Raw genomic sequence first — 43,300 nt, 5'->3', positions numbered from 1 at the left:
TCGACGGATCGTAAAACGCGGGGTCGCAACGCTATCGGTCCGAGGTCACAGATATGGGCGGGTGAGCATCTCGATCCCGTGCCCGGCAGGGTCGCGGAAGTAGACCCCGCGTCCGCCGTGGCCGGTGTTGGTGGCGCCCGGCCGTTGGAAGAACGGGTCGGCCGCGTGCTCGATACCCTGCGCACACAGCTTGGCGTAGGCCCGTTCGAACAGGTCGTCGTCGACGAGGAAGGCGTAGTGCTGCATCTGAATGTCCTCGACCGGTGGTTCGGCGAACTGCAGCAGCACCCCGTCCTCGCAGAGCAGGTTGGTGAACACCCCCCATGAAGGGGCTTCGGCGAACTCGAAGAGATCGCGGAAGAAGGCCGCGGACTCATGGCGATCCTTGGCCGCGATGATGGTGTGGTTGAAGCGTGCGGGCATGTTTTCTCCTGTCGTAAACGATCTATGAAGCTCGTGATCATCACGACGGAGGTGGAGCCCGCGCGTCGGCGCAGGGTTCTCGATCGAATAGCTGATCCGGGCCGGAATCGGCCCGCGCGGCGCTCAGAAGAGTGCCGGGTAACCAATCCGTGTGTGGCGCAATGCCGTCCCGGTAATCATCGCCGCATAGCCTAGCCTATTGAACTCAGCCGGCCAAGCGTTCCGGGTCCGCGGTGCGGTTGGTGCGGAAAACCGAGCCTCAGGTGTCTGGGTCCGTTTCCTGGTCGGCGCGGCACAGCGATTCGGCCGCCAGGGTATACCGTCGTCGACACACCCGCTCGACCCCACATCGTGGGTCTTGTAGTTCTCGGATTCGGCCGCGAATAGTCGAACACTATGCGCACGAGAACTGCCCGTACCCGTTTCCGGAAATCCCTGACGACTGTTATCGCCGGGTTGGCGCTGGCGGCAGCCGGCGCTCCTGCCGCCTCGGCCTTCCCCGGCCACCCCGCTCCCGCTCGTTCCGCAGCGGCACCGGTGGATTCGGGATCTTCCTCCGGCTCGGGCTATCTCCTGGAAGCGGCACTCAACGCCCTCTGTGCGCTGACCGGTTCGAAGCCGACCTGCTGGGGCGACGTGCCGACTGGGTGACCTGCACCGATAGCGCAGTCGAAGGGGCGCGATCCATCCGTCGACGCGCACATGCCCGGCGATAATCAACATCCGGCAAACCTCCCGAAACGATATCCGGTCACTCCCGAGTAGACGGGTCGCGTCGGCCGGACTCATCGCGCCCCGTCGCGCTCCGCCCGGTGCCGCGACAGCACTCGTCACCGAGTTCCCGTGCACCAAGCACAGGCACCCGGGCCGTCACCGACGCTGCCGGGCATTCGACTGCCGCGCCTCGACTCGAGCGCCAGATGAACAGTCAGCTGATCGACCAGGTGCGATCGGAGGGCGGCTCTCGGGAAATCGCGGACTACCGGGTGCCGTCACTCGCGCGGTGAATGTTGTACTGCCATTAGGGTTATGGCCGACCGGACGGGCCGTTGACAGGAGTCGCCGATGGTTGCCGAACACTTCCTTCCCTTCCGCAAGAGCACGGTGGTCTCGCTCTGTGCGGATGAGCTTCCGGATGCGGAGCGAAAGTCGTTCGTAGACTTCGCGCGTCTGCTGTCGGCTCTGGTGCACCACGAGTTCTATGCGCGTGGTGAGGCGGTGCTGGATGACTATCAGCTGGTCGATCCCGCCGAGGATGTCCGGGCGGTCCATGCCGCCACACGCGAGGACCGGGCGGCGGCGAGGGTGCGGGTGGAAGGTGAACTGGTCGCGCTGGCTGAGGCGGCGGATTTCACGCGCATCGATGCCGCGGAGATCGAGCGCGCGTTCGCCGAGCATTCGCTGGTAAAGGTGCGGTTGGAAGTCGACGAGGCGGACATCGACACGGCGATGTTCTTCCGGCGCGGGATATCGGAGCGCACCGAACAGGTGAGGAGTCTGTTCGGTCTGCGGCGGCGCACCATCCGATTCGTCAGCTACGGCAAAGTCCTGGTGTACGTCGCGTTCACCGAGCGTCCGGAGGCGGTCGCGGATCGGCCCAACGGCGGCGTGCTGCTGAAACTGTTCGGGAACGTTCCGAGAAACGACCTCGAGATGCTGTATCCCAGCGTTCGCGTGCGAATGCGGCCACTGGACAAACTGCTGATCGGCGTGCCCGCGGTCGTCTCCGGAATCATCGTGGTCGCCACCAAGCTGGTCGCCTCGTTGGGACCGCTGATACTGCTGCTGGCATTCTGGGTCGGGCTGCGCGAGGAAGCCGTGCGGCTGGACCAGGCCACGCTGATCACCCTGGGCGCCGGGGTGGCGGCTTTCGGCGGTTACCTGGTTCGGCAGTTCTCCAAATTCAAGAACCGCAAGATCAAATTGATGAAGACGTTGTCGGAACACCTCTATTTCCGCAATCTCGACAACGATGCCGGGGTGTTCCACCATCTCCTGGGCGCGGCCGAGGAATCGGAGGTAAAGGAAGCCGTCCTGGCGTACCACTTCCTGCGCACCGCCCACCGGCCGCTCACCGCCGCCGAACTCGATCAGCGGGTGGAGGACTGGTTCCGGCGGCGATGGGGCACGACATTCGACTTCCAGATCCGAGACGGGCTACGCAGACTCCGGGAGTGGGAGCTGATCACCGAGCACGAGCACCGCACATTCGCTGCGCTGCCGCTGGCCGAGGCGAGGCAGCGGCTGGATTCTCACTGGGACAACCTGTTTCGCATCGGACCGGAAGCAGATGACACCGTACTGCGTGCCGGTTGACAGTCACACCCGGCTGAACCCGGCGCTATGGCATGAGACCGAGCCACCCTCGACTCGGCGTCGCAGTCACGCCGATGGCCGCGACCGCGCCGTCTACGCCGAACTCACCGCCGGTCACTTCGCCACAGATTGCGCTGCACAGCAGCGACGGCAGGCCGAGTCCGGCTCGACGTTCGGTTGTCGTGAGCGGGAGGTTTCGGTGCGCGATCCCGAGGGTCTGTGCGGAACGATGGTTGCGATGCGCATGAACGCCTGGTCGGTGGGTGGTGACGGCGTCACCACTGCACTGCCGACGCCGTCACGCGTGGAAAGTTCGAAACTCTCTGACCTGGGGCGTCGCGCCGTCACCGCGATCCCGTCACGTTCGGTGGTGAAATGCAGCGACGCGTTGTGAACCTGCGGGTGAGAAGCGGGCCGGGTGTCACCGGAAGGTCGTTGACCAGGGCTTTTCCGGGCGGCCGGGCGGAGGGATCGACACCCCGCCCGGACCGCATAGGAGTTCTATCAGCTTCCGGTAGGTGAATCGGGGATTTCCGGGTGTCTCACTAGAATGGGGCGACCGTATTCGTCCGCTTCCGGGAGCCAGCCGTGACCATCCAGCCCGTTCGCCTGTTCGGCGATCCCATCCTGCGTGCCCGCGCCGCGGAGGTCACCGCGTTCGACCGCGATCTGCGGCAACTGGTGACCGACCTGACCGAGACCATGCACGACGACGGCGGGGTCGGGATGGCCGCGCCGCAGATCGGGGTCGGGCTGCGCGTGTTCGTCTACGACACCGGCGACGCTTCGGGGCATCTGGTGAACCCGCAATGGGAGGTTGTCGGCGACGAGGAGCAGGTCGGGCCGGAAGGCTGCCTGTCGATCCCCGGTGTGCGCTACGACACGCGCCGGGCCTTGCGTGTGCGAGCGTCCGGCGTGGACGTCGACGGCGCGCCTGTCGTTTTCGAGGCCGAAGGGCTGCTGGCGCGGTGCGTGCAGCACGAGACCGATCATCTCGACGGGGTCTTGTTCATCGACCGTCTCGACCCGGCCCAGCGCAAGGAGGCGATGCGGGTGATCCGCGAATCCGATTGGTTCGCAGCGGGATCGACGGTGCGTCCGGCGCGCTCGATGAGCGGTACGGGACGGCCCAACCCGTTCGGGACCGGCCGCTGATGCGCGTCGTCTTCGCGGGCACCCCGGAACCGGCGGTTCCGTCGCTGCGGCGTTTGCTGGAATCGGCGCGTCACGAGGTGATCGCCGTGGTGACGCGGCCGGACGCGGTCGCCGGGCGCGGCCGGAAAGTGACCAGGTCGCCGGTCGGTCGGCTGGCCGACGAGCACGGCATCCCGGTGCTCACTCCCCGTCGTCCGTCGGAGCCGGAATTCCTGGCGCAGCTCACCGACTTGGCCCCGGACTGCTGTCCCGTCGTCGCCTACGGCGCGCTGCTGCCCCAGCCGGTGCTCGACATCCCGCGCTTCGGCTGGATCAACCTGCATTTCTCGCTGCTGCCCGCGTGGCGGGGCGCGGCGCCGGTGCAGGCCGCGATCGACGCGGGCGATGAGATCACCGGCGCCTCCACCTTCCGGATCGAGGCCGGGCTGGACACCGGTCCGGTCTTCGGCATGGTGACCGAGAAGATCGCCGTCACCGATACCGCGGGCACGCTTCTGCAGCGGTTGGCCGACAGCGGCTCCCACCTGCTGGAAGCGACGCTCGACGGGGTGCAGGACGGCACCTTGCAGGCCGTCCCGCAGTCCACCGACGGCGTCTCCTACGCGCCCAAGGTCGGCGTGGAAGCCGGGCATGTGCGCTGGGATCAACCGGCACTGGCGATCAGCAGGCGGATTCGCGCGGTCACCCCGGCTCCAGGAGCGTGGACCGAAGTGGGCGGCACGCGGCTGAAGCTCGGACCGGTCGAGTTGGTCGAGGAGGAGTTGCCGGAACGCGTGATCGAAGTGCGCAAATCCGGTGTGTTCGTCGGCACCGCCACCACCGCGGTGCGGTTGGATCAGGTGCAGCCGCAGGGCAAGCGCGTGATGGCCGCGCTCGACTGGGCGCGTGGCGCCCGCCTGCAGCCCGGCGCGGTGGTCGAATGACGCCGCGCGGCCATCGGCCCGGTGATGACGACGCACGCAACCGGCGGCGCGACGATCGTGAGTCCGCGCCGAACCGTTCCGGCGAGGCCGGTCGGCCTCGTGCGCAGGGTGGCCCGCGGCAGGACCGCAACGGGGCCGGCCGGCCACGGGCGGCCGATCAGCGGGCAGGCAGCGGGCGAGCCCAGTCGGGCGACCGCGATCGCGACGAGCGCCGCGGCGCCACGGGACAACGCGCGGCGGCGGGCCGGTCGGAGCGTTCCACCGCCGGGCGTCCGGCTGCCAAGGCCGCCGCACGGCAACGGCCGCAGCGCAAAGAACCCACCGATCCGCCGCGGACGGTCGCCAGGGATGTGTTGCGGGCGGTCCGGGAACGCGACGCCTACGCGAACCTCGTGCTGCCCGTCCTGCTGCGGGACCGGGGATTGTCGGGGCGGGACGCGGCGTTGGCGACCGAACTCGCCTACGGCGCGTGCCGGTCGCTGGGTCTGCTCGACGCGGTGATCGCCGAAGGGGCGGGCCGGCCGATCGAGGAGATCGACGGACCGCTGCTGGACGTGCTCCGGCTCGGCGTCTACCAGCTGTTGCGCACCCGGATCGGCGCGCACGCGGCCGTGGACACCTCGGTGGCACTGGTGCGCGCCGAAGCAGGCACGGGCAAGGCGGGTTTCGTCAACGCGGTGCTCCGGCGGGCGGGGGAGAAGACCCCTGAGCAGTGGGTCGAGGCGCTCGCGCCCGCCGATCCCGTCGGCCGGTCGGCGTTCGAGTTCGCGCATCCGGTCTGGATCGCGCAGGCATTCGCCGACGCGCTGGGAGCGCGAGCGGCGGAGTTGCGCGAAGTGCTCGCCGCCGACGACGCCCGGCCGCTGGTGCATCTCGTGGCCCGCCCGGGCGACATCACCGCGGAGGAACTCGCGCTGGTGACCGGCGGCGAAGAGGGCCGCTGGTCGCCGTACGCGGTCTACCTGGACGGTGGCGATCCGGGCAAGCTCGAGCCCGTGCGCGAGGGCATGGCCGCGGTCCAGGACGAAGGCAGCCAGCTGGTGGCGCTGGCGCTCACCAGGGCCACGCTCGACGGCCCGGACACCGGTCGCTGGCTGGACCTGTGCGCCGGACCGGGCGGTAAGGCCGCGCTGCTCGGCGCGATCGCCGCGATCGACGGCTTCCGGGTGGACGCGGTCGAGCCCGCCGCGCACCGCGCCGAACTGGTGCGCAAAGCCGTACGCGACCTGCCGGTGGACATCCACGTCGCCGACGGTCGTGCCAGCGGACTGACCCCGGGTTACGACCGCATCCTGGTGGACGCTCCGTGCACCGGGCTCGGCGCGCTGCGCCGCAGGCCGGAGGCGCGCTGGCGGCGCACCCCCGCGGACGTCCGCGACCTCGTCGTCCTGCAGCGCGAATTACTCTCGGCCGCATGGGATCTGCTGCGCCCGGGCGGGGTCGTGGTGTATTCGACCTGTTCGCCGCATCTGCCGGAGACGGTGTCGATCGTCGCCGACGCCGTGCGCCGCCTCGGCGCGCAGCAGCTCGACACCCGCGAGCTGCTGCCCGGCGTCACCGATGTCGGCGACGGACCGGGAGCGCAACTGTGGCCGCACCGGCACGGCACAGACGCCATGTTCCTGGCCGCGCTGCGCAAGCCGCGCTGAGGGAGCATTCCTTTCGTCCGAGCTGGGCGGCGGATGGCACCGCCCCACTCGGCACATGACGACGACGTGGCAGGCCGGATGTCGATGGCGACTGAACTTTGGAGGCGGAATCGACCTGGATCGCGTCGCGCCCGACCACCCGCGGGAACTGCTCGATGCCACCTGGTGGCTCACCGTTCCGGCGAAGGTGCGCGAGTTGCGCGAACGCAAGACCCGCTGAACGCGCTCATTCCCGGCTGGATTGTTCCCGCAGGCGGGCAAGGGTTTTCGCGAGGATGCGCGAGACGTGCATCTGGGAGATACCCATCTGCTGAGCGATCTGGGTCTGGGTCATCGATTCGAAGAACCGCATGGTGAGGATGCGCCGTTCCCGCTCGGGCAACCCGGCCAGCAGCGGCCGGATCGCGACATACTCCTCGACCCGAGCGAACTGGGACTCCTCCTCGCCGAGGGTGTCCAGCAGCGAGGCGTCGGTGTCGCGGCCGAGTGTGGCCGCGTCGATCGAACTCGGCTGGTAGGCGTTGCCCGCGATGACCGCTTGGGTCACCTCGTCCGGATCGACGTCCAGCTCCGCGGCGATCTCCTTCGCCGTCGGAGAGCGACCCAGGCTTTGGGAGAGACTGTCGATCGCCGCGCCGATGCGTAGGTGCGTTTCCTTGACTCGTCTCGGCACTCGCATGGCCCAGGTGTTGTCGCGAAAATACCGCCGGACCTCGCCCATGATGGTCGGCACCGCGAACGATAGGAAATTCGAGCCGCGCTCCACGTCGAAACGATCCACCGCGTGCACCAAGCCGACCCGCGCGACCTGGGTCAGGTCGTCGAACGGCTCACCGCGTCCGCTGAACTTGCGGGCGATGTGGTCGGCGAGCGGAATGCAGCGGCTGATCAGTTCCGCGCGTAGCGCGCTGTGCCGCGCCGTACCGTTCTCGCTGGCCGCGAGCTGCTCGAAGAGCAATCCGACGTCGTCGTAACCGGGGACCGCTCCCGCCGCTTCCAGGGTTTCCTCGGCATCGACGGCGTCCTCGGTGGTCAGCGTGTCTGCGTCCTCGTCGCGCTGGGCATCGAACACGGTTTCTTCGTCCGCCACTACGCCTTCCCCCGGACCCGACGGAACTCGACCGTTGTCGGATATCCGGAGATCGCCGCGTCGTAGGAATCCTGGTTCGACTCCACCGCGTCGGTGAGAGTGCGCAGCACATGCCAGCCGAAGCTGCGCTGGTCGGGCAGTCCTGGCTTCTCCGCGATGCCCTCGACCCGGACGAGCAACTCGGTGTCACCGACGGTGAACCGGCAGTTCAGGCTCGTTTCCGGGGCGGCGACCGCGATCAGCGTCGAGCAGACCTCGTCGACGGCCAGCCGGATGTCGGCCACCTCGTCCAGCGTGAATTCGCTGAGTAGGACGAGGGTTTCGGCGAGCCCACGCACGATGGGCAGTTGTGTCACCGACGCCGCCACCCGAATCTCCACCGGGGTGCTGTAGAGCCCCTGTTCCGCCGAAATATTGATCACCCTATGCAGGCTACCCACTCCCGCGCTGGGCAACCCCGGGGACCGTTAGACTCCGGCGTTGTGTCCAACCCGACTTACCCGCGTCCGGCCGTTCCGATGATCGCCCCCTCCATTCTGTCCGCCGACTTCGCGCACCTCGCGGACGAAGCGAAGGCCGTCGCAGGCGCCGACTGGCTGCACGTGGATGTGATGGACGCGCACTTCGTGCCGAATCTCACGCTCGGCCTTCCGGTGGTGGAGAGCCTGTTGAAGGCGACCGAGATCCCGCTGGACTGCCACTTGATGATCGAGGATCCGGGCCGCTGGGCGCCGCCGTACGCCGAGGCGGGCGCACACAACGTGACCTTTCACGCCGAGGCGACCGACGATCCGATCGCGGTGGCGCGCGACATCCGCGCCGCGGGTGCCAAGGCGGGGCTCTCGGTGAAGCCCGGCACGCCGATCGAGCCGTACCTGGAGATCCTGCGCGAATTCGACACCCTGCTGGTGATGAGCGTGGAACCGGGCTTCGGCGGGCAGTCGTTCATCCCGGAGGTGTTGCAGAAGGCGCGCATCGTGCGGAACCTGGTCGATTCCGGTGAGCTGCGGCTGCTGGTCGAGATCGATGGCGGCATCAACGCGGACACCATCGAGGCGGCCGCGGAGGCGGGCGTGGACTGCTTCGTCGCCGGTTCCGCGGTCTACAGCACCGCCGACCCCGGGGCCACCGTGCAGAAGCTGCGCGATCAGGCGGCCTCGGCGTGGGCGCGCTGATCGGGTCTATCCGATCCGGGTCCGCCGTGCGGTGACCGCGCGGATCGTCTCGATCATCGCGCTGATCGACGGACGGTGGGCCCCGGCCTCGGGCGACCGGATCCACACGCGGTAACCGGTGCGCTCGTCGGCCGGTGAGGGCAGCACCACCTGACTGCCCGCGCAGGCCACCGCCGCGTACAGGCGGAACAATTCGGCCGAGACGGCCGGGCTGATAGCGTCGGGCCCGGCGGGGCCGGTGAGGAAGGTCCAGTGCCTGGCCCGCGGATGGTCGACGACCGGACCGGCGATTCCGTCCTCGACGAGTTGTCGCAGGACCTGCTCGCCGAGGTCGGCGGGCATGGTGACGGCACCGTATTCGACGCCGATGTGCAAAAGAATGCGGTGTGAACCGGGATCCACCGATGCGGGTAGCTGGAATTCGCGCCGATACCGTGAGCAGCGAACTTCCGGCGTCGAATCGAGAAATGTGGTCACATCGCGCCCCCGGCTGTGTCCGACCCATTTTTTCCCACTGTGTTCTCCGGCTTTCTCGAGGAGTGGACATCGTGCGACAGGCTTCCCGGTCGTCCGCCGTGTTACCCGGTAGAGCGTCCCATCGAACTGCCTGGGCGGAAGTTGAACGCGAGAAGTCGGCCGCGTAACGATATCGCTTCCGGTCTCCCCGGAGCGCGAGATCTGCGTTATAACCGTGTTTCTTTCGGGTATCGAGTACGAATCGGGAACCCCCGGGGGATAGATAAATTCGTGTGGTACGCCCAGTGGCTTCGAATGATTATCGGATCCCGCGCTCTGCGGTGTTCGCCGCGTGTGCGGACATAATTCTTTCCCTTTTCGATGGGACCGGCCGGTTCCGGCCGCCTCGGCCCGCCCGTCGGTCTGCTCACGATGCGGTCGGGGGTGCGCCGATGCGCTCCGGAGCGCCGCTGTCTCCGGCTGCCCCGCGTCATTAGGCTGAGTGGGCGCGGGAATAGCGGCCGGGCCCCGCGCTGTTCCGCATCCGGAAGACAACGACGCGACAGGGAGTCAGGGCACATGTTCACAGGCATCGTCGAGGAACTCGGCGAGATCGTCGCCAGCGAGCGGCTGACCGACGCCGCGCGGCTGACGATCAAGGGCAAGCTGGTGACCTCCGATGCCGGGCACGGTGATTCGATCGCCGTGAACGGGGTGTGCCTGACCGTCGTGGAGGTGGTCGGCGGCGACTCGTTCACTGTCGACGTCATGGCCGAGACGCTCAACCGCTCGAGCATCGGCAAGCTGGATGTGGGCGCCAAGGTGAATCTCGAGCGCGCCGCGGCGCTGAACAGCAGGCTCGGCGGCCATCTGGTCCAAGGGCATGTCGACGGCACCGGCACCGTGCTCTCGCGCACCCCCTCGGAGAATTGGGACGTGGTGCGGATCTCGCTGCCGGAGAACATCGCCCGCTACGTCGTGCAGAAGGGTTCGATCACCGTCGACGGCATCTCGCTCACCGTCTCCGGACTCGGCGTCTCCGACGAGCCCGCCGAAACCGGCAGCCGGGACTGGTTCGAGGTCTCCCTCATCCCCACCACCCTGTCGCTGACCAACCTCGGCTTCGCCACCGTCGGCACCACCGTCAATCTGGAAGTCGACGTGATCGCCAAGTACGTCGAACGCCTCCAGCAGCGCGGCTGACCGTGACCGCCCGCTCGTCCCCGCCCACGCCGGACGAGGGCGCGCGGCGACGAGGGCGCTCCCCCCGCGCGGCGTGCCGTCAAGCGGCGTGCGTGTGGGATCGGTGATCACCGTCCGGTGCTGTCGGGGTTCGCGTGATCGGTGGGTGCGCGCTCGGGTTTGCGGGCGCAGCGAGGCGGCCCGGTTCGTCTCGGATAATCCATCGCGCTGTTCGTGTACCGCGGGCCCGCGCCGGTCGCGCGCCCATCGAGCACCGGAAAACGGCGAACATGCGGTTGCAGCGATGAAGGCTCTACGTGCCCAGCTCAACCGCACCCCGAGTTTCGAGCGAAGCGAGACCGAGCATGTTCCGTTCGCGAGCCACAAAGGGGCCGTGAACACGCAGCGCCGCAGGCGCTGCAAATCGAACACAGTACTGTGGTGAGGCACCTATTTCGAGATGGAGCACAACAGACGTGACCAGGTTCGACAGCATCGAGCGCGCAGTCGCCGATATCGCCGCCGGTAAGGCGGTCGTCGTCGTCGACGACGAGGACCGCGAGAACGAGGGCGACCTCATCTTCGCGGCGGAGAAGGCCACCCCGGAGCTGGTCGCCTTCATGATCCGCTACACCTCTGGTTACATCTGTGTGCCACTCACGGGTGACGATTGCGATCGGCTGGGCCTGCCGCCGATGTACGCGATGAACCAGGACAAGCACGGCACCGCCTACACCGTCTCGGTGGACGCTCGCGAGGGCGTCACGACCGGTATCTCCGGCGCCGACCGCGCCACCACCATGCGGCTGCTGGCCGACGCCGACGCCAAGGCCGACGATTTCACCCGCCCCGGCCACGTGGTGCCGTTGCGCGCCAAGGACGGTGGCGTGCTGCGCCGGCCCGGTCACACCGAGGCGGCCGTCGACCTGGCGCGCATGGCCGGTTTGCGTCCGGCGGGGGTGATCTGCGAGATCGTCAGCCAAAAGGACGAGGGCCACATGGCCCGCACCGAGGAGTTGCGCGTCTTCGCCGACGAGCACGAGCTGGCGCTGATCTCGATCGCCGACATGATCGCGTGGCGGCGCAGGCACGAGAAGCACGTGGTGCGCGTCGCCGAGGCGCGTATCCCCACCGCGCACGGCGAATTCATGGCCGTCGGCTATCAGAGCATCTACGACGAGGTCGAGCACGTCGCGCTGGTGCGCGGCGACATCAGCGACGGCGAGGACGTCCTGGTGCGGGTGCACTCGGAGTGCCTGACCGGTGACGTGTTCGGGTCGCTGCGCTGCGACTGCGGTCCGCAGCTGGATGCCGCGTTGGAGATGGTCGCGGCCGAGGGGCGCGGCGTGGTGCTGTACATGCGCGGTCACGAGGGGCGCGGCATCGGCCTGATGCACAAGTTGCAGGCCTACCAGCTGCAGGATTCCGGCCACGATACGGTCGACGCGAATCTGGAGCTGGGCTTGCCCGCGGATGCCCGCGATTACGGCACCGGCGCGCAGATCCTGGTGGATCTGGGCCTTCGCTCGATGCGTTTGCTCACCAACAACCCGGCCAAGCGGGTCGGCTTGGACGGCTATGGCCTGCGGATCACCGACCGGGTGCCGATGCCGTTGCGCGCGAACGCGGAGAACCTGCGTTACCTGCGCACCAAGCGGGACCGAATGGGGCACGACCTGATCGGCCTCGACGAGCTCGATCTCGGCGAGACGGCGCACTGAACTGCGAGCAGACCGGAAAGGCGGACATCGATGAGCGGTACCGGGGTACCGACCTTCGCGCTGGCGGACGCCAAGGACCTCTCCTTGGGCATCGTCGCCTCGCGCTGGCACACCCAGATCTGCGACACCCTGGTGGCGAACGCCGAGCGGGTGGCCAAGGAGGCGGGCGTCCAGCAGATCACGGTGGTGCGCTGCGCCGGCGCGATGGAGCTGCCGGTGGTGGCCCAGGAGCTGGCCAGGTCGCACGACGCGGTGGTGGCGCTCGGTGTGGTGATCCGCGGTGACACGCCGCATTTCGAGTACGTCTGCGACGCGGTGACCGCGGGGCTCACCCGGGTTTCGCTGGACGAGGGCACGCCGGTCGCGAACGGGGTTCTCACGACCAACAACGAGCGGCAGGCCTTGGATCGGGCCGGGCTGCCCGAATCCGCAGAGAACAAGGGCGAGCAGGCGGCCGCCGCGGCGCTGGACGCCGCGCTGACGCTGCGCGCCCTGCGACAGTCCGCGTGACGATGCCGGTCGTCCGTATCTTCCGGAGGAACGCGGGCTCGGCCCCGGCGGCCGGCGATGCGTCCGAATGGGAGTTCGAGGTGCGTCCCCGCCGTGCGGTGCGGACGGCCTGGATCGCGGCGGTGCTGTTCGCGGCCGCGTTCATCGTGGGCGGCGTGTGGCTGCGCAGCGGGTCGACCGGCGTCAACTTCCGGGTGGCCGATCAGGTCGCGATGATCGGGATCGGCGTGCTCGGCGCCGCGGCGGTGCTGCTGCTGACCAGGCCGCGGGTTCGCGTCGGCGCCCGAGGTGTGTCGGTGCGGAACATTGTGGGCGACAACGACTTTCCGTGGGACTACATTCGCGGCGTGTCGTTCCCGGACCGGAAGGCCTGGGCACGCTTGGAATTGGTCGACGACGACTACGTCCCGATGCTGGCGATCCGTTCGAACGACAAGGAGCACGCGGCACGAGCCATGGCTCGGCTGCGTGAGCTCGGCGCCGAGTATTCCGGGAGGAAGTGAGCCGGGGCGGCCTTCAGCGCTCGCGCGGGTTCGAAAGCTGGTCTAGCCTCGCCGGTATGGAGCCGGGTGCGTTCGTCCTCGCGGCGGCTTTCGCCGACGATCCGCTGATGACCTATTTCTGGCCGGGGCCGTCGCGGCGGCGAAAAGCCTTGCCGCCGTTCTGGGATTCGCGCATCGCGTCGCGCCGGAAGAACGGCCTGGTTGACCTCGCGCACGACGCGGAGGGCAATCTTGCCTGTGTGGCGCTGTGGGAACCGGCGCATGTGGTGGCACCGACGGCGAAGCCGGCGACCTTGCTGCGAGCCTTGGGGTCGAGCGCGGGGCGGGCGCTGGCCGCGGGGCGGCGGATGGAGCACGCGCGCCCGGCGACACCGCATCTGTACCTGGCCGCCATCGGGACGCTTCCGGGTGCGCAGGGCCGGGGATTGGCGACCGCGTTGCTCGAGCGGCGGCTGGCGATGGCCGAGCAGGACTGCTTCCTCATCTCGAATACCAGCGCCACGGTGCCCTTCTACACGCGATTCGGGTTCGAGTCGCAGCGTGAGCTGCCGATCGGACGAGGTCCCGTGGTGTATCCGATGATCCGGAGGAAGTAGCCGCCCCGCCCCGCCGGGCACGTCGATCCTCGACAGCCGCAGCCGCAGCCGCAGCCGCAGCCGCAGCCGCAGCCGCAGCCGGTAGGCCTGTCCTCACCGAGCCCGGGACGGCCGGGGCGACTCAGTGGGTGTCGCCGAGGACCGCGCCTTCACGGCGCGGGTCAGCGCCGCCGATCCAGCCGTCCGCGCCGTTGCGTTTGAGGGCGCTGAGGCCGCTGGTCTGCGGTGCGACCGAAACCTGATGTCCGAGTTCACGCAGCCGCAGCACGAGCGGGTCGTGGTCGCCGTTGTCGGTGGCGTCGATATCGGGGTGTTCACCGCCGATACCGGTAGACGGGCTGTTCCCGGCGCCGAACGCGACCGCGGATACCGCTTGTTGCGGATCCAGGCCCCAGTCGAACATGTTGACCAGCGTTTTCACCACGAATTGGATGATCACCGAGCCGCCTGGCGAGCCCGCGACATGGGTGAGTTCGCCGCGGGAGCCGTCGGGGGCCTTGTCGAAGATCAGCGTGGGGCTCATCGAGCTGCGCGGGCGCTTGCCCGGCTGCACCCGGTTGGCCATCGGTATGCCGTCGGCGCCCAGCGGATCGGCATTGAAGTCGGTGAGCTGATTGTTCAGTACGAAGCCGTCGACCAGGTGGAACGAACCGAACGCCGACTCCACGGTGGTGGTCATCGCCGCGGCGTTGCCGTACTTGTCGACTACCGAGATGTGGCTGGTGCCATGCTCGGGCGGTTGCGGGCCGACGCCCAGCGGCACGGGACCGAAGTCGCCCGGCTGCGCGGTGCCCATGCTGCGGTTCGGATCGATGAGCCCGGCGCGCTGCCGCAGATAGTCGCGATTCAGCAGGGTTTGTGCCGAGTTGCCGGGCAGCGGGATGAAATCCGTGTCGGCCACGTACTTGTTGCGATCGGCGTAGGCGAGGCGTTCGGCCTCGGAGATGAGGTGCACGGCCTGTGCGTTCGGCTTGCCGCCGTTGCGGTCGATGCTGTCCGGCCGCATGGTGGCCAGGTCGAAGTTCTCCAGGATGCCCAGGGTCGCGGCGACGGCGATGCCGCCCGATGACGGACTCGGCATACCGCAGATCTCGTGCTCGCGGTAGCCCGTGCACAACGCGGTGCGCTTCTTCGCCTGGTAACCGGCCAAGTCCTCGGTCGTGATCAGGCCGGGGGTGCGCCCTCCGGAGGATCGGCCCGCGGCCGCGGCGATGTCTCGGGCGATGGCGCCCGTGTAGAACGCTTGCGCGCCCTCGGTCGCGACGGCGCCGAGCGTCTTCGCCATGGCGGGATTGGTGAGGACGGTGCCCGCGGTCTTCGGGCTGCCGCCCGGCTCGAGGAAGTACGCCTTGGCATCCTCGTCCGCGGCGAGGTCCTCGGCCGATTCCGCGATCTGGCCCGCGAGGCGCGGACTGATCGGGAAGCCCTGATCGGCCAGCCCGACGGCCGGGTCGAACAGCTCGCGCCACGCGGTCTTGCCGTGGTCGCGGTGCGCCAGCTCGAGCATCCGCAGCACACCGGGTACGCCGATGGAACGGCCGCTGGCCCGCGTGTTCGGTTTGGGCTCGGTGCGATCGGCATCGCTGATCCAGCGCAGATAGTTCTCGGTGGCGGCCGCGGGGGCCACCTCGCGGCCGTCGTAGGCGTCCACGGTCTTGGTGTCGGCGTCGTAGTAGAGCAGGAACGCGCCGCCGCCGATACCGGAGGCCTGCGGTTCGACCAAGCCGAGCACCGTCTGTGCCGCGATCAGCGCGTCCGCCGCGGTGCCGCCGTCGCGCAGGACCTCGCACGCGGCCTTGGTCGACACCGGATTCGCCGTCGACACCGCGAAAGTGTGGGTGCGCACCGGCGTCATGTTCGTGCGATAGCCGCTCGCTATTTCCGGGTTCGTGCTGAGATCCTTGGTGCCGCCGCCTGTCGGCCCCGCCGCGCTGGCCGTTACCGGTGTGCCGTTCGGCACCGTCTCGCAGACCCCGCCCGCCTGGCTTTCGCCGGACGAACACGCGGTGGCCATACCGACGGTGAGTGCGAACGCCGCCGCGGCGGCGACCCAACTTCCTCGCTTGCGCCCCATGCCGGGACTCTAACCCCCGGCACCGGCAGCCGCGCAGCTTTCCTTCCCACGGACGAAATCGTCCTGGCCGCAGTGTGTGTCGAGGTCGGGACGGTGGGGATCGTCCCGCGCGGACCGGCGCCGCGGTGCGATCGGTCGGTAGGCTGGCCGGGTGGCGATCGAGGCGGTGCTGTTCGACTTCTCCGGAACCCTGTTCCGCCTGGAGGCGGACGAATCCTGGTACGCGGATCTGACCCGGCCGGACGGACAGGCGTTCGACGTGGACGAGAAGGCCGAGATCATGCGGCGGATGACCGCGCCGGTCGACCACATCGCCGAGTTCGACGCAGAGACGCAGTACGCATGGGACCACCGCGACCTGGACCCGGCGCTGCATCGCAAGGTGATGATGAAGGTGCTGCGCACCTCGGGTGTGCCTACCGACGAGGACGCCGAACGACTGTATGCCCGGTTGCTCGACCCGCTGGAGTGGACGCCGTACCCGGACAGCGAGGCCGTGCTCGATCTGCTCGCGGCGCAGGGCGTTCCGGTCGCGGTGGTGAGCAATATCCCGTTCGACATCCGTCCCTCGTTCGCGGTGCGCGGCTGGGATCGGCTGGTCGGTGCGTTCACCCTCTCCTTCGAGGTCGGCGCCATGAAGCCCGACGCGGAGATCTTCCGTTCCGCGCTGGGGGAACTGGGCGTGCCCGCCGAAGCGGCGCTGATGATCGGGGACAGCGCCGAGGCCGACGGCGGCGCCGAGGCGCTGGGCAGCCGATTCGCTCTGGTGGATGCCCTGCCCACCGCCGAGCGCCCGGACGCGCTGCTGGCCGCGCTACGGCGGCACGGTCTCGTGGACTGACCCCTGGCCGTCGGTGCGCGCGACCGACCCCAAGCTCATTTGCCGAAGTCGGAGTTGCGCGGATTGTCACCGTGTTACCGTGCGATTCCGGCGTTTTCGCAGGTTGCGCCGGAAGGTTCGGTACCAACGGAGGTACGGCTGTGAGCTTGGCGTTCTCCGGGGACGAGTCGTCGGTCGGCGTGGAAATCGCCATGCCGGAGGCGGTTCGGGACGTGCGGGAAGCCGTCGCCGGAATGGCGGGATTCGGACTCGTCTATCCCGTGCTGATGAATCTGACCCGCGGTGGCGACGCGGCCGCCACGGCGTCCACCCAATTCTGTGTGGCGTGGGCACTGGGTCTGCTCGTGCTCGGATTCGCGCAGGACGCGCCCGGCGTGCGCAGGCTGACGATCGCGTTGACCCTCCTGCAGGCGGTCGTCGGGTGCTGGGCGATCAGGGACATGGCGACCGTCCCGCCCGTCGTGGGCGTCGTCGCCGCGGGGTACTCGCTCGCCACCTCGGCCGCGGTCCTACACCTGCTGCGCCGCCCGGAAGCCAAAGCATGGTTCGGGGTCCCCACCTCGGGCTAGGTATCGAGCCGCCGTCGGCCGGGCTGTCGGTCCCGGTCGATACGCTGGATGGGTGGCAGATCCAGCGACGTACCGGCCCGCGCCGGGCACGATTCCCGTCGAACCCGGCGTCTACAAATTCCGGGACGCCCATCGGCAGGTCATCTACGTCGGCAAGGCAAAGAGCCTGCGCAGCAGACTGAACTCGTATTTCGCCGACGTCGCCGGCCTGCATCCGCGTACCAGGCAGATGGTCACCACTGCCGCCAGCGTCGAATGGACGGTCGTCTCCACCGAGGTGGAGGCGTTGCAGCTGGAATACAACTGGATCAAGGAGTTCGATCCCCGCTTCAACGTCCGCTACCGCGACGACAAGTCCTACCCGGTGCTCGCGGTCACGTTGTACGAGGATTACCCGCGGCTGTTCGTCTACCGCGGCGCGCGTCGCAAGGGTGTGCGCTACTTCGGCCCGTTCGCGCACGCCTGGGCCATCCGCGAGACGCTCGATCTGCTGCTGCGGGTGTTTCCCGCGCGCACCTGCTCCAACGGCGTCTTCCGGCGGCACCACCAGATCGGGCGTCCCTGCCTGCTCGGCTATATCGACAAGTGCTCGGCGCCGTGCGTCGGGCGGGTGAGTGCCGAGGAGCACCGCTCCATCGTCGAGGACTTCTGCGACTTCCTCGCGGGCCGCACCGATCGGTTGGTCCGGGAGCTGGAGCGCCGCATGCACGAGGCGGCGGGAGATTTGGATTTCGAGGCCGCCGCCCGGCTGCGCGACGATGTGCAAGCGTTGCGCCGGGCGCTGGAGAAGCAGGCGGTGGTGCTCGGCACGGGCACCGATGCCGACGTCATCGCTTTCGCCGCCGACGAGTTGGAGGTGGCGGTGCAGGTCTTCCATGTGCGGGACGGCCGGGTGCGCGGCCAGCGCGGGTGGGTGGTCGACAAGTCGGGTGACGCGGTTGACGTCCCGGAGGCGGGCGGTCGACTCGCCGCGTTGGTCGAGCAGTTCCTCACCCAGTTCTACGGCGAGCAGGTGGCGGTGGCCGAGCAGTCCGTCGACGAGCCGGCCGCCACCGTGGTGCCCCGCGAAGTGCTCGTGCCCGAACTGCCCGCCGATATCGAGCAGGTCCAGCAGTGGCTGTCCGGCCTGCGCGGTTCGGCGGTGAAGGTGCGGGTGCCCCAACGGGGGGACAAGAAGGCACTCGCCGAGACGGTGCAGCGCAACGCGATGGAGGCGCTGGCCCAGCACAAGCTCAAGCGGGCGGGCGATCTGACTTCGAGATCGCAAGCGCTGCAAGAAATCCAGGATGCCCTGGAACTCGACACCGCGCCGCTGCGCATCGAATGCGTCGACGTCAGTCATGTGCAGGGGACCGACGTGGTCGCCTCGCTGGTGGTCTTCGAAGACGGTCTGGCCCGCAAGTCCGAGTACCGCCACTACACGATCCGGGAAGCGGCGGGCGACGGCCGTTCCGATGACGTCGGCAGCATCGCCGAGGTGACCCGGCGGCGGTTCCTCAAGCTGCGCCGTGAGCGCGACATGATGGAGCACGACGATCTCGCCGCGACCGGAAGCGACGACGACGCGCTCGACCTGACCTCCCGTCCGGGTATCGACCCACGCACCGGGCGCCCGCGCAAGTTCTCCTACCCGCCCAACTTGTTCGTCGTCGACGGCGGCGCGCCCCAGGTCGCCGCGGCCGCCGAGGTGCTCGACGAGCTGGGCATCACCGATGTCGCGGTGATCGGCCTGGCCAAACGGCTCGAGGAGGTGTGGGTGCCCGGCGAGAGCGACCCGGTGATCCTGCCGCGCAACAGCGAGGCGCTGTACCTACTGCAACGGGTGCGTGACGAGGCGCACCGCTTCGCCATCACCTTCCATCGCAGCAAGCGCTCACGCCGGATGACCGCCTCGGCCCTGGACTCGGTGCCGGGGCTCGGAACGGCGCGCCGTACCGCGCTGGTCACCCATTTCGGATCGGTGGCCAAGCTGAAGCAGGCCACGGTCGAGGAGATCACCGAGGTGCCCGGAATCGGGCTGGCGACCGCGAAAGCGGTCCTTGCGGCGCTCGAGTCCGAATAGTCAGTCGACAGTGCACGGAAATTTCGGTATCGCGTACGTTGTGTGTCTGCGGCCGATACCGAACCCGGTGCGCGATGATCGGAAGGCACCTCAGAGACGGATCCGGTAGGACATGACACGCGTCGAATCGAACAGCAGTGCGGGCAGTCCGCCGACGAGTGCGGGACGAGTCGCCTCGTCCGGCGCCGTCGGCGGAGCGAATCCGCAGGTCGAGGTAGTGATCGTGACCGGGCTCTCGGGCGCGGGCCGCGGCACCGCCGCTCGCGTGCTCGAAGACCTCGGCTGGTACGTGGCCGACAACCTGCCGCCCGAGCTGTTCGGGCGAATGGTGGAACTCGGTGCTTCGGCGAAGCCACCGATCCGCCGTCTCGCGCTGGTCATGGACGTGCGCAGCCGGTTCTTCACCGGCGACCTTTCGGTGGTCACCGAGCAGTTGCGGACCCTCGGCGTGCGCACCAGGGTCCTGTTCCTCGAGGCCTCCGACGATGTGCTGATCCGCCGTTTCGGCTTCGCGCGGCGCAGGCATCCGCTGCAGAGCGAGAGCAAAGACGGCACGTTGTCGGCGGGCATCGCCGCCGAGCGGGTGCGGCTGTCCGCCGTGAAGGCCGCCGCCGACCTGGTCATCGATACCACCGAGCTGTCCATCCATCAGTTGCATCGCAAGATGGAGGAGGCCTACGGCGGTGGCGCGCCGAGCGCGTTGCAGCTCACCGTGCAGTCGTTCGGCTTCAAGTACGGGGTTCCGCTGGACGCCGACATGGTGTTGGATGTGCGTTTTCTACCCAATCCGCATTGGATACCGGAGTTGCGGGAACACACCGGTCAGGAGACGGTGGTCAGCGAGTACGTGTTGTCGCGTCCCGGCGCGAACGATTATCTGCGTACCTGCCACCACCTGGTCGAGCTGACCACGAACGGTTACCGCCAAGAGGGGAAGCGATACATGACGGTCGCAGTGGGCTGCACCGGAGGCAAGCACCGGAGCGTCGCGATTGCCGAGGCACTGGGCGAGTTGATGAGTGAGGTCACCGGCGGGCCGGAGGACTCCGCCGACGTGGTCCGGGTCGTCCATCGAGACCTGGGGCGCGAATGACCGGCTGGGAATCCAATCCCAGCATTGTCGCGCTGGGTGGCGGGCACGGGCTGTACGCGACACTGACCGCGGTGCGGCGGCTGACCAGGAAGATCTGCGCGGTGGTCACCGTCGCCGACGACGGCGGCTCCTCGGGCCGGCTACGCGCCGAGCTGGGGGTGCTTCCGCCGGGGGATCTACGGATGGCGCTGGCGGCCTTGGCCGCGGACGCCGACGGTGTCTGGACGCAGACCGTCCAGCATCGTTTCGGTGGCACCGGCGCGCTGGCCGGGCACTCCGTGGGCAACCTGATCCTGGCCGGGCTCACCGAGGTGCTCGGCGATCCGGTCGCCGCGCTCGACGAAGTCGCCCGCATGTTGCGCATCACCGGACGAGTGCTCCCCATGTCGCCGATCGCGCTGGACATCGAGGCGGATGTCTCTGGGTTGGAGGCGGATCCACGGGTGAGCCGTTGCATTCGCGGCCAAGTTGCCATCGCGACCACGCCGGGTAAGGTGCGGCGAGTGCGGCTGATTCCGTCCGACCCACCGGCCAGTCCGGAGGCGACCTCGGCGATCGAACACGCGGATGTCGTGGTGCTCGGCCCGGGATCGTGGTTCACCAGCGTGATCCCGCACGTCCTCGTCCCGGAGCTACGGGAAGCCCTGGTGTACACCAGGGCCAGGAAAGTCCTTGTGCTCAATCTCGCCGCGGAGCCGGGGGAGACCGCGGGGTTCTCCGCGGAGCGGCATTTGCATGTATTGTCCCAGCACGCACCGGAATTCGTCGTCGATGAGGTGCTGGTCGATTCCGGCTCGGTGCCGGAGGGTCGCGAGCGGGAACATGTGGCCAGGGCTGCCGAACAGTTGCGGGCACGAGTAACCTTCTCCGATGTCGCCGAAGCGGGAACGGACCGGCATCACCCCGGAAAGCTTGCCGCCGCACTGGATCAACTGATCCGGCAACCTCGGCCGCAAATGGCAGGGCTTCGAGTCGAGGGACGGCACATGGGCCAGGATGTGCGTTCCGGGTTGGGTGGAAAGGAGCGCGTCCCGTGGCGATGACAGCCGATGTGAAAGACGAGCTGAGCAGGCTCACGGTGTCGCAGGTGAGTTCCCGCAAGGCGGAACTGTCCGCTCTGCTGCGTTTCGCGGGCGGCCTGCACATCGTCGGCGGCCGGGTGATCGTCGAGGCCGAGGTGGACATGGGGTCCATCGCGCGCAGGCTGCGCCGGGAGATCTTCGAGCTCTACGGCTACGGCTCCGATGTGCACGTGCTCGGCGCGGGCGGACTGCGCAAGACCTCCCGCTACGTGGTGCGCGTCTCGAAGGAGGGCGAGGCGTTGGCCCGGCAGACCGGTCTGCTCGACGTGCGCGGCCGTCCGGTGCGTGGCCTGCCCGCCCAGGTGGTCGGCGGAAGCATCGCCGACGCCGAAGCCGCGTGGCGTGGCGCGTTTCTCGCGCACGGGTCGCTCACCGAACCCGGCCGCTCCTCGGCGCTCGAGGTCAGCTGCCCCGGTCCCGAGGCGGCGCTGGCGCTGGTCGGCGCGGCCCGGCGGCTGGGCATCACCGCCAAGGCGCGGGAAGTGCGCGGTACCGACCGTGTGGTGGTGCGCGACGGTGAGGCGATCGGCGCGCTGCTGACCAGGATGGGCGCGCACGGCACCCGGATGGTCTGGGAGGAACGTAGACTGCGCCGCGAGGTACGCGCGACCGCGAATCGCCTGGCCAATTTCGATGACGCCAATCTGCGCCGCTCGGCGCGGGCCGCGGTCGCCGCGGCGGCGCGGGTGGAACGCGCGCTGGAGATCCTCAGCGACGACGTGCCCGACCATCTGGCCGCCGCGGGCAGGCTGCGCGTCCAGCACCGGCAGGCGTCGCTGGAGGAGCTCGGCCAGCTCGCCGACCCGCCGATGACGAAAGACGCTGTCGCGGGCCGCATCCGGCGGTTGCTGTCGATGGCCGACCGGCGCGCCAAGGAGCTGGGCGTTCCGGACACCGAATCGGCCGTCACGGCCGAACTGCTCGACGACGCCTGAGCCCGCGCTTCCGGCGTCCCGCGATCCCTGTGACTCGGCCAGTCGCGGGGATCGCGGCGTTTCGACTGCGGAAACCGTGTTGGTCGGGCGTCTGACCAGGCATCCCGTCCTCAGCAATGCCAGGTGCGTGTCGGCGAGGTCACGGCAGGACGTTAGTGTGGGTGGGCATCGGAACGATCCGCTGGAAAGTTGAGGAGCGATAACGTGACTGTCCGGGTAGGCATCAACGGCTTCGGTCGTATCGGACGTAACTTCTTCCGGGCGGTGGAGGCGCAGAAGGCGCTCGGCACCACCGACATCGAGATCGTCGCGGTCAACGACCTCACCGACAACGCGACCCTCGCGACCCTGCTCAAGTACGACTCGATCCTGGGCCGCTTGCCCCAGGATGTCTCGCTCGACGGCGACGACACCATCGTGGTGGGCGACCAGCGGATCAAGGCGCTGGCCATCAAGGAGGGCCCCGCCGCGCTGCCCTGGGGCGACTTGGGCGTGGACGTGGTCGTGGAGTCCACCGGCATCTTCACCGATGCCACCAAGGCCAAGGGCCACCTCGCCGCGGGCGCCAAGAAGGTCATCATCTCCGCCCCGGCCAAGGGCGAGGACATCACCATCGTCATGGGCGTCAACGACGACAAGTACGACGGCAGCCAGAACATCATCTCGAACGCGTCGTGCACCACCAACTGCCTCGGCCCGCTGGCCAAGGTGCTCAACGACGAGTTCGGCATCGAGCATGGCCTGATGACCACCATCCACGCCTACACCCAGGACCAGAACCTGCAGGACGGCCCGCACAGCGACCTGCGCCGCGCCCGTGCCGCCGCGCTGAACATCGTGCCCACCGGCACCGGCGCCGCGAAGGCCATCGGCCTGGTGCTGCCCGAACTGCAGGGCAAGCTGGACGGCTACGCGCTGCGCGTGCCGGTCCCGACGGGTTCGGTCACCGACCTGACCGCCACGCTGCGCAAGTCGGCCACGATCGAGGAGATCAACGCCGCCTACAAGGCCGCCGCGGAGGGCCCGCTGAAGGGCATCCTGAAGTACAACACCGACCCGATCGTCTCCAGCGACATCGTCACCGACCCGGCCTCGTCGATCTACGACGCGCCGCTGACCAAGGTGATCGACGACCAGGTCAAGGTCGTGTCCTGGTACGACAACGAGTGGGGCTACTCCAACCGTCTCGCCGATCTCATCGGCCTCGTCGGCAAGTCGCTCTGACGCGCATGGCTGTCAAGACACTCGCGGATCTGCTCGGCGAGGGGGTCGAAGGCCGGGGCGTGCTGGTGCGCTCCGACCTGAACGTCCCCCTCGACGACCACGGACAGATCACCGATCCCGGCCGCATCATCGCCTCGGCGCCGACCATCAAGGCGCTCGCCGAAGCCGGCGCCAAAGTTGTCGTGACCGCGCACCTCGGCCGTCCGAAGGGTGAACCGGACCCGAAGCTCTCGCTGGCGCCGGTGGCCGCCCGGCTCGCCGAGGAACTGGGCCGCAATGTCCAGCTCGCCAGTGACGTGGTGGGCCAGGACGCGCTCGCGCGGTCCGAGGGCCTCACCGACGGCGATGTGCTGCTGCTGGAGAACATCCGGTTCGACGCACGCGAGACCAGCAAGGATGACACCGACCGGGCCAAGCTGGCCGCGGCGCTGGTCGAGCTGGTCGGCGACGACGGCGCGTTCGTCTCCGACGGGTTCGGCGTGGTGCACCGCAAGCAGGCGTCGGTGTACGACGTCGCCGAGCTGCTGCCGCACTACGCGGGCACGCTGGTCGCGGCCGAGGTCGAAGTGCTGGCCAAGTTGACCGAGAACCCGGACCGGCCGTACGCGGTCGTGCTCGGTGGTTCCAAGGTCTCCGACAAGCTGGCGGTCATCGAGGCGCTCGCGCCGAAGGTCGACACGCTGGTGATCGGCGGCGGCATGTGCTTCACCTTCCTTGCCGCACAGGGCCTTTCGGTGGGCTCCTCGCTGCTGCAGGAGGAGATGGTGGACACCTGCAAGCAGTTGCTCGAGCAGTACGCCGACGTCATCCATCTGCCGCGCGACATCGTGGTGGCCGACAAGTTCGCCGCCGACGCGGAGTCGAAGGTGGTGCCCGCACACGAGATCCCGGACGGCTGGCTGGGTCTGGACGTGGGCCCGGAGTCGGTGCACCGTTTCGCGGTATTGCTGACCGAGGCGCGGACCGTTTTCTGGAACGGGCCGATGGGCGTGTTCGAGTTCGAGAAGTTCGCAGCGGGTACCCGCGGCGTCGCCGAGGCGATCGTGACCGCCACCGGCAAGGGGGCGTTCAGCGTGGTCGGCGGCGGCGATTCGGCCGCGGCCGTGCGGGCGCTCGGCCTGCCGGAGGACGGCTTCTCGCATATCTCCACCGGTGGTGGGGCGTCGCTGGAGTACCTGGAGGGCAAGGAACTCCCCGGTATCGCGGTGTTGGAGGACTGAACATGGCACGCAAACCGCTCATCGCGGGCAACTGGAAGATGAACCTCAATCACCTCGAGGCCATCGCCCTGGTGCAGAAGATCGCGTTCGCGCTGCCGGAGAAGTACTTCGACAAGGTCGACGTCGCGGTGATCCCGCCGTTCGTCGACCTGCGCAGCGTGCAGACGCTGGTCGAAGGCGACAAGCTCTTGCTCACCTACGGCGGCCAGGACGTCTCGGTGCACGAGTCGGGCGCCTACACCGGTGAGATCAGCGCGAGCATGCTCGCCAAGCTGGGCTGCACCTTCGTCGTGGTCGGGCACTCCGAGCGGCGGCAGTACCACAACGAGGACGACGCCACCGTGCTGGCCAAGGCCAAGCAGGCGTTGAAGCACGGGATCACCCCGATCGTGTGCATCGGCGAAGGCTTGAACGTCCGCGAGGCGGGCACGCACGTCGAGTACAACCTCGAGCAACTGCGTGGATCGCTGAAAGGCTTGACGGCCGAGGAGATCTCGAAGATCGTCATCGCCTACGAGCCGGTGTGGGCGATCGGCACCGGCAAGGTCGCCACCCCCGCGGACGCGCAAGAGGTCTGCGGTGCGATTCGTGGCGAGCTGGAGAAGCTCGCCACGCCCGAGGTCGCGGCCGGTGTGCGTGTGCTCTACGGCGGGTCGGTGAACGCCAAGAACGTCGGAGAACTGGTCGCTCAGGGCGACATCGACGGCGCGTTGGTGGGCGGCGCTTCGCTCAAGGGTGACGAATTCGCCATCCTCTCCGCGATTGCCGCGGGCGGCCCCCTGCCCTGATCCGGTTCCGACGCGCGACAGCCCGGTATCGCTTCCCGCGATGCCGGGCTGTGCCATATATGCCGAGAGGGCGACAAATCTACCTTCGTCGCGGGTGGCACGGCGGACAACCCGGTCCGACGGGAGATCGTCTCGCACTGGGAATGGATCGCCGAGACCGGCAACGACTTCCTGCGGGAGGAAGCCGAGGACGTCCACGGCAGCAGCGCGTACTACCGGCTCGGGCTCCTCGGATTCGGACCGACCGACAATCGCTACGAATGGACGACCGTCGACAGCGTCACGCCGATGACCATGAGCTACAAGGGCGCCAAGGGGAGCGGCGGTGACCCCGAGCGGCCGAGCTGGTCGCCGACCGCGTCGTGCTCACCCGGCAGAAGTAGCAGGCGTCACCGCGCGTGCAGGACCAGGCCCGCGCCGTTGTCGTTGCGCAGGGTCAGCGTGTCGGCGTCCACGGTGGCGGTCGTCGTGCCGTCCAGGGTTCTCAACACCGCCTGCTCGACCTCCATCACCTCCGGCGAGCACAGCATCTTCGTGGTGACGATCCGGAAGGTGATCCGGGTGCCGGACACCTCGGCCCTGCCGGTCATGCGATTGCACCCGGCGCCGCCGGAGACGCTGTGGTCCTCCGCGATGGTGAGCGTCGGCTGCGCCTCGTCGAGGGCACGTGAGCGGATCTGGCTGTTGTCGGTGATGAGCGTGGTGACCAGCCAGGACGTGCCCTCGATCGGTTTGTCCGGCTGGGCGACCTTCTTGTCGACCGAGCTCACCGTGCGGTCGGGGCTGTGCAGGGTGAGCCGGGAGTCGTCCAGCCGCCAGGTGGGCTGCGAGTTCAGCAGGCCGCTGAGCCACTCGTCGGCGCCGCGCCGATCGTCCTCGCAGGCCATCAGTGTCGTGGCCAGACCGGAGACGTGCAGCACCTGATCGTCGAGGGAGGCCGCGCCGGTGAACTTGTTGCATCCCGCGTCGGCCGCTACCCGGCCCTCGGTGAAGCTGATAGTCAGCGGACCGCCGCCGGGAATCGGGGTGCCTTCGACGCTGGTCGAGAGAAACGTGCGGCCCACCGGGGTCGGCGCGTCGGCGCCGCGGTCGGGCTCACCGCTCGAACACGCCGCGATCGTGCAGAGGGCGAGCAAGACGAGCGGTCCTGATCGCGCGAAGAGTGCCGCCATGCGGCGATGCTACCGACGACCCGCCTCGCCACCGAGGTCGCGCTGGTCGGCCCGGCCTGCCGAAGACCCGCCGGTGAACCCGCATGCCGCAGGAATCGAGACTCATGGGATGACTCGTTCCGTGTCGTATTAGCATCTGTGCCGTGCATCGATGCTTCCCGATCACCCCGCCGCCCGCTTCCTGAGCGAGGTGTAGGTATCCAGCGCGCCGCCGAACGGTGAGCGCGCTCCTTTTCGGCATCACTGTGCACCTCGCGTCCGCGACCCCCATCCCTTTGTCGCAGGAGCGCGATCCCTCATGTCCTCATCTGCCCGTTCCGGGCTGGTCTACCTCGTCGGCGCCGGCATCCTCTGGGGCACCGGCGGCCTGCTCGGCGCGTTGGTGCACCGGGCCACCGGCTTGTCACCCGTCGCGGTGGCCACCTGCCGGCTCGCCGTCGGCGGGCTGCTCATTCTGGTTCTGCTCGCAGGCACGCGGCGACCGTGGCCGCGAGAACCGCTGGCGTGGCGTCGGATCGGCGCGGTCGCCGTGCTCGCGGCGGCCTTCCAGGCGGCCTACTTCGGCGCCGTGGCCGCCTCTTCGGTCAGCCTCGCGACGTTGATCACGATCGGTATGTCGCCGGTGGTCGTCGCCGGGTTGGAGCACGTCACCGGACGACAGGCGGTGGACCGGCGCCGCGCGGCGACGATCGGCATCTCGCTGTGCGGACTGGCGTTGCTGGTCGGTGCGCCGAGCGGTGGCGCCGATGCGGGCGGGTTGCTGGTTGGCGCGGCGTTCGCGGCGGTGGCCGCCACCGCATTCGCGACGGTCACCGTCCTCAACGCGGCGCCGGTGCCCGGGCTCGACGCGATGACGACCACCGGTCTCGGATTCACCGGCGGGGCGTTGCTGCTGGCGCCGCTCGCGGCCACCAGCGGGCTGGCGTTCGACCCGGCGCCCGGCAGCATCGCGCTCGTTCTGGTGCTGGGCCTCGCACCCACCGCGGTCGCCTACACCTTGTACTTCCGCGGTCTCTCGGATGCGGACCCGGGAATCGCCGCGGTACTGGCTCTGCTGGAACCGCTCACGGGAGCGGTGCTGGCGGCGATCGTCCTGGGCGAACGCCTCACGGCGGCGGGCCTGGCGGGAGCCGCGCTGCTGATCGTGGCGTTGCTGCTGGCCGCGACAGCGGCGCGATCGGCGGGCCAGGGGCCGGACGCGGCGTCGGGGCGGCGACGTCGCCGCGACTAAGCTTCGGCGAGTGACAACCGCCGCGACGACCCCGATTTCCACTTGGGCGCCGCTGCGTTCACCGGTGTACCGCGCGCTGTGGGTGGCGCAGCTGGTGTCGAATCTGGGCACCTGGATGCAGACCGTCGGCGCGCAGTGGATCATGGTCGACCGGCCCAACGCGGCGGCGCTCGTGTCGTTCGTGCAGACCGCTATCACGCTTCCCGTGATGCTGCTGGCCATCCCCTCCGGGGTGATCGCCGACCTCGTGGACCGGCGCAGGCTGCTGCTCGGCGCCCAATCCACGATGGCGGCGCTGGCCCTGCTGCTCGCCGTGTCGACGGCCACGGGTCACACCACCCCCGGCGTGCTGCTCACCTTGTTGTTCCTGCTCGGTTGCGGGCAGGCGCTGACGGCGCCGGCCTGGCAGGCCATCCAACCCGAACTGGTGTCGCGCGAGCAGATCCCGGCGGCGTCCGCGCTGGGCAGCATGAACATCAACATCGGCAGGGCGGTGGGGCCCGCGCTGGCCGGCGCGCTGGTTACGCTGTCCGGGCCGACGCTGGTGTTCGCGTTGAACGCGGTGTCGTTCGTCGGGATCGTCGTGGTCTTGACGGTCTGGCGCAGGCCGGCGATCGACCGGCGCCTGCCCACCGAGCGCCCGCTTGCGGCATTGCAGGCGGGCACCCGTTTCATCCGCGCGGCGCCCGCGATCCGCCGGGTGCTGCTGCGCTCGCTCCTGTTCATCGCACCCGCGAGCGCGGTGTGGGCGCTGCTGCCGGTGATCGCGCGCGACCGGCTCGCACTGTCGTCGTCGGGGTACGGGCTGATGCTCGGCGCGCTCGGCGTCGGCGCGGTGCTCGGCGCGGCGATGTTGTCCCGATTGCGGACGTGGCTCACCCCGACCCAGCGGCTCACCATCGCCGCGATTCTGTTCGGGTCGGCCACGGCGGGCACCGCGCTGCTGCGCGTGGTGCCGGTGGTGCTGGTGCTGCTGATTTTCGCGGGCCTGGCGTGGCTGCTGGCGATGTCCACGATGAACTCGACCATGCAGTTGTTGCTGCCCGCCTGGGTGCGTGCGCGCGGGTTGTCGGTGTACCTGCTGGTGTTCATGGGCGGGCAGGCGATCGGTTCGCTGGTCTGGGGCCTGGTCGCCGACGCGATCGGCTCGGTGCCTGCGCTGTTGTGGGCCGCGGTGCTGCTGGCGTTGTGTGCGGTCAGCACGGTGTGGCTGCCCATCCGGAACGATCCCGAGGTGCTCGACCTGACCCCCTCGGCGTTCTGGCCGGAACCCCAACTGGTGGTGGAACCCGATCCCGACGACGGTCCGGTGCTGATCCTGCGCAGCTACGACGTGCCGCCGGAAGACGTCGAGGAATTCCTCGCCGCCATGGCCTTCGTCGGCCGGTCCCGGCAGCGCACCGGCGCGATGGAATGGCGCCTCTATCGCGACGTCGGGGTGATCGACCGCTATGTCGAGGCGTTCGTCGTGCGGTCCTGGGCCGAGCACATGCACCAGCACCAGATCCGGCTCACCGCGCAGGACCAGCTGCGGGAAGAGGCGGTCGCGAAGTTCGGTGCCGCCGAGGAGGAGCAGGTCACCCACCTCGTCGCGGTCGACCGGCGCTAGCGCCGGGCCCGGCTGCCGAGTGCCTGATTCGGTGCCGTCGCACCGACCGCATAGACTGTCCGGCATGCGGATGTTCCTGGATATCCTCCTGATCATCACCAGCGTGCTGCTGGTGCTGCTGGTGCTGCTGCACCGCGCCAAGGGTGGAGGTCTGTCCAGCTTGTTCGGCGGCGGCGTGCAGTCCAGCCTGTCCGGGTCCACCGTCGTGGAGAAGAACCTCGACCGCGTCACCATCTTCACCGGCGTCATCTGGTTGATCGCCATTCTCGGCATCGGCCTCGAGATCAAGTTCGCCTGATCCCGGCGGGCACCACGCCCGCCGTGGGCGTCGCCGCACCGAGCACGTCCGCGGCGATGACGAACTCGGCGGGATAGGACGTCCTGAGCTTCGGGGCAGCCACCACCGGTCGGAGGATCTGTCCCGCGCCGTACCCTGCGGTCAGCGGCGCCGCCGCGAGACCGTGCGGTGACCGAGTTCGGGTCGCCAGGTCAGCAGCAGCGCGCCGAGAAGGTAACCGGCGTCCCGGTTGCCGCGCCACTTGGCGTCGACGGAACGGCGGGTGCTGACGGTGGCCGTCCATTCGCCGTTGGCGAGCGCGCCTCGCCTGTCCTGGTCCGATCGGCCGCTGGTGGCCGACACCGTCTCGGGCACCACCGGCGCGGCGTCCTGGCAGCCGATGAACCCGGACCGCGCCGTCATCACCTGCACGAACTTCGACGAATGGATCGAATCGGTCGCGGTATCGGTGTGGCGCCCGATCTGGCGCGCACCAGGGCGCCCCATCCCGGCGTCGTCTATCTGGACATTCCCGACGCCCCGCCCTCGCACCTGTACGTGGAGTCGCGCGCCAGGCCGGTCCCGCCACGCTCGGTGCAACGCTTTCTCGGCGAGTTCCGAGCGGAGTCAGTCGACGCGCGGGACGCGCCCGTCGATGTCGGTGAAACCGTAGTACTCGGCGAGATCGGCCACCGGCCAGGGCAACCCGGTGCGGGCGCGACGCCCCGCGTCGGTGGCGAGCGCGACGACAGCGCGGCCGGTGAAGCGCGGCGTCTGCGCGTCGCCGAGGTCGAAGGTGCCCTCACCGGGCAGCGTGACCAGCCTGCGGCCGTCGGCGTCGGCCGGAACCAGTTGCAGCAGTTCGGTGTCGACGATGCCCGGCCAGAGCGAGACCACGGTGACCTCGGTGCCCGCGAGATTGTGCGCCATGTCGGCGGTGAGCCGGTCCACCGCGCCTTTCGCGACGCCGTATACGGCGTTGTGCATGTACCTGCGCGCCCCTGGTGAGGAGATGTTGGCGATCAGCCCGCCCGATTCGATCAACAGCGGTGCGGCGAAAAAGCTTGCCACGTAATGTGATCGGACGCCCACGTCGAACGACTCGTCCCACGCAGCGGGCGGCACCTCCCAGAACGGCTTGCCCAGCCAGCGGGCCGCGGCGGGGGAGTTGTAGACGTTGTTCACCAGCACGTCCAGCCTGCCGTGCTCGGTGCGGATCAGCTCGAACAGGCGCTCCACCGCGTCGTCGTCGCGGTGGTCGCATACGAACGGGATGCCGACCCCGCCCGCGGCATCGATTTCCGCGGCCGTGGCGTGTACGGTGCCGGGTAGTCGTCCTTGTGCCGCAGAGCGTCCGGTGACGAACACCGTGGCACCCGCCGCACCGAGTTCCAGCGCGATCCCCTTGCCGATACCGCGGCTGGCACCGGTGACCACCGCGATCTTGCCTTCGAGCCTTTCGGGTATTCCGCTCACGAAACCGGAACATTACCGTGAAACGATAACGTGTTCTAGTACATCGTTTTGGAGGCCCGAGTGGAGCTGACGCATCGGTTCGTGACGACCGGCGGTGTCCGGATGCACGTCGCGGAGCAGGGAGCCGGGCAGCCGGTGGTCTTCTGCCACGGTTTTCCGCACACCTGGTACATCTGGCACCGCCAGCTTCCCGCGGTCGCCGCCGCCGGGTATCGAGCCCTCGCGCCGGACCTGCGCGGTTACGGTCGCACCGACGTCCCGGCCGATCCGGAGGCGTACACCAATCGCGCGGTTTGCGGTGATCTGCTCGCGCTGCTCGACGACATCGGCGCGGAGCAGGCGGTGTTCGTCGGCTTGGACTTCGGCGCGGCACTGGTGTGGGAACTGGCGTTGCGCGCACCGGAGCGGGTGCGCGGCGTGATCGTCTTGAACAATCCGTTCGCGCCACGACCGCCGCGTACTCCGTCGCAGCTGTGGGCGAAGGCCGCGGCTCGGCACTTCCTGCACTTGGACTACTTCCAGACCCCCGGCGTGGCGGACGAGGAACTCGCCGCGCGTCCCCGGGAGTTCCTGGCCCGCGTGTACCACGCGCTCAGCGCCGACTATCACTACCTGGACACCTGGCGCTTCCCGGCCGAGGGCACCGGCTACCTCGATGTGCTGCCGGAGGCGCCCGCGCTGCCGTGGCGCTGGCTCGGCGCGGACGAGTTGGACGTGCTGGCACTCGACTTCGAACGCACCGGGTTCACCGGCGGATTGAACTGGTATCGCAGTCTGGACCGCAACTGGGAACTCACCGCCGAGTACGCGGACGCGAAAGTCACTGTGCCCGCTTATTTTTTGTACGGCGACCGCGACCCCGACATGGAAGGCTTCAGCGGCCGTGACCCGCTGGCCACCTTGCGTGCGCACGTCACCGACCTGCGGGCGGTCACCGAGATCGGCGACGCGGGCCACCTCGTCCAGCTGGAGCGGACCGAGCAGGTGAACGCGCTGCTCACCGCGCATCTCGCCCACTTGGCCGCGCACCCGGCCCGGCTTCCGGCCTGAGGTGAAACGCCTTCGGGCTCACCGATGTTCGTTGTCGGTGGGCACCGCTAATGTTCGGTGAATGAGTTATAGCCTGAGCATCTACGTCGTCGAACTGGACAGGATCAAGGGCGCCATCGGGTCCCGGGACGACAAGCTCCGGCGCATGATCGGCGGCCGGTTCAAAGCCCAGCTGACCCACGACGACGACTGGTTCGCCGACGAGATCGCGGCCGGCGCGCCCACCCGCTACGAGGCGGTGCGCGCCGTCGTCGACGGCGGCCCGTTCGACCCTGCCTACGGTTTCCAGTACGGCTACGCCTATCAGACGATCTGCCAGTTCTACGGCCGGTTCGTGGACAACCGCTACTTCTCGGCGTTCCGAGGTCGCTGGCTGGACCACATCGACGACGGGCTCGCCACGCTCGGCATCAAAGCGGTCAGCGTCCGCGCGTTCATGTACCACTCGCTACCGCCTTCGCTGCCGCAGCCCGACGAGTTGCCCGGCTACGGCGAATGGACCCCCGAGCAGTGCGCCGAAGCACTCGTGCAGTGGGAGTCGACCACGCCACCGCAGCGCGAGGAGGTCGACCACGAGGTACTCGCCGCGATCGAGTCCTGCGTCGAGTGGATCCGGGAGGCGCAGGCTCGTCCGGGCTGGGGCATCGCCGGGTTCTTCTACTGAACCGGTCCGGTGTGGTGGCCTAGCGGTATTCGGCCGCCAGCTTCGGGTAGTCCGACCACCGGGGCAGCGGCTGGTAGTCGAGGTAGGCGGTGAGGCGGTCGAGCAGGTATTGCCAGCGCGGGCCGATCGCGCCCGCGTCGGCGGGGCACACGTGGCGGCGGGTCAGTTCCATGGTGGTGACCACGCCGACCTGGCTCATCCGGACTTCGAGCAGGCAGCCGTCGATGTGCACGACCAATTCGTGCGGCGCCTGGCAGTGGTCCACGCGCACGGCGACCGGGCCGGGGACCGGACCGTCGAACAATTCGATGGTGAGGTTGCCGTTGCCACCGGAGACGGCGCCGAGCCAGCGGGTGAGCTGGCCGCGCTCGGTGGCCGCCGACCACACGTCCAGCACGGGCTTGTGGAACGACCGCAGGTAGTGCAGGAGCACCAGATCGCCCTCGGCTGTGTGCTCGTGCTCCGGTCGCACCTCGCCGAGCATGGACATCGTGGTCATCGCGAGTCCTTTCCACTGCTGGTCACCGTCACCCTCACTGTATTTCCACTATTCCCCCGTCGAATCGAATTACGGGGAATGCCGGGCCCCGGCGCGCCGCGGCTCCCGGCCGGCCGGGTCGCCGAGCAGCCGGAGGGCCGCGGCTTCGATCCGGTCCTCGTCGAGGAGCACCGTCGCGGCGGCCGGACCCAGCGGCACGAAGCTGTCCTCGCTGGTCACGCGCGCGAGACGGCCGGTGAAACCGGCGTCGATCAGCGCCGCGCACACCGCCTCCGACACGCCTCCGCTGCGGCGGGTCTCGTCGGCGACGAGGACCCGCCCGGTCGCGCGCGCGTGCCGCAGCAGATCGTCCACCGGCAAGGGGGCGAGCCAGCGTAGATCGAGCACGCGCGCCCGGATTCCGAGCCCGGCCAGGCGCTGTGCCACCCGCAGGCTCATCGGCACGCCGTTGGCGAAGCCGACCAGGGTCAGGTCGGCCCCTTCGCCGTAGACGCGGGCTCGGCCGATCTCGACGTGTTCGCCCGGCGACGGGCGTGCCAGCCAGCCGTCATCGCCCGGACGATGCAGGTCGCGGGTGTGATACAGCGCGATGGGCTCTAGGTACAGGCACACTCTGCCGTCCACCCGGGCCGCGGACGCGCATGTGCGCAGCATCGCCGCCGCGTCGTCGGCGCGCGACGGGGAGGCCAGTACGACGCCGGGGATGTCGCGCAGTGCGGCCACCGAGTTGTCGTTGTGGAAATGGCCGCCGAAGCCCTTCTGGTAGGCGTATCCGGCGATTCGCACCACCATCGGATTCCGGTAGCGGCCATCGGAGAAGAACGAGAGCGTGGCCGCTTCGCCACGGATCTGATCTGCGGCGTTGTGCAGGTAGGCGAGGTACTGGATCTCCGGAATGGGCACGAATCCGGCCAGCGCCGAGCCCAGCGCGGTGCCGAGGACGCTCTGCTCGTCCAGCAGGGTGTCGAAGACGCGGCGCGCGCCGAACGTCTTCTGCAAACCCTTGGTCACGCCGTACACGCCACCCTTGCGGCCGACGTCCTCGCCGAAGACGAGCACGTCGCGGTCGCGCGCAAGCAGGCTCGCGAGAGTGTCGTTGATCGCCTGTGCCAGGGTCATCGGAGCGCTCTGCGCGGCGCCGTTGCGGCGGTGTGGCGCCTCGCTGCCAGCGGTCGCGGGGCCGGTGTCCGCGGGCATGGCCTCATCGCTCTGATGGGTGCCGCCGCGCAGTGTGTCGGCACGCACCAGTGCGGGCCGGGAGGGGCCGATAGGTGCGATCACGGCCGCCGCCGAGGCGAGTTTCGGTTCCCCGGAGACGAGTTCGGCGGCCGCTGCGACGCTACGGCCCAAGTCGTCGTAGCGTTCCAGCAGGTGATCGGGTGTGGTCACGCCCGATTCGATCAACAAGCGTGCGGTCGCCAAAACCGGATCGCGGGCGATCTCGGCGGCGATCTCGGCGGGACGGCGGTAGGCGGTTTCGACGTCGGAGCCCGCGTGGCCGAGCAGCCGCACGGTCCGCAGCCGCAAGAACGCGGGTGCGCGATGCTCCCGCACCCACCGAACGGCGGTGTTCGCGGTGTTCAGCGCGTCGAGCGGAGCGCATCCGTCCGCGTGGAAGTAGGCCAGGCCGGGCCGGTGGCCGTAGGCCTGCTCGATCCACGCCGGTGGCGTGGGGACGCTGATGCCGATGCCGTTGTCTTCGCAGACGAACAGGACCGGCATCGGAATCTCTTGATGGGCGGTATGAATCGCGGCATTGATCGCCCCGGCCGCGGTGGAGTGGTTGGCCGACGCGTCGCCGAAACTGCACAGCACCACCGCGTCGGCGGGCCACGGACCGGCGCCGCCCAGCCGTGCCGCGCGATCGATCGCGAACGCCAATCCGACCGCGCGCGGGAGGTGCGACGCGATGGTCGAGGTCTGCGGGATGACGTTGGCGGCGGCGCTGCCGATCACCTTGTGCCTGCCGCCGGAAATCGGGTCCGCCGCCGCGGCGACCACGCCGAGCAGCACGTCCCGGATCGGGTCCAGCCCGGGCACTCGCCGGGCCCGGTACACGAAGAACGCCCCCGACCGGTAATGCAGTAAGGCAGGGTCGGTGGTCCGCAGCGCCGCAGCCAAGGCGGCATTGCCTTCGTGACCGGACGATCCGATGCTGTAGTAACCGCGCCGGGCGCTACCGAGGCGGCGTGCCGCGAGATCGATGTGCCTGCTCGTCGCCTGTGCGTCGAACAGTTCCAGGCACGCCGCACCGGTGATCGCGCCGCCGGGCTCGATCCGCTGATCGGCCGGACGCACCGGACGCGGGGCGAGTGCGGCCACGGCGGTGCGGAATCGCTCGTCCAGGTCGACTGCCTGCTCGGTCACCGACCGATCATCTCGTAAACTCCGCCGATCGGCTGCGTTATTAGACGGTGTTCTTTCGGCACCTGCGCGGAGTGGCGGACAAATTTACGAAATCGACCGGATGTGGCGGCTGTGCCGACGCTGCTCGACGAGCACCGGATCATGCCGCGGCCCGTCGGCGCCTGGGGCGACGCGACCCGCGCGGACGCGGTGACGCCGCCGGCGGACCGTGGCGTGATCAGCGCACTGCGGACGCGGCCTCGTGATCGAGCAACCAGGTGGTGGAGTCCAGACCGGTCGCACCGGCCGCGGGCACCTCCACCGGCTCCGCGCCGCCGATGGCCGCGGCGACCGCCTCGGCCTTGGCCGCACCGCCGACCACCAGTACGACGTGGCGGCTGCGGCGGATCGCGGGCAGGGTGAGCGTCACCCGCACCGGCGGCGGTTTGGGCGAATTCGTCACGGCGACGACCAGCTCGTGCTCTTCCCGCACCGCTTCGGTGTGCGGGAACAGCGAATTCACGTGGCCCTCGCCGCCCATGCCGAGCAAGTGCAGATCGAACGCGCCGTGTTCGGCGAGATAGGCGTGCACCGTCGCGGAGTATTCGGCGGCCGCCTCCACCGGGTCGGGGTACTCGCCGTCGGAAACGGCCACCGGATGTACCCGGGCCGGGTCCACCGGCACGTGGTCGAGCAGCGCCTGCCTGGCTTGCAGGTCGTTGCGCTCCGGGTCGTTGGCGGGCACGAAACGCTCGTCGCCCCAGAAAACCTCGACCCGGGACCAGTCGATGTCACCGGGCGACTTGCGCACCAGCTCCAGCAGGGCGATGCCGGTTCCGCCGCCGGTCAGCACGACCGAGGCGGAACCACGCTCGGCTTGGGCAGCGACGACGACCGAGACGAAGCGGGCCGCCGCGGCGGCTACCAGCGACTCGGTGTCGAGGTGCACCTCGACGGTGTCGCTGGGGAACGGCGAATCGGTGTGCTCACTCATAGGTCACCTTCTCGATTCCGGCCAGCGCTTCCGCATAGGTCTCGTCGGCGTCCAGCCTGCGTAGGTCTTCGGCGAGGCAGTCGCGCGTCTCCCTGCGCGCCAAGGCAATCCGTTGCACCGGTTCACCGGTGCGGGTCAGCGTCGCGGTGCGGCCGGTCTGCGGGCGTTCGATCGCGATGGAGACGGTGGGGCGATGCAGCTCCACCTGCAGCGGGCCGGTGCGGCGGCGCACGGGGCAGCCCAGCCGGGCGGCCAGCCAGCCGGCCAGGATGTCCAGGGCGGGCTCGTCGCGCAGTCCGGACACCGTGACCGAGTCCACCGTTTCGAACGGCGGCTCGTCCATGGCCGCGGCCAGCAGGGCACGCCAATACGTGATCCGGCTCCAGGCCAGATCGGTATCGCCGCTGGCGTAGGACTGCAACCGTTTCTTGATCGCCGCCTGAGGATCGGGGGCGAACGTGGCGTCGGTGATCCGGCGGCCCGCCAGGCGGCCCACCGAGTCCTTGGACGGGAACTCCGGGGCTCCGCGCGGCCACCAGGCGACCACCGGCGTATCCGGCAGAAGGAACGGGGTGACGACGCTGCTCTCGTGGTTGACCAGTTGGCCTTGCAGCCGCAGCACGATGACCTCGGCCGCTCCCGCGTCGCCACCCACCCGGATCTGCGCGTCCAGCCGGGTGTCGGCCTCCCGGTCACCGCGGGCGAGCACCACCACACGACAGGGATGCTCGCGGCTGGCTTCGTTCGCCGCGTCGATCGCGTCCTCGGCCTCGGAGCTGTCGAGCGTGCACACCACCAGGGTGAGCACTCGGCCTACGGTGATCACACCGTTGCTCTCGCGCAACTGCACGATGCGCTTGGTGACCTCGCTGGTCTTGGTCTCGGGCATGTCGACGATCACGGGCGCCGCCATTCCCGCCCGGTGCGGGCGATCATCTCGTCTGCCGAGAGCGGACCCCAGGTGCCCGCCTCGTAGGGCTCCGGCCTGCCTTCGGCGGCCCAGTGCTCGAGCACCGGATCCAGGATGCGCCAGGACAGCTCGACCTCCGCGTTCACCGGGAACAGCGACGGCACCCCGAGCAGCACGTCGAGGATCAGGCGTTCGTAGGCCTCGGGAGAGGACTCGGTGAACGCCTCGCCATAGTTGAAGTCCATGTTGACATCGCGCACCTCCATGCTGGAGCCGGGCACCTTCGAGCCGAACCGGGTGGTGATGCCCTCGTCCGGCTGTACCCGGACGACCAGCGCGTTCTGCCCGAGTTCCTCGGTCATGGTCTGGTCGAACGGCAGGTGCGGCGCCCGCTTGAAGATCACGGCGATCTCGGTGACCCTGCGGCCGAGCCGTTTTCCGGTGCGCAGGAAGAACGGGACACCCGCCCAGCGGCGGGTGTCGATCTCCAACCTGATCGCGGCGTAGGTCTCGGTCTTCGAATTCGGGTCGAAACCCTCCTCCTCCGACAGGCCGACCACGTGCTCGCTGCCCTGCCACCCCTCGGTGTACTGGCCGCGCGCGGTGGTCTCGTCCAGCGGTTCGACGAGCTTGGTCGCGGAGAGCACCTTGATCTTCTCGGCCTGCAACTGTTTGGGCTCGAAGCTGATCGGTTCCTCCATGGCGGTGAGCGCCAGCAATTGCAGCAGGTGATTCTGGATCACGTCCCGCGCGGCCCCGATGCCGTCGTAGTAGCCCGCACGACCACCGAGGCCGATGTCCTCGGCCATCGTGATCTGCACGTGGTCGACGAAGTTGGCGTTCCAGATCGGCTCGTAGAGCTGGTTGGCGAAGCGCAGCGCCAGGATGTTCTGCACCGTCTCCTTACCCAGATAGTGGTCGATGCGGAACACTTGCTCCTCGGGGAAGACGCCGTTGACCAGCGCGTTGAGCTCCTGCGCGCTGTGCAGGTCGTGCCCGAACGGCTTCTCGATCACCACCCGTCGCCACGATTTGCGTGCCGCGTCCGGTCCGGTCGTCTGCGCCAAGCCGTGCGCGCAGAGCTGATCGAGCACGACCGGGAACATGTTCGGCGGGATGGACAGGTAGAACGCGTGGTTGCCGCCGGTGCCGCGCTCCTTGTCCAGCGTGGTCAGGGTGTCGGCGAGCCGGTCGAACGCCGCGTTGTCATCGAAGCTGCCTTGGACGAACCGGATGCCCTCCGACAGCTGATCCCAGACTTCTTGGCGGAAGGGGGTGCGCGCGTGCGCCTTGACCGCCTCCAGAACCACCTCGGCGAAATCCTCGTCGGCGTAGTCGCGGCGCGCGAAACCCACCAGGCCGAAGGCCGGGGGCAGCAGCCCCCGGTTCGCCAAGTCGTAGATGGCCGGCATCAACTTTTTCCGAGACAGGTCACCCGTGACGCCGAAGATGACCATGCTGCACGGTCCGGCGATGCGCGGCAGCCGTTTGTCCCGTTTCTCACGCAGCGGGTTCTGCCATTCGACCGGCTCCGGCCGATCCGTGGGCGCTGCCCCGGCCATCGATCAGCCGTTCCCGGTCGACGCCGACTTCAGCTCGTCGGCGGTGGCGGAAAGCAACTCCTCCCAGGATTTCTCGAATTTGTCCACGCCCTCGCGCTCGAGCACCGCGAATACGTCGTCGAGATCGACACCGACCGCGGTGAGCCGATCGAAGATCTCCTTGGCCTCCTCCGCCTTGCCGGAGACGGTGTCGCCGCTGATCGCGCCGTGATCGGCGACCGCCTGCAGCGTCTTCTCCGGCAGGGTGTTCACCGTATTCGAGGCCACCAGTTCGGTGACGTACATCGTGTCGGCGTAGTCCGGGTTCTTCACGCCGGTCGAAGCCCACAGCGGACGCTGCCGATTCGCGCCCGCCGCGGCAAGGGTCAGGAACGTGGAGGTGTGCTTGCCACCGTCGAAGACGTCCTGGTACTCGGCGTAGGCCAGGCGAGCGTTGGCGATGCCCGCCTTGCCGCGCAGCGCGAGCGCCTCCTCCGTGCCGAGCGCCTCCAGCCGCTTGTCGATCTCGGTGTCTACGCGGGAGACGAAGAACGAAGCGACGGAATGGATCTTGGCCGGATCGTGGCCGCCGACCTTGGCCTTCTTCACGCCCTCCAAATAGGCGCCCATCACGGCACGGTAGCGCTGGACCGAGAAGATCAGCGTGACGTTCACACTGATGCCCTCCGCGATCACCGCGGTGATCGCGGGCAGCCCCTCCTCGGTGGCCGGAATCTTGATGAACAGATTGGGCCGGTCGACGATTTTCCACAGTTCGACCGCCTGCGCGACGGTCTGGTCGGGATCGAACGCCAGGCGCGGGTCGACCTCGATGGAGACCCGGCCGTCCACGCCACCGGAAGCTTCGAAGACGGGAGCGAACACGTCACAGGCCGCGCGGACGTCGTCGGTGGTGATGGTGCGTATCGCGGCGTCGGCGTCCGCGCCCTGCGCGGCAAGCTCTTTCAGCTGACCGTCGTAGGCGTGGCCCTGGCTGAGCGCACCCTGGAAGATCGTCGGGTTGGTGGTGACCCCGACGACGGACCTGGTCTCGATCAGCTCGAGCAGATTGCCGGACCCGATGCGGTCCCTGGACAGATCGTCGAGCCATACGGACACTCCCGCCGCCGACAAAGCGGCGAGATTCTCGTTCTGAGCCATGAGCGCTTATCCCTTCACGTTCTCGAGCGTGCGCTGCGCGGCGGCAACGACGGCTTCCGGAGTGAAGCCGAATTCGCGGAACAGGGTCTTGTAGTCGGCGGAGGCGCCGAAGTGCTCGATCGACACGATCTCGCCCGCGTCACCGGCGAACCGGTGCCACGGCATCGCGATACCGGCTTCGACGACGACGCGCGCGGCGACCGCGGGCGGGAGCACCTCGTCCCGGTAAGCCTTGTCCTGCGCGTCGAACCACTCCACGCACGGCATCGACACCACGCGAGTGGCGATGCCCTGCTCCTCCAGCGTAATGCGGGCGGCGACCGCGAGTTGCAGCTCCGAGCCGGTGGCGATCAGGATCACTCGCGGTGTGCCCGTGGACGCCTCGGCCAGCACGTAGCCGCCCTTCGACACACCCTCGAAACTGGTGCCTTCCAGAATCGGCAGATCCTGGCGGGTCAGCGCCAGCCCGGACGGGCCGTCCTGGTGCGGCAGCTCCGACACCGAGAAGTGCGACCTGTGCTCGCTGCTGTCACGTTCCAGGATGGTGCGCCAGGCGTAGGTGGTCTCGTTGGCGTCGCCGGGACGGACCACGTTCAGGCCAGGGATGGCGCGCAGCGCGGCGAGTTGCTCGATCGGCTGGTGCGTCGGACCGTCCTCACCGAGGCCGATGGAGTCGTGGGTCCAGACGTAGATCGCGGGCACCCGCATCAGCGCGGCCAAGCGGACGGCGGGACGCATGTAGTCGCTGAACACCAGGAAGGTGCCGCCGTACGGACGGGTCGGGCCGTGCAGCGCGATGCCGTTGAGGATCGCGCCCATCGCGTGCTCGCGGACACCGAAGTGCAGGGTCCGGCCGTACGGGTCGGCCTTCCACATGCCGGTGGAGATCGACTCCGGCCCGAAGCTGGGCTGGTCGGGCATGGTGGTGTTGTTGGACTCGGCCAGGTCGGCCGAGCCGCCCCACAGCTCCGGCAGCACGGGGGCCAGCGCGGCGAGCACCTTGCCGGACGCCTTGCGGGTGGCCATGCCCTTCGGATCCGGTTCGTAGCTGGGCAGATTCGCGATCCAGTTGTCCGGCAGCCGCCGCTCGATCAGGCGGTCGAACAGCGCTTTGTTCTCCGGGTTGGCCGCGGCCCACGCGTCGAAGGACTTCTGCCACTGCGCGTGCGCCGCGCGCCCGCGTTCGACGACCTTGCGGGTGTGCTCGATGACGGCGGGATCCACGTCGAAGCTCTTGTCCGGGTCGAAGCCGAGGATCTTCTTGGTGGCGGCCACCTCGTCGGCGCCCAGCGCCGCGCCGTGCGCGGTACCGGTGTTCATCTTGCTGGGGGCGGGGTAGCCGATGATGGTGCGCAACACGATGATCGAGGGCTTGCCGGTCTCGGCCTTGGCGGCCTCCAGCGCGGTCTCGATGGCGGCGACGTCCTCGCCGCCCTCGACCACCTGCACGTGCCAGCCGTAGGCCTCGTAGCGCTTCGCGACGTCCTCGGTGAAGGCGATGGTGGTGTCGTCCTCGATGGAGATCTTGTTGTCGTCGTAGACGAGGACGAGGTTGCCCAGCTGCTGGGTGCCCGCCAGCGACGACGCCTCGGAGGTGACGCCTTCCTCCAGGTCACCGTCGGAGGCGATGACGTAGACGAAGTGGTCGAACGGGCTCGCGCCGGGCGCGGCGTCCGGGTCGAACAGGCCGCGCTCGCGCCGCGCCGCCATCGCCATACCGACCGCGGAGGCCAGGCCCTGGCCGAGCGGGCCGGTGGTGATCTCGACGCCGTCGGTGTGCCGGAATTCGGGGTGGCCCGGGGTGAGCGAACCCCACTTGCGCAGATTCTTCAGGTCGTCCAGTTCCAGGCCGTAACCCGCCAGGTAGAGCTGGATGTACTGGGTGAGGCTGGAATGCCCGCAGGACAGCACGAAACGGTCCCGGCCGACCCAGCTCGGGTCGCTCGGGTCGATGCGCATGGTGCGCTGGTAGAGCGTGTACGCCAGTGGCGCCAGGCTCATCGCGGTACCGGGATGGCCGTTTCCGGCGTTCTGCACCGCCTCGGCGGCCAGGACCCGGATGGTGTCGACAGCCTTGGTGTCCAGATCCGTCCAGTCGTCCGGGTGGTTCGGCTGAGTGAGGGCGCGGATGTCGTCTGTGATCGACACGACCGAGGTTCTCCTGACATTGGTTTCGTCGACGGCGGGTGGGTTTCTGACGGCGATGATCGCGCGGCAGCCACGGCATGCTCACCGGGTATACCCAACTACCCTAGATGTGCCCGGTGACCGGCACACCATTAACCCTGTGTTGGTTTCGCGATGCCCGCTGCGCTGCGTGTTCGCAGGTGGGTGTTTCGTCGGCGGCGGCGTGTTCGCGGCCTTGCGGGACCGGAGTTCGAGTCGGGGAGTCCCCGGCGCGCCGGCGCACGTTCTCCGCCTCGCTCGAATACGAGGCGAGCGGCGAACGCGCTCGTGAGACTCCCACCAGCGGTGAAAGCGATATCGAGCAAGCGACTGCTGGGTAGCAATCGCCGCGGCCGCGACATCAGTTGCTGGAAACGGCTCGTTCGGCGCGCGGTGTGTTCGCCCGCACCGGTGGCGCGAGACGAAATTCTCCTGCGCCGGGAACGGTATCCGCCTCCTACCGCTTGCGCGCCCGGCAACTCGGACGCGATGCGGGTTCGGGCGCGGCCGAACCCTCGAACAAGAGTCCCTACCGGCGGGTCGCGCCCCCTGGCGAAGGCCGTCCGTTCGGCGCGGCACGGGCGGTAGGGCGCGTCACATACCGGCGACCTTGCGCG

The 43,300-nt window shown here is 68.9% G+C and carries 41 protein-coding genes; 26 read left to right on the top strand and 15 right to left on the bottom strand.

The features are described from left to right. Positions 1-45: 45 nt before the first annotated feature. A complete protein-coding gene (locus ACFU5M_RS11065; protein ID WP_379047387.1) occupies positions 46-423 on the bottom strand; it encodes a VOC family protein in 378 nt (125 codons plus the stop codon). Between the two features lie 1,065 nt (positions 424-1,488). Between ACFU5M_RS11065 and ACFU5M_RS11060 the strand changes: the two genes are divergently transcribed. The 6 genes from ACFU5M_RS11060 (at position 1,489) to ACFU5M_RS11035 (ending at position 6,686) form a co-directional block, all read left to right on the top strand. Further along, positions 1,489-2,739, top strand: a complete 1,251-nt coding sequence (locus ACFU5M_RS11060; protein WP_379047384.1) for a TMEM143 family protein — start codon at positions 1,489-1,491, stop codon at positions 2,737-2,739. Positions 2,740-2,938: 199 nt separating this feature from the next. Beyond that, the gene (locus ACFU5M_RS11055) at positions 2,939-3,133 is read left to right on the top strand and encodes a hypothetical protein (protein WP_379047381.1); all 195 of its coding nucleotides are present in this window, start codon (positions 2,939-2,941) and stop codon (positions 3,131-3,133) included. A 194-nt stretch (positions 3,134-3,327) separates the two neighbouring features. Beyond that, on the top strand, positions 3,328-3,894 hold the full coding sequence (gene def / locus ACFU5M_RS11050; RefSeq protein WP_379047378.1) for a peptide deformylase: 567 nt from the start codon (positions 3,328-3,330) through the stop codon (positions 3,892-3,894). Next, the gene (fmt, locus tag ACFU5M_RS11045) at positions 3,894-4,817 is read left to right on the top strand and encodes a methionyl-tRNA formyltransferase (RefSeq protein ID WP_379047375.1); all 924 of its coding nucleotides are present in this window, start codon (positions 3,894-3,896) and stop codon (positions 4,815-4,817) included. Before def ends, fmt begins: the two co-directional genes overlap by 1 nt. Then, complete coding sequence (locus ACFU5M_RS11040; protein ID WP_379047372.1) at positions 4,814-6,466, top strand: RsmB/NOP family class I SAM-dependent RNA methyltransferase; 1,653 nt, start codon at positions 4,814-4,816, stop codon at positions 6,464-6,466. Before fmt ends, ACFU5M_RS11040 begins: the two co-directional genes overlap by 4 nt. 55 nt (positions 6,467-6,521) lie before the next feature. Beyond that, a complete protein-coding gene (locus ACFU5M_RS11035; RefSeq protein WP_379047369.1) occupies positions 6,522-6,686 on the top strand; it encodes a hypothetical protein in 165 nt (54 codons plus the stop codon). A 6-nt stretch (positions 6,687-6,692) separates the two neighbouring features. Here ACFU5M_RS11035 and ACFU5M_RS11030 read toward each other — a convergent pair whose 3' ends face one another. After that, complete coding sequence (locus ACFU5M_RS11030) at positions 6,693-7,556, bottom strand: RNA polymerase sigma factor SigF (RefSeq protein WP_379047366.1); 864 nt, start codon at positions 7,554-7,556, stop codon at positions 6,693-6,695. Next, positions 7,556-7,978, bottom strand: coding sequence for an ATP-binding protein (locus ACFU5M_RS11025; protein ID WP_379047363.1), 423 nt, complete (start codon positions 7,976-7,978; stop codon positions 7,556-7,558). The genes ACFU5M_RS11030 and ACFU5M_RS11025 overlap by 1 nt, the downstream gene beginning before the upstream one ends. Positions 7,979-8,074: 96 nt before the next feature. Between ACFU5M_RS11025 and rpe the strand changes: the two genes are divergently transcribed. Beyond that, a complete protein-coding gene (rpe, locus tag ACFU5M_RS11020; RefSeq protein ID WP_379047396.1) occupies positions 8,075-8,731 on the top strand; it encodes a ribulose-phosphate 3-epimerase in 657 nt (218 codons plus the stop codon). Positions 8,732-8,737: 6 nt separating this feature from the next. On the opposite strand, the gene ACFU5M_RS11015 is transcribed toward rpe, so the two are convergent. Next, positions 8,738-9,073 (bottom strand): hypothetical protein, encoded by a 336-nt coding sequence (locus ACFU5M_RS11015; RefSeq protein ID WP_379047360.1) that lies wholly within the window; start codon positions 9,071-9,073, stop codon positions 8,738-8,740. Between the two features lie 693 nt (positions 9,074-9,766). Here ACFU5M_RS11015 and ACFU5M_RS11010 point away from each other — a divergent pair. The 5 genes from ACFU5M_RS11010 to ACFU5M_RS10990 all read left to right on the top strand — a co-directional run bounded on the left by ACFU5M_RS11010 (position 9,767) and on the right by ACFU5M_RS10990 (position 13,699). Further along, positions 9,767-10,390, top strand: a complete 624-nt coding sequence (locus tag ACFU5M_RS11010) for a riboflavin synthase (protein WP_379047357.1) — start codon at positions 9,767-9,769, stop codon at positions 10,388-10,390. A gap of 455 nt (positions 10,391-10,845) precedes the next feature. Then, the gene (locus ACFU5M_RS11005) at positions 10,846-12,090 is read left to right on the top strand and encodes a bifunctional 3,4-dihydroxy-2-butanone-4-phosphate synthase/GTP cyclohydrolase II (protein ID WP_062973658.1); all 1,245 of its coding nucleotides are present in this window, start codon (positions 10,846-10,848) and stop codon (positions 12,088-12,090) included. Between the two features lie 30 nt (positions 12,091-12,120). Then, positions 12,121-12,600, top strand: a complete 480-nt coding sequence (gene ribH, locus ACFU5M_RS11000) for a 6,7-dimethyl-8-ribityllumazine synthase (RefSeq protein ID WP_379047354.1) — start codon at positions 12,121-12,123, stop codon at positions 12,598-12,600. Between the two features lie 2 nt (positions 12,601-12,602). Then, positions 12,603-13,103 carry a PH domain-containing protein gene (locus ACFU5M_RS10995; RefSeq protein WP_379047351.1) on the top strand — a complete coding sequence of 167 codons (501 nt, stop codon included), beginning with the start codon at positions 12,603-12,605 and terminating at the stop codon, positions 13,101-13,103. A 56-nt stretch (positions 13,104-13,159) separates the two neighbouring features. After that, positions 13,160-13,699 (top strand): GNAT family N-acetyltransferase, encoded by a 540-nt coding sequence (locus ACFU5M_RS10990; protein ID WP_379047348.1) that lies wholly within the window; start codon positions 13,160-13,162, stop codon positions 13,697-13,699. 121 nt (positions 13,700-13,820) lie between these two features. Here the strand turns inward: ACFU5M_RS10990 and ACFU5M_RS10985 are convergent, their stop codons facing one another. Beyond that, positions 13,821-15,773, bottom strand: coding sequence for a gamma-glutamyltransferase family protein (locus tag ACFU5M_RS10985; protein WP_379047345.1), 1,953 nt, complete (start codon positions 15,771-15,773; stop codon positions 13,821-13,823). 151 nt (positions 15,774-15,924) lie between these two features. Between ACFU5M_RS10985 and ACFU5M_RS10980 the strand changes: the two genes are divergently transcribed. The 9 genes from ACFU5M_RS10980 to tpiA all read left to right on the top strand — a co-directional run bounded on the left by ACFU5M_RS10980 (position 15,925) and on the right by tpiA (position 25,587). Continuing rightward, the gene (locus ACFU5M_RS10980; protein WP_379047342.1) at positions 15,925-16,614 is read left to right on the top strand and encodes an HAD family hydrolase; all 690 of its coding nucleotides are present in this window, start codon (positions 15,925-15,927) and stop codon (positions 16,612-16,614) included. A 140-nt stretch (positions 16,615-16,754) separates the two neighbouring features. After that, entirely contained in the window at positions 16,755-17,183 is a 429-nt protein-coding gene (locus ACFU5M_RS10975) for a hypothetical protein (protein ID WP_379047339.1), read from the top strand. Between the two features lie 52 nt (positions 17,184-17,235). Next, positions 17,236-19,245 (top strand): excinuclease ABC subunit UvrC, encoded by a 2,010-nt coding sequence (gene uvrC / locus ACFU5M_RS10970; protein WP_379047336.1) that lies wholly within the window; start codon positions 17,236-17,238, stop codon positions 19,243-19,245. 112 nt (positions 19,246-19,357) lie between these two features. After that, on the top strand, positions 19,358-20,338 hold the full coding sequence (rapZ, locus tag ACFU5M_RS10965) for an RNase adapter RapZ (RefSeq protein WP_379047333.1): 981 nt from the start codon (positions 19,358-19,360) through the stop codon (positions 20,336-20,338). Next, positions 20,335-21,381: a uridine diphosphate-N-acetylglucosamine-binding protein YvcK gene (gene yvcK, locus ACFU5M_RS10960; RefSeq protein WP_043693713.1), complete on the top strand. Its 1,047-nt coding sequence runs from the start codon at positions 20,335-20,337 to the stop codon at positions 21,379-21,381. The genes rapZ and yvcK overlap by 4 nt, the downstream gene beginning before the upstream one ends. After that, on the top strand, positions 21,372-22,355 hold the full coding sequence (gene whiA / locus ACFU5M_RS10955) for a DNA-binding protein WhiA (protein WP_379047328.1): 984 nt from the start codon (positions 21,372-21,374) through the stop codon (positions 22,353-22,355). The genes yvcK and whiA overlap by 10 nt, the downstream gene beginning before the upstream one ends. A gap of 204 nt (positions 22,356-22,559) precedes the next feature. Further along, positions 22,560-23,579 carry a type I glyceraldehyde-3-phosphate dehydrogenase gene (gene gap, locus ACFU5M_RS10950; RefSeq protein WP_379047324.1) on the top strand — a complete coding sequence of 340 codons (1,020 nt, stop codon included), beginning with the start codon at positions 22,560-22,562 and terminating at the stop codon, positions 23,577-23,579. Between the two features lie 5 nt (positions 23,580-23,584). Then, positions 23,585-24,799, top strand: a complete 1,215-nt coding sequence (locus ACFU5M_RS10945; RefSeq protein WP_379047321.1) for a phosphoglycerate kinase — start codon at positions 23,585-23,587, stop codon at positions 24,797-24,799. A gap of 2 nt (positions 24,800-24,801) precedes the next feature. Beyond that, positions 24,802-25,587 carry a triose-phosphate isomerase gene (gene tpiA, locus ACFU5M_RS10940; RefSeq protein ID WP_379047318.1) on the top strand — a complete coding sequence of 262 codons (786 nt, stop codon included), beginning with the start codon at positions 24,802-24,804 and terminating at the stop codon, positions 25,585-25,587. A gap of 389 nt (positions 25,588-25,976) precedes the next feature. Here the strand turns inward: tpiA and ACFU5M_RS10935 are convergent, their stop codons facing one another. Further along, positions 25,977-26,759, bottom strand: coding sequence for an META domain-containing protein (locus ACFU5M_RS10935; protein WP_379047315.1), 783 nt, complete (start codon positions 26,757-26,759; stop codon positions 25,977-25,979). A gap of 298 nt (positions 26,760-27,057) precedes the next feature. On the opposite strand from ACFU5M_RS10935, the gene ACFU5M_RS10930 reads away from it, so the two are divergent. From ACFU5M_RS10930 to secG, 3 genes are all read left to right on the top strand, one after another. After that, on the top strand, positions 27,058-27,990 hold the full coding sequence (locus ACFU5M_RS10930) for a DMT family transporter (protein ID WP_379047312.1): 933 nt from the start codon (positions 27,058-27,060) through the stop codon (positions 27,988-27,990). A gap of 10 nt (positions 27,991-28,000) precedes the next feature. Then, positions 28,001-29,599 carry an MFS transporter gene (locus ACFU5M_RS10925; protein WP_379047309.1) on the top strand — a complete coding sequence of 533 codons (1,599 nt, stop codon included), beginning with the start codon at positions 28,001-28,003 and terminating at the stop codon, positions 29,597-29,599. Positions 29,600-29,663: 64 nt separating this feature from the next. Continuing rightward, on the top strand, positions 29,664-29,897 hold the full coding sequence (gene secG / locus ACFU5M_RS10920; protein WP_039798855.1) for a preprotein translocase subunit SecG: 234 nt from the start codon (positions 29,664-29,666) through the stop codon (positions 29,895-29,897). 141 nt (positions 29,898-30,038) lie between these two features. Here the strand turns inward: secG and ACFU5M_RS10915 are convergent, their stop codons facing one another. Both ACFU5M_RS10915 and ACFU5M_RS10910 read right to left on the bottom strand, forming a co-directional pair. Then, positions 30,039-30,383, bottom strand: coding sequence for a hypothetical protein (locus ACFU5M_RS10915; RefSeq protein WP_379047305.1), 345 nt, complete (start codon positions 30,381-30,383; stop codon positions 30,039-30,041). Between the two features lie 120 nt (positions 30,384-30,503). Then, complete coding sequence (locus tag ACFU5M_RS10910; protein ID WP_379047302.1) at positions 30,504-31,352, bottom strand: SDR family NAD(P)-dependent oxidoreductase; 849 nt, start codon at positions 31,350-31,352, stop codon at positions 30,504-30,506. Positions 31,353-31,412: 60 nt separating this feature from the next. Between ACFU5M_RS10910 and ACFU5M_RS10905 the strand changes: the two genes are divergently transcribed. Together ACFU5M_RS10905 and ACFU5M_RS10900 are read left to right on the top strand one after the other, a co-directional pair. Further along, the gene (locus tag ACFU5M_RS10905; RefSeq protein ID WP_379047298.1) at positions 31,413-32,402 is read left to right on the top strand and encodes an alpha/beta fold hydrolase; all 990 of its coding nucleotides are present in this window, start codon (positions 31,413-31,415) and stop codon (positions 32,400-32,402) included. Between the two features lie 61 nt (positions 32,403-32,463). Continuing rightward, a complete protein-coding gene (locus tag ACFU5M_RS10900) occupies positions 32,464-33,066 on the top strand; it encodes a hypothetical protein (protein ID WP_379047295.1) in 603 nt (200 codons plus the stop codon). Between the two features lie 19 nt (positions 33,067-33,085). Here the strand turns inward: ACFU5M_RS10900 and ACFU5M_RS10895 are convergent, their stop codons facing one another. The 7 genes from ACFU5M_RS10895 to tkt form a co-directional block, all read right to left on the bottom strand. Beyond that, positions 33,086-33,565: a hypothetical protein gene (locus ACFU5M_RS10895; RefSeq protein WP_379047292.1), complete on the bottom strand. Its 480-nt coding sequence runs from the start codon at positions 33,563-33,565 to the stop codon at positions 33,086-33,088. 69 nt (positions 33,566-33,634) lie between these two features. Continuing rightward, complete coding sequence (locus tag ACFU5M_RS10890; RefSeq protein ID WP_379047289.1) at positions 33,635-35,932, bottom strand: thiamine pyrophosphate-dependent enzyme; 2,298 nt, start codon at positions 35,930-35,932, stop codon at positions 33,635-33,637. 217 nt (positions 35,933-36,149) lie between these two features. Next, positions 36,150-36,905, bottom strand: a complete 756-nt coding sequence (gene pgl / locus ACFU5M_RS10885) for a 6-phosphogluconolactonase (RefSeq protein WP_379047286.1) — start codon at positions 36,903-36,905, stop codon at positions 36,150-36,152. Then, positions 36,898-37,806 carry a glucose-6-phosphate dehydrogenase assembly protein OpcA gene (opcA, locus tag ACFU5M_RS10880; protein ID WP_379047283.1) on the bottom strand — a complete coding sequence of 303 codons (909 nt, stop codon included), beginning with the start codon at positions 37,804-37,806 and terminating at the stop codon, positions 36,898-36,900. Before opcA ends, pgl begins: the two co-directional genes overlap by 8 nt. Continuing rightward, positions 37,803-39,377, bottom strand: coding sequence for a glucose-6-phosphate dehydrogenase (gene zwf / locus ACFU5M_RS10875; RefSeq protein ID WP_379047280.1), 1,575 nt, complete (start codon positions 39,375-39,377; stop codon positions 37,803-37,805). Before zwf ends, opcA begins: the two co-directional genes overlap by 4 nt. A 3-nt stretch (positions 39,378-39,380) precedes the next feature. Next, positions 39,381-40,517: a transaldolase gene (tal, locus tag ACFU5M_RS10870; protein WP_379047277.1), complete on the bottom strand. Its 1,137-nt coding sequence runs from the start codon at positions 40,515-40,517 to the stop codon at positions 39,381-39,383. Between the two features lie 6 nt (positions 40,518-40,523). Then, on the bottom strand, positions 40,524-42,665 hold the full coding sequence (tkt, locus tag ACFU5M_RS10865; RefSeq protein ID WP_379047274.1) for a transketolase: 2,142 nt from the start codon (positions 42,663-42,665) through the stop codon (positions 40,524-40,526). Between the last annotated feature and the right edge of the window lie 635 nt (positions 42,666-43,300).

Source organism: Nocardia sp. NPDC057455, from assembly GCF_042802775.1.
GTDB lineage: Bacteria > Actinomycetota > Actinomycetes > Mycobacteriales > Mycobacteriaceae > Nocardia.
Note: the sequence above shows the minus strand (reverse complement) of the source record. Positions and strands in the feature narration are given on the sequence as shown.

What these genes read in the sequence shown, in the direction of transcription:
- rpe (WP_379047396.1), top strand. Translation starts at nt 8,075, where the DNA reads ATGATCGCCCCCTCCATTCTGTCCGCCGACTTCGCGCACCTCGCGGAC.
- ACFU5M_RS10985 (WP_379047345.1), bottom strand. Translation starts at nt 15,773, where the DNA reads ATGGGGCGCAAGCGAGGAAGTTGGGTCGCCGCCGCGGCGGCGTTCGCA.
- pgl (WP_379047286.1), bottom strand. Translation starts at nt 36,905, where the DNA reads ATGAGTGAGCACACCGATTCGCCGTTCCCCAGCGACACCGTCGAGGTG.
- ACFU5M_RS11035 (WP_379047369.1), top strand. Translation starts at nt 6,522, where the DNA reads ATGACGACGACGTGGCAGGCCGGATGTCGATGGCGACTGAACTTTGGA.
- fmt (WP_379047375.1), top strand. Translation starts at nt 3,894, where the DNA reads ATGCGCGTCGTCTTCGCGGGCACCCCGGAACCGGCGGTTCCGTCGCTG.
- ACFU5M_RS11040 (WP_379047372.1), top strand. Translation starts at nt 4,814, where the DNA reads ATGACGCCGCGCGGCCATCGGCCCGGTGATGACGACGCACGCAACCGG.
- ACFU5M_RS11010 (WP_379047357.1), top strand. Translation starts at nt 9,767, where the DNA reads ATGTTCACAGGCATCGTCGAGGAACTCGGCGAGATCGTCGCCAGCGAG.
- rapZ (WP_379047333.1), top strand. Translation starts at nt 19,358, where the DNA reads ATGACACGCGTCGAATCGAACAGCAGTGCGGGCAGTCCGCCGACGAGT.
- ACFU5M_RS10895 (WP_379047292.1), bottom strand. Translation starts at nt 33,565, where the DNA reads ATGACCACGATGTCCATGCTCGGCGAGGTGCGACCGGAGCACGAGCAC.
- ACFU5M_RS11065 (WP_379047387.1), bottom strand. Translation starts at nt 423, where the DNA reads ATGCCCGCACGCTTCAACCACACCATCATCGCGGCCAAGGATCGCCAT.
- ACFU5M_RS10995 (WP_379047351.1), top strand. Translation starts at nt 12,603, where the DNA reads ATGCCGGTCGTCCGTATCTTCCGGAGGAACGCGGGCTCGGCCCCGGCG.
- yvcK (WP_043693713.1), top strand. Translation starts at nt 20,335, where the DNA reads ATGACCGGCTGGGAATCCAATCCCAGCATTGTCGCGCTGGGTGGCGGG.
- secG (WP_039798855.1), top strand. Translation starts at nt 29,664, where the DNA reads ATGCGGATGTTCCTGGATATCCTCCTGATCATCACCAGCGTGCTGCTG.
- ACFU5M_RS10990 (WP_379047348.1), top strand. Translation starts at nt 13,160, where the DNA reads ATGGAGCCGGGTGCGTTCGTCCTCGCGGCGGCTTTCGCCGACGATCCG.
- tal (WP_379047277.1), bottom strand. Translation starts at nt 40,517, where the DNA reads ATGGCTCAGAACGAGAATCTCGCCGCTTTGTCGGCGGCGGGAGTGTCC.
- ACFU5M_RS10930 (WP_379047312.1), top strand. Translation starts at nt 27,058, where the DNA reads ATGTCCTCATCTGCCCGTTCCGGGCTGGTCTACCTCGTCGGCGCCGGC.
- zwf (WP_379047280.1), bottom strand. Translation starts at nt 39,377, where the DNA reads ATGGCCGGGGCAGCGCCCACGGATCGGCCGGAGCCGGTCGAATGGCAG.
- tpiA (WP_379047318.1), top strand. Translation starts at nt 24,802, where the DNA reads ATGGCACGCAAACCGCTCATCGCGGGCAACTGGAAGATGAACCTCAAT.
- ACFU5M_RS11060 (WP_379047384.1), top strand. Translation starts at nt 1,489, where the DNA reads ATGGTTGCCGAACACTTCCTTCCCTTCCGCAAGAGCACGGTGGTCTCG.
- ribH (WP_379047354.1), top strand. Translation starts at nt 12,121, where the DNA reads ATGAGCGGTACCGGGGTACCGACCTTCGCGCTGGCGGACGCCAAGGAC.
- ACFU5M_RS10900 (WP_379047295.1), top strand. Translation starts at nt 32,464, where the DNA reads ATGAGTTATAGCCTGAGCATCTACGTCGTCGAACTGGACAGGATCAAG.
- ACFU5M_RS11015 (WP_379047360.1), bottom strand. Translation starts at nt 9,073, where the DNA reads ATGCCCGCCGACCTCGGCGAGCAGGTCCTGCGACAACTCGTCGAGGAC.
- ACFU5M_RS10945 (WP_379047321.1), top strand. Translation starts at nt 23,585, where the DNA reads ATGGCTGTCAAGACACTCGCGGATCTGCTCGGCGAGGGGGTCGAAGGC.
- ACFU5M_RS10915 (WP_379047305.1), bottom strand. Translation starts at nt 30,383, where the DNA reads ATGGGGCGCCCTGGTGCGCGCCAGATCGGGCGCCACACCGATACCGCG.
- ACFU5M_RS10935 (WP_379047315.1), bottom strand. Translation starts at nt 26,759, where the DNA reads ATGGCGGCACTCTTCGCGCGATCAGGACCGCTCGTCTTGCTCGCCCTC.